This is a genomic window from Corynebacterium parakroppenstedtii, from assembly GCF_019754935.1.
In the GTDB taxonomy this organism is placed as follows: Bacteria; Actinomycetota; Actinomycetes; order Mycobacteriales; family Mycobacteriaceae; genus Corynebacterium; species Corynebacterium parakroppenstedtii.
In genome coordinates this window covers 288,358-346,028 of the sequence record NZ_JAGSOA010000002.1, presented here as the reverse complement: position 1 = coordinate 346,028, position 57,671 = coordinate 288,358, and the positions used below count along the sequence as shown (strand labels likewise).

Genomic DNA, 57,671 nt, shown 5'->3' with positions numbered 1-57,671 from the left:
GCGCCGCTACCCAGTGATGTCTTTGTCGAGCGCCTATTTCCTTGTTGACACTTGACACACTACGAAGGGGTGCGGACATAAGAGTCGAACAAAACTAGAAAATTCGAACGTATATTCGAAATTTGCGGTAGGTAATTCCCAGCTTCTCCCGGTTAACTCCCCCGCCCCGGTTCGCGCGTGGTTTCATTAAAGAATGCCCATCACTTTCACGACGTTGACCGCAGCGCAATTTCGTCGACGAGTCCCCGAAATGGTCTCTATTTATATCCGTGCGATGGGCTACAGCTCCACTATCTCGGGCGCGCGGCAGTCGGCTTGGAACACGCACTCGCGATATCTTGGCTTCCACTCCGTAGCTGCAATCGAGCATCCTGCAGGGGAAGAAACAAACCCTAAAGATCCCACCCAGCCCATCCGTGGCTTTATCTACGGCTATCGAGGAGGCAACGGACAATGGTGGAATACGCAGGTCAAGGCAGCTCTCATGGTTGCCGGGGTCCCGCCGTCGCTACGTATCCAGCTTCTGGACAACTACACGGAGCTCACCGAAATTCACGTGGACCCGTCGTGGCAAGGTAACAATATTGGCCGACGATTGTTGACTATCTTTGCGGACAACCTCACGAGCCAGCGGTTGCTTCTTTCCACACCCGAAGTCACCAGTGAAAACAACCGCGCATTCCACCTCTACCGACGACTAGGATTCACCGACGTCGTTCGGAATATGCACTTCCCCGGTGACCCGCGTCCGTTCGCAATCCTGGGCAGCCGGTTGCCCCTCGGGGACAGCTCGTCACTGATTTAATGACGCACTGTAGAGGTCATCGAACCGCATCATGACCGTGATCAGTCCCCCACGCCGGAGCCATCCCTAAATTGTGCAGCACTTCCTGCGTCGCACGCGCAAAGTTCAACGTCATAAAGTGCAGGTCAGGCGCACCTTCACTGATCAGACGCTCCGCCATGGCCGTCGTATGAGCAATCCCGATCTTCCGAATTTCCTGACGGACACGCGGATCAGAGGGATCACCAGTAGCAGTAGCTTTTTCCAGACGTTCCTCGAGATCTGCCGGAACACGGCACCCTGCCAATTCACGCTGCCTGCGAAGAGACTTCAGCGAGGTAATGGGCATGAGGCCAGGAATCACGGGTTTGGCTCCATGGACCGGATCTGCCGCCGCTAGTCGATCACGAAGACGCAGGTAATACTCAACATCAAAGAACATTTGAGTAATGGAATAGCTCGCGCCTGCCCGAAGTTTCGCAATCGTATAGGCGGTATCCGAATCTAGATCAGTGGCACGATAGTGCTTATCAGGAAATGACGCGATACCAATCTCAAACTGTCGTTGTGTATCACACTCTTGGATGAGCTTGATCAGGTCGATGGCATGTTCCAAACCGCCCGGAGTGGAAACCCATTCGCCCGCGGGATCTCCTGGTGGATCGCCGCGCAGCGCCAAAATATTCGTTAGCCCACATTCCTGGTAGCTTGCGATAATTTCCTTCAGCTCATCCACCGTGTGCTGCACCAACGTCAAATGAACGAGCGTCGTCAAGGGAGTATGTGCCAGCTCCTGGCCGATACGAATAGTACGGCTACGGCTCGAACCGCCTGCACCATAGGTCACCGACACAAAACTCGCACCAAGATCGTGGAATGTCGCCGCAGCATCACTGAGACGACGTTCCGCAGCGTCATCACGCGGGGGCATAAATTCCACGGAAAACGGCACAGGACCCGGCGTTGGCAAGGAAATAGCCTGGGAAACCGGGACTTGTTGATAAATAGGCCGAGGTGGACGATTCGTGGGCGTATGCGCCGAGTTGGGCGAGGACATAAATAGGTATCTTAGAAAAAGAAAGGTGCGACAACCAGTAAAACTGTCAGCTAATGGCGCGATAAATACATCTGTGGTGAATCCACGGTGTTGGTCATGGTGATCAACCGGGTTAGCTCGGCGCGTCCATAGTGTTGTGTAGTTTTACCTTTATGCTCCTCAACCGCCCATACCCCATACGTGAATCGTGAGTGAGTTCGCTATCGTGACTGATCAAATAGGTGCTACACCATCTATGCCGCGTTCTGTTGACGACGTACCCCGCTGCGTTGTCGCGCACCTCAATGAGTTCTTCATGGAGCGTCAGTCAGCCATGAAAGCCATTTCCCCCGTGGCAGATGAAGCAATGACAGCCCTCACCGTTTTCACGATCAACGGTGGCAAACGGATCCGACCAACATTTGCATGGTTGGGGTGGATGGGGTCCTTGCAGTTAACGTTCTCGGACGCAGCAGAGCATCCGGATGCCGACGCCGTCATGCATGCGGCGTCCTCGTTGGAGCTCTTGCAGTCCTGCGCTCTGATTCATGACGACATTATTGATTCCTCGGCAACCCGACGCGGAATGCCCACCGTTCATGAGCACTTCAAGCAGTCTCATTCATCCCAAGCATGGCATGGCCGAGGAGAAAACTACGGGAATGCGGTCGCGATCCTCATCGGCGATCTCGCCTTGAGCTGGGCAGATGACATGTTCATGGAGGCTGCATTACCTCCCGCCCAGCGCGATCGTGCATGGCAGCCCTGGCAAGACATGCGCACAGAGGTGGTCTGCGGCCAAATCATGGATGTCACTGCTGAGGCTCAGGGGGACGGTTCGTTGCGCACAGCAGAGCGGGTCAACCGATATAAGACGGCGGCGTACACCGTGGAGCGCCCGCTCCATATTGGGGCCGCTCTGGCAGGAGCACCACAGGATACGGTGACAGCGCTGCGCACTTTTGGACGCGACATCGGCGTGGCGTTCCAGTTACGCGATGACCAGCTAGGTGTTTTCGGCGACCCTGAGGTCACCGGGAAGCCATCAGGGGATGACCTGCGCGAAGGAAAGCGCACCACCTTACTGGCTCTCACGCTGGACAATGTCTCGGAGTCGGATCGCGAGACGGTGGAATCTAGTTTGGGCCAGCCCCTGAGTGAGCAGGATGTTGATCATCTACGCGCGATTATCAAAAAAACCGGCGCCTATGACCGCGTTGAAAAACAGATCGATAGCTTAGTGACGTCCGCGGTCCACGCGCTCGCCGACGCGCGCTTATCTGACGACGCACACCGCGCATTGAGGTCGATGGCTATTTCCTCGACGGAGCGCCGTCGATGAGCACATCTTTTCTTTCTCATTACTTGTCGACGCCCCGGCGCGCGGTATCAGGCCGAACAGACCACGTAGTTGTGGTGGGGGCGGGCTTGTCTGGCCTGGCTGCGGCGGTATTGCTGGCTGGCTCCGGGCGTTCAGTAACGGTGGTCGAGAAGGCGGACCACGTGGGCGGACGCGCCGCAACCGAGACGATCTCTAGTCCCCTGGGAGATGTCCGCATCGACACGGGCGCGACGGTGGTGACGATGCCGTGGCTCGTCGATGAGATTCTGGCACCGGTGGGGCTCTCGACGAGTGACCTCGCGCCTGACTTTTCATATCAGCGTTTGACCCCGGCGTATCATGCATTGTTTTCGTCGGGCCGGCATCTGGACGTATTCGCTGAAGGAGCTGCTGAGGGGGACGCTCAGGAGGAAGCTGCCGGGAGCGATAGTCGGCTGGACCAGGAGATCCGTCGGTTCGCCCGGGACAAGTTTGACGACACACCCCATCGCAGCAACAACCTGAACCGTGATGAGTTCGCCGAATCCCGTGTGAAGGGTGTGCGGGGTTATCGCCTGTGGGCGCAGTCAATGTTCGACGCGTGCTTTTCGAACCTGATGAACGCCGATTTCGATTCTGTGTGGGACCTTGTTCGCACCCGTGAATCGGCGCTGAGCTTGGCGCGGGTGGCACGTCGTGGTGGCTTCGGCTCCTTGGGCCGGGCAGCAGAGCGCTACATCTCTGATGATGAGCTTCGAAAGGTGTTTTCGTTCCAGGCTCTGTACGCGGGGGTTCCGCCCAAGAAAGCCCGCGCTGTGTACGCAACGATTTCGCACATGGATACCGGGATGGGGGTCTTCTACCCCACTCGTGGGCCACACGGTTCCGGTGTCGGCGCACTGTGCGACATTCTCGCAGCAGCACTCAAGCAGTCCGGCGGTCAGCTCATGCTCAACACTCGGGTCAACTCATTGAACCGCGCCTCACACGGAGCCGGATCCGACGGAACCAATTCCGACAGAATCCATGCGGTCGAGACAACCCAAGGAACGTTGCCTGCCGACGTCGTTATTACGACATGTGACATCCCTGAACTCGACGCCATCTCGGACCGACAGGGCCGTCGGACTATGAGGTGGTCTCCCTCCGCATTCGTGATGCACGGCGCCATCCCTCGTGAGGTCGCACGCCACTGGCCTGGTGGGCATCACACCATCTCTTTCGGGAAAGAGTGGGATCGTACATTTTCGGAGATCACTGCTCCCCACGGTCGTGGCCGCCTCATGTCCGATCCGTCGCTTTTGGTTACTCGTCCTGCCTGTTCAGCGCCGGATTTAGTATCGACGTCGACGACGTCGCCTCATGTTTCTATTGAACCGGTCAGTGTTTTGGCACCGTGCCCCAACACTGAATCAGCCCACATCGACTGGACGTCATTGGCTGCTTCCTATCAAGAGGATCTCCTATCTGTCCTGGAAGATCGCGGTTTCGTCGGCATCCGTGAGTCATTCGCCGTCGGGAAAGTAGATACACCCGACACATGGTCTGCACTCGGGTTGGGCGCAGGAACTCCTTTTGCCCCCGCCCATCTTTTCCGGCAGACGGGGCCGTTTCGGTTCCGCAATTTCCCCGTGCGTTCGTTCTCTAACCTGATTCACGCTGGTTCAAGTACGACACCTGGCGTTGGGGTGCCCACTGTTATCCTTTCAGGAGCGCTTGCAGCTGCTCGGATAACGCGAGGTGATCATCCATGAGCACCCCTTCACGCACGAACCCACTGCGTCGACCACTGTGGTTGGGGACGGTCGCGTCGATACTTCTCATGGTGTCGTCATGGAGTTCCGGAGCTCAGCGCACCCGCGGAGGAATTGTCCGGATGCTCAATCTGGACTGGATCATGTATGGCCATGTCAAGAACATTGGCTTCATCTTGTCCTGGGTCGCGCTGGGACTGCTTCTGCACTGCTGGTGCCTGTGGGGTCGGATTGTCTATCACGAAGAGACCGCCATCCGTGAATCGGTAAAGACGCTGGTGGGGTGGATAGTTCCGCTCCTTTTCGCGTCCCCGATGTACTCGCGCGATGTCTATTCCTACCTGGTCCAAGGGGCAATGGTCCGCGATGGCTTTGATCCCTACAAAGATGGAGCCGCCGTCAATCCCGGCCCGATGCTGCTGGAAGTCAGCCCGGACTGGAGAAACACCACCACACCATACGGGCCACTTCATTTATGGATCGGCGACGGAATAACAACCCTGGTCGGATCGAATATCACCATCGGCGTTTTTCTCTACAAATTCATCTCCGTCGCTGGATATGCCGCTATTGCATGGGCGGTGATATCAATTGCTCGGCATATCGGTGGGAATCCCGCGGTGGCCCTCTGGCTCGGTGTTGCCAACCCCGTTGTCTTCCTCCATCTCGTGGGGGGCATGCACAATGAATCGGTCATGGTTGCCTTTTCCTGCCTTGGGCTGGTTCTGGCTTTACGACGCCACCCACTGTGGGGTGCGCTGTTCATCGGCATCGGTTTTTCCCTGAAGGCGACGGCCCTCGTGACCCTCCCCTTCCTCATCTGGATCGCAATGCGGCAACGAGGAATTGCCCCCTCCACATGGTCACTCCACGACCCCCGGCGGACGTTGGCGTCGCTGAAAAAAGCAATCCCCGCATTCGTGTTCTACGGAATCACCACTGTGCTGATCGTCTGCACGGTATTGACCGCCATTACGTATGCCTCGGGAAGCTCGTGGGGCTGGGTTTCCCAGCTCAGCGGGAATACGAAGGTCATCAACCTCTTAGTGCTCCCCAGCTTCCTGGCCCAGTTCACGGCCGCTTTCGCAGCCTCATTCTTCCCCGGCGCGACATTCAACTCGGTGCTGTCGATCTACCGGAGTATCTCGATGATCATCATGGTTGTACTCCTGATCGTGGTCTGGTGGCGATTCCGACAGACTCCGCGCCGAGCCATTGAGGGCGCAGCATGGGCGTACTTAATAACGTGCATCTTTAATGCCGTTACGCTGCCCTGGTATTACGCTGCTGGCGTTGTTCTTGTCGGTACTTTCCGGCCATCACCACGGGTTACGCACTTCACTGTTATTGCGTCGCTGATTGTGGCGGGATCCTTCACCGGTTCTGGCAACAATTGGTTGTACCGATGGTCGTGGATGTGGATCGTGATAACGGTCGCCTTCGTTCTTTATTTCGCCGTGTTCCGAGGGGACGAATCAAAATCCCATCGCCTGGGCACGGCGCATGACCTCGCGGGCTAGGTGACCATGAAGTGCGTCGATAGGGCGTCCGGGCAGGGTGTCGTCGTCGGTAAACAGGTAGTTCAGTATCTCGTCATTGGAGTATCCGCCGTCGGACATGAGGGCGATGATACCGGGGACGTGCTTATTGATGGTTACGCGCTCACCGGGCTCGGGGTGGCCCTCGTCGTTAAGCCCGTTGAAGAAGCGTGCTGGGATTTGCCGCTGGTGATCGCGGTCAATCGCGATAAGCTGGCCTTTATTAATAAGATCCCGAACCCGGCTGACGGGCTGGTGGAGATAGTCCGCAACCTCTGCGATCGGGAGGACGATTTCGCTGGCGGATAGGACATCGGGAGTTCTTGAGTTACTCTTCACGGTTTATACCGTAGCTGACAATCCCTAGTAATTTGGTGAGTTGAAAGCATCGGGCCGATACAACGGGCTAAGAGAGGACAACGACCACGTGCCTACATTGAGCCATGGAGATCTGGTTGACCGCCGTTATCGCGTGCAATCACTTATCGCTCGTGGCGGGATGGCCGCGATTTATCGAGGCATTGACGAACGTCTCGATCGACCAGTAGCGCTCAAAATTCTTGATGATCGTTTTGCTCACAATGATCAGTTCCGTACCCGGTTCGAGCGGGAAGCGCGAGCTGCGGCACGGTTGTCCCATCCATCGCTCGTTAATGTGTTTGACCAGGGTGATGATGGTACGAGTGTGTTCCTTGCCATGGAGTTGGTCGACGGTGGGACATTGCGTGAACTCTTGCGTGAGCGTGGCCCGATGCCCCCTCATGCGGCGACTGCCGTCATGGAACCGGTCTTGACTGCCCTCGGGTTAGCGCATTCTGCTGGGCTAATTCACCGGGATGTGAAGCCCGAAAATATCTTGATTAGCGACGATCACCAGGTGAAACTGGCTGATTTTGGTCTGGTTCGGGCGACGGCTGAATCCTCCTTGACGACGACGTCGGTGATGATGGGGACCGTGGCCTATTTGTCCCCGGAACAAGTGCGGGGCGGAAGTGTCGATGGCCGAAGCGATGTCTATTCGGCGGGTATTGTCCTCTACGAACTTCTGACGGGGACGACACCTTTCCATGGTGATACGTCGCTGGCCACGGCTTATATGCGGCTTGATCACCCTGTGCCTCCTGCCTCTGAGGCCATTGATGGCGTTCCGGCGGAGTTTGACCAGCTGATATCCCGGGCAACTGCTCTAGACCCTGATGATCGTTTTGCTGATGGATCGGAGTTTCGCACAGCGGTCATGCAGGTTGCTGACGAACTCCGGCTCCCTTTGTCCTCGTTCCGTGTTCCGGTTCCGATTGATTCGGCGTCGCATCGATCTCGGGATGCGGCCCGGGAGTCTGAATCAGCGCAAACACCCGATGGTGGGGATATTGGTGCGCGGCAGGATATTGCTCAGGGCACGCCTGACGACGAGGGGGAAACGGCCGTCGTCGGAAATGTAGGAAATGCCGCGCCGCCGAAAAATACGGTTGACCACGATGGTTATGCGGGCACCGATGGCTCGACGGCGGTGTTGTTCCCCGATTACAACCCCAACCGGTCAACCGGTGATATGACCTCCACGCGGATTGATTTCCCGGATCGTCAGCCGTCAGAACCGGCGCCTGCGCATGTGGCATCATCGTCGGGAGGAACCGCAACGGCTCCAGGGTCAACTGCTAGTCGCCGCACGTCCGTAGCGAATGACAAACCCCAGGTGGGAAATCACTCACGCCTTGGCTGCGCGCTATGGACCATTGTCGCGCTCATCCTCGTCGGCGCGGTCAGTCTCGGAGCATGGTGGCTGGGTTCCGGCCGGTACGGGGAGATTCCGTCGGTGACCGGGTCTGACGTTTCAACCGCCCATCACGACATCACTGAGGCAGGTTTTGAGGTCACTGAAAAGACGGAATATTCCAATACTGTTCCCTCGAAGACGGTTGCGGCGTCGTCGCCTCATGCCGGCAAGCGAGTGGCAAAGGGAACGACCGTGACATTGACCGTCTCTGCGGGTCGTCCGACGGTTCCGGAAATTCCGGCAGACCGGTCAGTGGAGGCCTACACGCGAACCCTCTCTGAGCGGACGTTGTCCACAAAGACAACGAAGTCCGACTACTCTTCCGACGTCCCGGAGGGGCAACTTCTTTCCGTCTCCCCCGCTCCGGGGAGCACGGTCGGTGTGCGTTCCTCAGTCACTCTCACAGTCAGTAAAGGCCCTAAGCCTGTTTCCATCCCCGATGTCTCAGGAAAATCCGAAGATGATGCACGGCATGAACTAGAGAAGGCCGGCCTTCATGGCGGGGGCGTGTCGACGGACGACTCGGCAACCGACCTCCGCCAGCGGGGCAAGGTGACGCGGACAGATCCTGGTGAAGGAACGGAAGTCAATGAGGGCTCGACGGTCAACCTCTTTGTCGCCCCGGATGTTGCGGTTCCACAATTGATCGGTTCTACGGTCAAGGAAGCTCGTGCGAAGGCAGAGAAAGCTGGGTTGAAGATCGACGCTGGCGATGCGAAGAGCAATGACCGTGTTCTGGTCCAAAATCCCCTGCCCGGTTTTTCTGCCGAACGTGACTCGGTGATCACTATCAAAACTGTGAAGACTCTCTAGTCAGATGAGCTCGAGCTTGTCCCTGTTCTCGAGTACTATATCCACGTCTTTGTGATCATTTTCAGCGCAGCACAACGCGTGCCTGCGCGTTATAGCTTCTTGTCATGAAAAGGGCTTTCGTGTGTCCCACCATTTAGACTCCGCTTCGACGTCGGCTCGTTCTGGGTTTTCCGGGTCTTCCGAAGAAGACCACCCATCACAGTCGACGCAGACAGACCCTGCTGCGGGTGCCGCGCCGACTTCGGCGTTGAGTGACGTAGATACTGACGACGGTGCTTCCTCGGACACCGTCTCGGAGACAGTGGCAGCCAACGGCAGTACGAGAGTTACAGCAGCAACGGAGTCTGGCGAGAGCTCACATCGTAAGTGGGACCGGAAAGCTCTCGTCATCGCCGGAGTCCTAACTGCTGCATTTGTGATAACTCGGGCCGTGATGTGGTGGCTCGACCACCACATCGGTGACTACTGGATGATCGACACACCGGTGGATTATTACTTCAAAGGCCTCGACGACCCAGGTTCCGGGGCCATGCAGGAGTACCCCGTACCGGTCATGTGGATGGTCGCCGTCTTGAAGTGGCTGACCGTGATCTTCTCCTCCGCCGACAAGATCACCGTGTCCATCTGGATGTTATTAGTCGTTGACGCCGGGTTCTTTGCATGGCTTACTGCCCGTCAGCGCTGGTGGGGCGCAGGATTCTGGGTTCTCTTCGGGTTGTTCTTCGGGCCCCTACTGTGGACTCGCTGGGATATCGTCCCCGCTGTGCTCGTAGCCGCCACACTGGTCACACTTGTTCGGCACCCGAAGGTCTCAGGCATCCTCTTGGGGTGCGCGACCATGATCAAACTGTGGCCGGCAATCATCGGCACGGCACTCGTCGGCTGGTGGAAGAGCCGGCAGACATGGCAACGGATCGCATCATTCGGAGCAACGTGCGTCGTCATTGCAGCATTGTCCGTGTGGGGGCATGGTTTCCACCGCATCACGTCGGTGTTCAATTACCAGGGCGATCGCGGTCTCCAAATTGAATCCATCCCCGCAACTGGCGTGATGTGGGCTGCCCACCACGGCGAAGACGCGCTGAGCATTTCATACGCGGCATCGCAGTCGTTTGAAGTGTTCGGTCCTTCGGTGTCTCGATGGGAGGCATTCTCGACGATCCTGACCGTCATTATGGTCCTCGTTTGTGTCTACCTGTGCGTCTCCGCGTTAATCGGAGCGAATGGTTTCCGACGCATGTTCCCGCGCGCCGCGGACGGCGCATTGACACCGCCCCAACAACGCATGCTTGTCATCGAGAAAACGACGGACAATGGCTGGTCGGCGCGTCGCTCAGCATGGTTGGCGCTGATCATCATCGGAGCCGTGCTGATCTCAAATAAGGTGATGTCCACGCAATACGTTGTGTGGTGGGCTGCTCCCCTCGCCGTGTGCCTTGATTCAGTTCATGGCAGTCCGGCGTCGGCAAGCAAACAATCAGCATGGAGTCTGCGGATAGCTGGGGGCCTCATGCTGGTCATCGGCGGTTTGTCGCAGTGGATTTATCCCGTCGCCTATAACTCAATAATCAGCAATGACGATAACCCTTCGGTCATGATTCTGGTTGTCCGTAATCTGCTGATCATCGCGGTTTTCCTCATGCTCATAGTCGGTTTCGCTAAAGAGCCTTCGGTCCGTCTTGTGCGTCTCCGCGATATCTCGGACATGATTCACCGACGGTACGCGCGCGGACAGTGGCGGAACATCACCATCGAACGCACGCCTATGTCCAGGCGCTATCACGGAAAACATCGACTGCGTCGGCTGGTTATCACTTCCCGCAAACCCAACCAGGTTGAATCGGACGACGACGAGACAGCACTCGTTAAGTCCGACGACTCGGCACAAAGTGCTCATGACAATGTGAGCGCAGATACGTCGACGGCTGAAGCTACCGATCCCGATATAAGTGCAGATACCGCTGCCGCTACAGATACGACGCAGCACGTCGACGAAGCAGAACCTGATACGTCGACGGTCGGCGATGGAGCCCCTGCCGACGAAGAGGCCACGGACGAAGACGAGGGGGAATCGCAGGAGTCATCGCGACCGCGTGCGTGGCAGGGCGTTGGCCAGCGTATTCTCAATTCCGAGCTCACAGGTGTGTGCCTGATCGCGGTGGGGGTCTATGCGTTAGTGCAGACCATCGTGGGTATTGCATTGGCCTACAACGCAAAGCTCTTTAATTCGTTTTTCTCGGACCAGATTCAGTCATGGGACGCCCAATGGTTCACGAGAATTGCTGAATTCGGCTACCGCGGTGGCGAGGCGATTGACGGGAATCCACCCGAATTCCGCACAGTTGCTTTTCTCCCCGGAACACCGTGGTTACTACGAGCCACCCATACCATAACCGGATTGGATTGGGCCGCGGCTGGCTTGCTGATGAACGCCATCATCGGCGCCATTGCCACATGTCTACTCGCCGCTATCATCCGCAAATTCACCAGCTCACTACTTGCGGTCGTGCTCGCTGTGGCGGTGTTCGCTGGGTTCCCGATGTCAGTGACGTACATGATGGCGTACTCGGAGGCGCTCTTCGCGCTCTGCACGTTCCTGTTCATCCTTGGCTACTTGAACAAGGACTTCCCTCTCGCTGCGATAGGTGTGTTCATGGCGTGCCTTGTCAGAATGACCGGGTATGACCTTGCCATTGCATTCGCAATCGGGGTTTTGCTGCATCATCGCGGCGATGTGCGCGCATGGATTTGTGTTGCCGTCGCTCCCCTCGGCGGAGCCATTTACATGCTGTGGGCAGACCATCTTGCGCGGGACGCCGGCGGCTACTTTGCCGTTCAAAAAGACGGCTGGGGAACACAATTCGATTTCGGGAAGACCACACTTCACGATCTGCCGAGGCAGATTTTCGCCCTGGAGGGTGTTGTCCCACTGTGGGGTTCGCTAGCCATCCTAGGGACACTCACCCTTATCATTGTGGGGATTGTCAGGCGTTTCCCCTTCATGGTGTGGCTCTGCGGCACAGGGGTGGGCCTCAACGTGATTCTGTCGTCGGGGTACTTCCACTCGCGACCCCGCCTACTGCTCATGGCGGGCGTGCTACTGACTATTTGTATGATCGTGACGACGGTTCGACGATGGCCAATCCTGACCACGGCCTACACCATCGTCATCGTCTGGATCGGAGTGTGGCTGTCCGAATACATGCTGACGCAGTGGGCCTACGCCATTTAGTGGTAGGTGCGTAGACCAAAACGGTGGGGCGGTCGTATGCACCACCCCACCGAACGAGCCTTAATTACGCAGCATCTCTGCAACCAGGAACGCTAGCTCCAACGATTGCTGCGTGTTCAACCGTGGATCACATGCCGAAGCATAGCGGCCAGGCAAGTCCACATCAGTGAGATCTTGCGCGCCACCCACACACTCGGTGACATCCTCACCAGTCAACTCAATGTGGATACCGCCGGGATGCGAACCGATTGCCCGGTGGACCTCGAAGAACCCTTGAACTTCGTCGATAACACGGTCGAAATCGCGCGTCTTGTACCCATTGGAGCTCGTAAATGTATTGCCGTGCATCGGGTCACACTGCCAAATCACCTTATGGCCAGTGGCCTCCACGGCCTCGACGATCGGCGGCAGCACCGTCCGGATCTGGTCATATCCCATCCGAGACACCAAGGTAAGACGCCCTGGACGTCCCTTGTATCCCTTCACGTGGCCCGGCGCGTCGTCCGCCACATCAGGGTCGAGCTTCTCTACGTAAGCGACCGCTTCCTCAGGCGTCGTCGAGGGCCCGAGCTTGAGTCCCACTGGGTTGGAGATCAAGGCAGCAAGGTTGACGTGAAAATCGTCGATACCCCGGGTTCGTTCACCAATCCATACTTCATGTGCTGAGAGGTCATAAAGGGCTGTTTCTCCAGCTGGATCCTGGCCCAGGCGCAACATGGCACGCTCGTAATCGACGACGAGGGCTTCGTGGGAACAGTAGATATCGGCCGTGTGCAAGTTCGAGTCCGAGACCTTACATGCCTCCATGAAGCGCAGACCGTGATCAATTTCTGATGCCAGCGCTTCATAGCGCGCACCCGCGGGGGAGGTTTGCACGAATTCGCGGTTCCATTCGTGGAGTTTGTGCAAATCTGCCGTCCCGGATGCCGTCAAGGACCGAACGAGGTTCATTGCGGCGGCGGCGTTCGCGTATGCGCGAACCATCCGAGCGGGATCGTGACGACGCGCCTCTTCGGTGGCTTCGACGCCGTTGACTAAGTCGCCTCGGTAATTCAGCAGACCCTGGCTGTCGTAATCAGAGCTGCGAGGTTTGGCGTATTGCCCCGCGATCCTCGCCATTTTGACGACTGGCATTGACGCACCGTAGGTCAACACAACAGCCATCTGCAGCAGGGTTTTTATATTGGCGCGAATGTGCGGTTCGGTGTTGGATTCGAATGTCTCCGCACAGTCCCCGCCTTGTAATAAGAAGGCTTCGCCGAGCGCAACATGTTGCATCTGCTCTTGCAGTTTGCGGATTTCCGCAACGACGACAATCGGGGGTACGGACTCCAGGATCTTCCGCACGTTGGAGGCGTCCCGCTCATTCCAGGTGGGTTGTTGGAAGGCGGGGCGGGAGATCACATCTTGGAATTGTTCTTCTAAACCACCAGGTAGAGGCGGTAAATCAGGGAGGTCATTAACCGGTAAATCTATTGTCCAGCTCACACGGGCAAAGTCTAGCGTAGCTTTGCGTTATGTACTGAAAAGCCAGTGAGTTACCCCAGAATGGTGATGGCTGGTCCTAGATATCTGGTCCCTCTGGTGCCTACCCCCTACTTCAATTCCATTCCCGTTTTTTCTTTAAACACTCGCGCACACACTTTGAACTTGGCGACGTTGTGCCGCGCATCAGCTAAGGCATCATGTGCATTTTCCGGCACCGGAGGCAGAGCCGGCCGGCCGACGAAGACCCACGCGTGCTTCATCTCTCGCGTAAACCTGGGGATATTCCTCGGCAGATCCTGCATGATGCCCCACAGCTGAACCAAACAGATGTGGTCATACGCCCCCACCCATGCCCACAAGCGAACGTGGTCGTCGTCGCCAAAGAACTCTTCTAAATCGTGCCGTATCGTCGATCTGTTTTTCCATAGTGGCGACGACGGGTTCGGGAGATGAGGTAACACGTGTTTTTTCACCCACGGGTTGGCGCGAGAGAGATCGGCGTCGGTAGATACTGCGTAATATTCACGGCCGTCGCTGGCAACAATGCCAATAGAGACGAGATCTATGGTCTGACCATCTTCAATAAATTCGGTGTCATAAAAATAATCCATATGACAAGGTTAGTACGTCGTGGATAACGTGTTCAGGTTGTTCTGTGTCTGAACGACGGTGGCGATCGTCGGCAAGGACCATCAACAATGAAGGAGACCGACCGGGGGTGCCGATCAGTAAGGTTCCGCGACGATAGGGATGCCAGGTAGACTGTGAGGCCATGCGTGTCCGCAGTAGTTCTGAACGAATCGTACATTTTTTATCTGAGACATGGGTGGGCCGGCTCGTGGTCACCGCCGTTCTCGGCGTCGTTCTGTACTACCACCTCTTCGACATGTTTGATACCGGGGAGTTCCGCTATCACATCGACCTCGATGTCTATCGATCAGGCGGCCAGGCTTTTGTCCGCGGTTTCGGGCTGTATGACCGCGATTACCCTGTACAAGGCATCAATCTACCGTTCACCTACCCTCCGCTAGCGGCCATTCTCTTCAGCACGCTGACATGGTTTTCGCTCACAACCGACACCCTGTTAATGGTTTTCGCCACGGCAGCGATGACCTGGTGGTGTGGCGCGGTTCTGATTAACCACTTTACGGACCCTATGCGCACATCTGGTGCCGACGGTAAATCAGCTCTACCAGCCACGACCAGCTCTTTTAGCCGGGCGGGGTGGCTCTCCTACATGATCCTTCCGCTGGTTCTCCTGGCCGAACCATTCACCCACACATTAAGTTTCGGGCAAATCAACGTTTTCCTTATGGCCCTAGTGCTGCTGGATACCACAGTGAAACGCACTCGCTGGCCCCGAGGCATATTCATCGGATTGGCAGCCGCCATCAAATTAACGCCCGCCGTTTTCGGCCTCTTCTTCCTCGTTAAAAGGGATTGGAAATCGGCCATCACCTGCGCAGTCTCTGGTGTGGCATGGACCGCGATAGGCTGGGCCGTTCTCCCCCACGATTCAAAAGATTATTGGACCGTCGAAATACACAATCCTGATCGGATCGGGGGGTTGGCTTATGCCGGCAACCAGTCTCTACGAGGAATGATCGCCCGCTTTACTAATGACGACACTCTCCAATCCCGATGGTGGGTTGTCCTCAGTGTGCTGACATTTGGGCTTATCCTCACTGCCATGTTGCGGCTGATACGCACCGCATCGAACCTTCAATCCGATCCCGGCGCGGATAGTCGGGTTTCCGCCACCGGGCCACGCTATGAGGGTCAGAGCTTCACCATCGCGTTAGTGGCTGCTACCAGCCTTGTTGCGCTCCTGCTCTCTCCTGTCTCATGGTCCCACCACTGGGTCTGGTTCTTGCCATTCGTCATTGTGACCATGAATGCGGCCTGGAATTCTCGGCACCTTATTCCTCGATGGCAGAACAATGTGCTGTGGGCAATTGCGGTAGTGGGCTTGATGATCTCCACTGTCACGCCATTCCATTGGTTCTTCCCCAATGCGGATAACCAGGAGCTTCAGTGGTCTTTGATCCAAAAGATTGTGGGAAGCGACTATGTTCTGTGGGGTTTCCTCTTCCTAATTGTGATGGCATTATTCCCCCGGGCTTTTACCACTGAGAAAAGCTAGCAGCCTGTGGCTTTCTCATTCACAGGATTCCGACGTCCACCACACCCGGCCGGGAAAACCGAGCTCCGAGGAGAAAACTCCGGACATATAGATGGCCGACGAGTGACGCAGGGTTCGGGTAAAAAGCCTGGCTCAACTGTTTGGGGTTGGGTTCTCGTCGGCGGATTGTCATGTGTATCGCTGTTCTCCACATTGTGGGCGCTCCATTTCACACGTGATCCTGATAGCTCCGCCTATTCCGATGGTGGCGGATACCGTCTCCATCTGGGCGACTCTTCAAGGATTGTGTTGACCCGGCGAAACCTCGTTGACCTCGAGGTTTACCGAGCGGGTGCCCGTGCGATTGTTCATCATCACGCATTATATGACGGTACTTTCTCAACTAGCGAGCGTTCTCTCCCCTTCACCTATCCCCCTTTTGCCGCATGCGTGATGGTGGGGCTCCTCGTTCTACCCACCGTCGTCGGGATGGTGTTTCATTCTGTGCTCTCCCTTGGCGCACTTCTTCTCACCACCTCAATTCTCACCCGAGGCTGGCGAATCCAGTGGCGGTATTTCGCGGCCGCCGCGGTCGTCGTATCGGAACCAGCCCGTGCAACGCTGTCTTTCGGGCAGATCAATTCAGTGCTGTTGCTCATGGTCGTGGTTGATTGGTGGATTCTTTCCGAATCACCACCAGGGTCCCGACGTCGCGCAATGGCAGGTGTGCTGACAGGTTGCGCTGCTGCCATCAAGCTAACTCCTGCCGTTTTCATTCTGGTTCCGCTTCTTCGCCGGGATGCCTGGTCAACAGCACGGTGTGCAGTCTCTGCGATGGTGGCAACCGGTATAGGTGCGTTGGTCGTCCCGCATGACACCTGGGTTTACTTCCGTCATGTGTTGTGGGCGACAGATCGGATCGGCGACCCGACGATCATTTCCAACCAATCGGTTAAAGGGACCTTGGGGCGACTCGCCACGTCAGCGGCTGACTCCCATGCGGCTGCTGGTGCGTCGCGGCCGACCGCCATCGTGTGGGCGCTAATTGTGCTCGCTCTAGCCGCACTCCTCATCACGAGGAACCGTCGTCGCCACAATGACGTCCAAAGCTCAGGCCAGATCAAAACTGGTCGAGCTATTCTGCCCTCGGCGGTGGAGCTTTTCGGACTCCTCGCCTCACCAGTCAGTTGGACGCATCACTGGGTGTGGGCATTACCAGCCATAGTCACCCTGTTCACTATCGCCGTTAGCGGTAATCGTTCCCTCGAAACGCGTTCTGACGCGGTGGACTCTCCTCACAGCAGTCAGCGTTCCAGCTCTCGTCGAGCCAAATGGTATGCAATACTAGCCGGGACCGGTTCAGGAATTTTCCTGATGGGAACTGTATGGTGGGCGCCTCTGGTGTCACGATGGGTCAACACCCCCAGACCAGAGGTTTTCGCACAGACGCTCTCCCATGGTGGGTTCGTCGATAACGTCATGGGCACGTTCTTTTCGGTGTTCATCGGGTGTCTGGAAAATAGCTATGTGGTGTGGGCTGGATTCGCATTTGTCACCTTGGCTTCTGTAGCCTGGTCACCGGCCCAACGACGGAGGAGAAACACACGTACATGTCAGCTTCATCGGTGACACGTCTGTCTCATTCGCGTCGCAGCACACCCGCTACCCGTGGTGCGGCTAGCAACACGGCAGACTCAACGTCAGCACCTCACGACGGTACAGAATCTTCCTCTGCTGGTGCGTCGTCACGACCCCAGTCCGAGGTTGCACCACAAAGTTCGGATAGCGCAGTGACCGCGTCGAGAACTGACACGACAGAAACACCCGCACCGCGCAAGAAACAGAGGCTCCTCTGGCCGGACATCGGCAAAGGCATCTCGATCCTGGGTGTGTGTTTCCTCCATGCCACGATTTACACTCCCGACGGCGTGTACACCGCTGCTAACGCGGTCAATGACTGGTTGGGCCCGGTACGCCTGCCTATGTTCTTCATGGTGTCCGGTCTGTTTTCGTATAAGGTCCGACGCCAGACGCTCGGTGAACTCTGGCACTCGCGCCTCCGGTTTTTGCTGATCCCTTACCTCGTGTGGGCGCCGCTGGAGCTCTGGTCCAAAATGTGGGCCAACAATTTTGAGATAGATACTCACGAAATTGTCACGTCAGTTATCCACGGTGAATGTGGACTCTGGTTTCTCCACTGCTTGGTTCTTTTCACTTTGGCTGTCTGGGTGACGAAGTGGTTGCCCGATCATTGGGCGCTGGCGGTCAGTGTTCTTCCCTGGTTGTGGCAGATGTATAACCCTGTCACGCCGACACAGTCGCACATTTTCAATTACATGCCGGTCTATTTCGTCGGCGTCTTTATGCGGCCGGCATTGCTAGCGCTCGCGCGGAAATGGCGGTCACCCTGGTGGTGGGCAGGAAGCTTCGCTCTATTCTGGTGCACGAAAGTGGCTTATTCGCATTTCGGTGAAAGCTACGATCACCTCGTCGAGATGGGAATCGCTCATAACGACGCTGGCCAGCTCGATGTTCTGTTTTCGTCCATCCGAGCACTGGGGGCACTTCCGTTATCGATCTTGGTCTGTGCGCTTGTAGCGCAGATCCCCCTTTTGGCACGCCCCTTGCAATATATCGGACAGCGGACTTTGGTTATCTATCTCTTCCACATGACCGCGATGAACCTGACGTGGGATCGCGCCCTCTATGTCTATGGCATCCGCGAGGACATGACCAACGCCAGTGACAACGTCCGAATGGCGTGCATCATCGGACTGTTCATCCTCTGCCTGGCGTCGGGGTGGGTCGTCGAGCAATGTAAGCGCTTGCCCGTCGTCGGCTGGACGATTCGCCCGTCAATCCCCTTTTTCCAATTCCCCCTCAGGGAACGCAAGGCAGCATCGGCATCATAATACGCCACCTTCGACCATCGACGTTGACGTGATGGTTAAGGGCTCCGGAAGGAGCTGCCGTCGATGCGGCCCAATATTGGCGTGGCCCGGTTTGGACAAGGCCAGCAGGCAACAACCGCATCGCGGCACAGTCAACGTCGTCAAACTGGTTAACCCGCGAGCATGGGGGTCTTACTTGGGCTCGCTCCCCCGCAAGTAGCCTTTCCCCTCATTCAAGGCAGCTTTCACATCCGCTGCATAAAAGTCATGGACATACTCCTGGCCACCGAGTTGATGGAGGGATTCCATAATGTCGTCGGTAAATGTCCTGAGGCGCTCGTATTCGTCCTCAATATGCATGTAGTCCAACGGATCAAGCGGCTCCCCCACAGAAACTCCGACGCGAACTGGGCGCGGGAATAGAGAGCCAATCGGGTTAGCTTTCCGCGTGTTGATCATTGCCACGGGATAAACCTTCTGGCCCGACTCGAACGCCAACCGCGCGATCCCTGTCTTTCCGCGGTATAGCCGACCATCAGGCGACCGGGTTCCCTCTGGGTACATACCCATCAGGTCGCCACGGCCAACCACCTTCAGCCCCGCGTTCAACGCGTCCTGAGCCGCCTGACCGGAAGAGCGGTCGATCGGGTACTGCCCCACCGACGAGAAAAACCAGGCCTGGATCCGGCCGACGAACCCCGGCGTCGTGAAATACTCGCTCTTAGCAAGAAACGTGATCTGGCGCGGGCATAGCAGCGGAAGATAAAACGAATCCATCACCGAGAGGTGATTGCTAGCCAAGATCGCTGGACCCTCCGAAGGGATCCGGTCGATGTTCTTCGTAAACGGCCTGTTCCATACCCGAAGAAAAGGACCGAAGAGAATGTATTTAAATGTCCAATACCAGCGATTATGCATGACTTTCCTTGAAGCTATCTCGCGCCAAATCAGCGACCCCAATCATACCGGCTTCCGCCCCTAATGTTGCCGTTTTGATCTCCGCGAGCGGCCGATGCCCTGCCCCCACCACGTTATCGGCATAAGCCCTAAGAGCACGGGGCATAAAAAGATCAGAGTCGGTGGAAACGCCACCCCCGATGACGATCAAGGACGGGTCGAAAAAGTCCTGGACCATAGCCAGACCTCGGCCCAACCACAGACCAAAGTCATCGACCACGAGCTTCGCTAGAGGATCCCCTTCCCGGGCGGCAAGAGAGACATGCCGGCCGGTGATTTCGTCCGGACGTGTCCGGTAGTCGCGAAGTAAGTCAGAATCCAAGTCAGTATGAGAACCGATCATTTCGCGAGCGGTCGTCGCCATTGCTGTCCCGGAACAGTAACGTTCCAGGCAACCCCGCTTACCGCATGAGCATTGACGCCCATCAGGCACTACGCAGATATGACCAAACTCGGGCGCGGTGCCGTACGCTCCCCGGTAGATTTCGCCATTGACCATCAACGTGCCGCCAATACCGGTTCCGATGGCAAAGAGCACCCAATTGTTCTCGTCATAGGCGCTGCCGTAGCGATATTCTCCCCACGTGGCAGAATTAGCGTCGTGCTCCAAGCGGACGGGAAGACGAAGCCGCTCCTCCAGACGGTCGACCACCTTCGCATCGCGCCACGGAAGGTGGGGGGCGTACCGGACTGTTCGACAGTCCGGCGTCAAGAACCCGGCTACTGCCATCCCTACCGCAGCGATGTGGTGCCGGCGCTGTAAGTGTCGGACAATCTGCACGACACCGTCTTCCAGCGCATGTGAAGAAGCCGGGGTCGGGATTTGCTCCGAATCGATGATTGTCCCCTCGTCGGTAACAACCGCACCACGCAGGTTCGTACCACCAATATCAAAGCCGACAGTAAGCGGCCGGACAGAAGCGTGATCGGACATCAATACCTTTCGTTGAGGACCGCCGAAGAAAGAATCGTCTCAGCCAGTGGATAATGGCCTACTTCCGACGACGTAACTGGCGAATGGCTAACTTATTCAATCTAGCCCGTCGAATAAAACCTGGGCCAATTGCGGCCCCCTCACGGACCACGACCACTCCTTTTGGATGTATTCGCGGCCCTTCTGCCCCATCGCTGTAGCGCGCTTGGGTTCCGCAAGCAGCCCTGCGACGGCATCCACAATCTCATCGACACGTCGACCATTGACGACGATCCCTGTTTCCGAGGGACGAACGGTCTCTGGTGCTCCACCACCGTCTCCCGCGACCACAGGCACGCCGCATGCTTGGGCTTCAAGGAAGACGATACCCAATCCTTCAACGTCCAGGCCTCCACCTAGGGTGCGGACCGGCATCGCGAAGACATCAGCGCACCGATAAAAATCCGGTAAGACATCGAAGGGAACAGGCCCCGTCGTGATGAGAGAATCACTGACCCCTAAGGCCGATGCACGATCTATGAGCGACTTTCTCCCTTGACCAGGGCCAACAATGAGAAGTTTCGCTGTCGGGATACGCTTCTGGATGCCGGGGAGAGCTTCCACAAGCATGTCTTGCCCTTTTCGAGGCACAATCCGCGAAATACATACGACGAGGAGGCCGTCACCCAATCTGTATTGCCGACGAACACGGTCACTCGCCTCCTTATTCGGCGAGAAACGGGTGATATCCACCCCGGGTTGGAGCGATGACCACGCTGGGTGGGGACCGAAGGCGCGACGTGTCCGCATCTGGGCATATCTGGACACGTATGTCAGCATGTCGACACGTCCGCCGATCAGGCGAAGGACTTGCCGTGCCCCTGGGATCATCGACCAACCAATCTCATGGCCATGCGTCGACGCCACGATCCGTCGGGCACCCGCTTGACGAGCAGCTGAGGCCATGAGTGCGAGTGGGGTACTCGCGCCGAACCACACAGTGTCAATTGACCATGCGCGAATGATCTCTTGCATCCGTCGGGCTGTCATCGGGGTGGGTAGCATAACCCGACGCGGCCAACGAATGATGGCGAACGGAGCGTCGCGGTCGAACACCTGGGTTGCGCTCTCATCCTGGGTGGAGGCGAAAACGATCAATTGGTCGGGGTCGAGAGTCTGAACAAACTCGTGAAGGTACGTCTGAATCCCACCCACTGTCGGTGGGAAATCATTGGTGACGAGCAAGACCCGACGAGAGTGACCCATGGGCTCACATTCTACGAACCATCGCCGCCCTAGTAGCGACGAGCCCCGTACACAGGCATCGAGTTCACTCCGACAACCTGCACGGGGATCCCGTAATCGGCAGCATGGACGACCTTGCCATTGCCGATGTAGAGACCGACGTGGGTGGCCCCTGGGTAGTATCCGATGACGTCACCGGGTTGAAGATCGTTCATGGATACGGGCGTTCCACCAGCCATCTGAGCGCCGGAGGTGCGAGGAATGGTTTTCCCCATTTGGCTGTATGACCAGTACACCAGTCCTGAACAATCGAACTCATTCGGCCCGGCCGCACCCCATGAGTACGGAGCACCGAGTTTCGACAGGGCCGCATTGACAGCAGCGTTAGCCGATTGCTGGGCGGCCTTGATTTGGTCCTTACCCATGCGAATCGGGTTGTTCTTATCTTCCCACCGCCGACGCTCTTCAGCGGAGAGATTATCGATCGCAGCCTTAATCCGAGCAGTCTGAGCTTTGAGCTCGTCCTGCTTGGCGAGCAACTCTTTTTCCTGCTTATTCAACTCATCGGAAGTGTTCTGAGCAACGTCTTTGGCTTTTGCGGCGACATCTCGTTCTTTGTTCGCCGCGCTTGACTCACGTCGGTACTGATCGAGCGTATTTTGCCGTCCGGTGGCGAGAGCACTGATGTAGGATGCCCTGTCGATAGCATCCTGCGGGTTCGCCGCACCAATATAGGCAGTGGTGGGGTCAATGCTGACTTGCCGGTAGCGAGACAACGCGATCTGATCCACTTTGGAGCGGATAGCGTTAGCCTTATCCGACGCCGTCCGAGCTGCGTCCGACTTGCTATCGACGTCGTGCTGAGCTTCTTTCAGGGTTTGATCAGCGCCTTTAATCTTTTCTTCAAGCTCTTTGATTTTTTCCGACGTCTGCTCGGCTTCACGCGAAACCTCAGACATCTGCGCGAAAAGATCGTCTTTATTCGCCGGTGTCGCTGCCGAGGGGGCAGGGTCGGCATGAGCAGGAGTCTGGCCGACAACCGGAATAGCAAGAAAGGCTGGGAGGGAGGCCGCAGCTACCACCATTCGAGTACACCGCGACGGCAAAACCATAGTGAGACGCACGGTGATACTTTTACCAGTTCCGCGTCAAAAAATCACCTTGACCAGTGAAAATGTTAATAAAGTTAACCGTGTGACCGATGCGGTTAGGATACAGCGAGGTTAGCCGCCCCTATCAACGTCGGCCCATACCGCGAGAAGCAGCACCAAGCCCGGCCGATGTCGTCGGTTCTTTACATAACAAGAAGCGCCCAGATCACCTGGGCGCTCAAATCCTCAGCTGTACTTAAGCAGCTGGAAGGCGTTTAGCCGCTACAACCGGGCGTGCTCAACAATGCCACACTAGGCATAACGAGCAGCCGAGTAAGCCTGCATGGAGCTCAGCGGAACTACAGACACGGTCTGTCCCTCCTGCGGAGCGTGAACAACGTTGCCGCCACCGACGTAGACGCCGACATGGTTTCCGCCATAGAAGCCGACGATGTCACCGGGCTGCAGCGCGTTGAGCGCAACAGGGGCGCCGCCCGCCAGCTGAGAGTTCGAGGTCCGAGGGATGGCGATGCCAACTTGCTCGTAGGCCCACTTCACGAGACCCGAGCAGTCGAACGCGGCCGGACCGGTCCCACCCCAAGCGTACGGGGATCCCTGCTTCGATTGAGCGGCGTCGGCAATCTTCTGACCAACGCTGCGCAAGGTCTCGATCGGATCGATGGCCGGAGCTTCAGCCGGCGCGCCCCCAATGTTTGCGGCGGTAGCGTCGGCGTTCGGAATGTTAGCCTGCGACATGTAGTCGTGGATCTGCTTATTCAGCGCGTCCTGGGCCTGCTGAATCTGGTCCGGAACAGTGACCGTGTACTGAGTGTTAGGAATCTGAACCTCAGCAGCAGATGCGTTGGCAGCGCCTGCGATTGCGGTAGTCGCGCTCAAACCCACAGCAGAAACTGCAGCAATTTTGCGGCCGGTGGAAGCGCTCAAGCGGCTACGGTTAGCCATTCGTGTTTCTCCGATGCGTGTCGACGGTCAGATCTCAGGCGGCACCCGCCGCTCTGTAATGTCTCGAAAAGGTTACGAAATGGATACGGTCTATGTCCAACTCGAAACTCGGGCAGGGGGTTTATTCGCCCCAAACCCCATTCTGTAACCGAAAAGTTATTTTCGAGTCGCCTTCTACACCGCCATGATCGCCTTAACCCACAAGACCCTCTTGTGCTGGGAAAACGCCGCAACATGAGAGCAATTAATCGCTCTAAGGCGCCCCGGAATCTCACCGCCAATAACCCGGAACGTGATATCTATCACAGTTTTGTCATGAAACCTCATCTCTCCCACAGAACTCACGCGTTTCAGCCGTCGATCGGCTGGATCGCACCTACATTTCATCGCTACCCGAACTATGGTCCTCCCCGTCTTTGTCACATTCCTCTGTGTCCCATGAGCGTTGTACCCTCTCACTGTGAACCGCGCCCGCACATCACTCGTCCCACAACCTGGTGACTCCGTGACTTCAGCACACCCGTCATCTGACGCGCAGGCGCATCTCCCCGTTTCTCCGACATTCAACCAGGACATTGCTGACTCCCTGATCGTCAACACAACCTTCGTCGTCGTGGACCTCGAAACCACGGGTTTATCCGCGCACGAGGACCGCATCATCGAAATCGGAGCTGTGAAAATTCATGGCGGCGAGGAAATCTCCCGCTTTTCTACCTTCGTCGATCCGGGTCGGCTCATCCCCCCGGTCATCACGAATATCACCGGAATCAGTGACGATGATGTTGATGGAGCACCAGAAGAAGCCCAGGCAGTCAAGGATTTCCTCGAGTTTGCACGCGGATCGGTTCTCGTCGCCCATAACGCCCGCTTCGATATTGGTTTCCTCCAAGCTGCATCGATGCGCGCACACATCACGTGGCCACAGCCAACTCACCTGTGCACATTGGTCCTCGCCCGAACGATGCTGGACCGCTCTGCCGTCGGGTCTTTTAAGCTTTCGTCTCTCGCGCGACATTTTCACGCCACGACGACCCCCACGCACCGCGCGCTCGATGACGCACTCGCCACAGTGACCGTGTTCCACGGCCTTCTTGAGGAGCTCGGGTCCCACGACATCATTCATGTCGGGGATATTCCCACGCGGCCAGTTCGAGAGGCCGCTAATGCATCAGTCTCCCAAACATCGACCCCCGACGCCACGTCGATTTCGCCGTCTCCCAACCGCTACCGCCACCTCATTGAGAACGTCCCCTCCAGCCCAGGCGTCTATATTTTCCGTTCACACTCGGGTGAACCGTTATATATAGGTACGGCAGTGAACCTCCGCCGTCGGCTCAGACAATATATAAATGGCAATGACAAACGACGCCTGATTCCGCACCTTCTCCCCCAAACTCGGAATATCGACACGATCGAATGTGCGCACGGATTTGAGGCTGAGGTTCGAGAAGCAACGCTGATCGCTAAGTTCCGCCCTCCGTTTAACCGACGCTCTAAGGAACCGCGGCAGTATTGGTGGATTTCCGGGGCGCGCCCGCGCGCACACGATGTTTCCCGTGCCACTATCTCGCGCGATCCCCGCTCTTCTAACGCCCTCGGCCCCTTTCGGACGCGCCAAAAAGCGACGACTGCGGCACGGTTGCTGGGCATTGGAGCTCCGACAGCATCCGGACTCCCCGTCGACCAGGCGATCCAATGGCCACCGGCGTTATCGACTGCAGAGGAACGTATTGCTGCCTTTTTAAACCCTGATGGAGCCTTAAACACCAACTTAGATCCCGAGACAGGTAGCACTTCCGGCCCAGCTGACCTATCCGATGACTTCCCAACCGGCGGCCATTCATACCCTGTTCAGCCCCTCGAAGAAAGCAGCCGGAGTCAAAGGGATAGACCTGACTACTACCAGCAATTGATCAATGTGGTCACCGACTTGGCGTCGGACGGTCGTTTTCAACGCGCAGCTCTCACGCGGGATGCCGTTGCAGCCTTATTATCGACAACGGCCACCGCGCAGGCTTACCGAGCCCTTGCCGCGACGCCCGAGATGAGGTTGACAGCGCCTGATGGCGAAGGCGGGTGGAACCTCGCGGTCGTACGTTACGGGCGGCTGGCGAGCGCGGGGCATGTTGCCAGAGGAGGCGCTCATGGGAACGCGGTGGATTTGCTCCTCGCCCATGCCACGCATGTTGAGCCAGATTCTTCCCCGCTCGGAGGCGCGAGCATTGAGCAATTACGCGTCATACGGCGATGGATGGAAAAGCCCGGAGTGCGGCCAGGTCCTGGTTGTGAGGGATGGTCCATGCCTGTCCAGGGCGCTGGTCGATTTGCCGCCTGGATACATAAAGCTCAGAAGGCCACCGAGAGCTAATGAAATAGGCGTACCAGAAAGGTGTGCCCCACAGCGTGACCGCAAGCAGCGCGGGTTTAAAAGGCGTGTGTGGGAAACACCCCAAAGCCTAAGCCTTCCGGAGACACGTCACTAGCCCCGCTTCCCTGTTAAGGGAAGCGGGGCTAGTGACGTGCGCGTGAAATCACCTTTGCATACCACGGCGCGGGGCCGAGACTCCCTGCTCGGCGTACCCACTCCGTGGAATGTCCAGGTTGTTACTTATCGTCGTCTTTATACTGCTCGCGGTTACGCGCCTGCAGCTCCTCGAGCATCTCTCTCTGCTCGCGCTCATTCTCATGCTCGATCTCATCCGCACGATCGGCAATATCCTGCGAATCCGGCGAGAAGAACGTACCGCGGCCCGGGTGGCCCGAGTAACCAAGCTGGTTCATCTGCTTCGGAACCGGAGCACCTTCGTATTCGAGCGGTACAGCATGACCGTGCTCATCAACCGGGCCTAGCGGCTGGTGAACTTCAATGAACCCACCTGAAGGCAGAACTTCGATCGTTCCTGTTGCGACACCGTGCTCCAGAACCTCACGGTCAGAGCGCTGCAAGCCGAGGCAAATTCGGTACGTACAGTAGTACACGATGGGCGGCACTATGACGAGACCGATACGTCCAACCCACGTCATGGCGTTTAGTGAGATTTGGAAGTGGTAAGCGATCAGGTCGTTCATACCAGAGATGGTCAGCAGGAAGTAGAAGCTGATGGCCATCATGCCGAGCGACGTGCGAACCGGAACGTCGCGGGGCCGCTGCAACAAGTTATGGTGTAGGTCGTCGCCAGTCAGCTTTTGCTCAATGAACGGGTAAGTAATCAGTAGCACAACCAGAACGAGGAGCATGATCGCTACCCAGAAGATAGCTGGGATAGTGTATCGACCGATGTACAACTCCCACGCAGGCATAACACGTGCAGCACCATCTGTCCACAACATGTAAATATCTGGCTGAGAGCCTGCTGACACCTGTGCCGGATTATATGGACCCAAGTTCCAGATCGCGTTGATTTGGAAAATGCCACCGAGCAAGGCCAGAACACCGAAGGTGATAAGGCCGAAGCCGATACTCTTAACGGCGAAAACGGGGAGAATTCGCACGCCCACGACGTTATTTTCGGTCCGTCCAGGCCCAGGGAATTGCGTGTGCTTTTGATACCAGACCAAAGCGAGGTGCGCAGCAATCAATGCCAGCAAAATGCCCGGGATGATGAGCACGTGGGCAATGTACAGACGGTCAATGATGATGTCGCCCGGGTAGTCGCCGTTGAACATCATCCAATGCAGCCAGGTACCGATGATCGGCAAACCAAGAATGATGGCCGACATAATGCGGAGGCCAACACCTGATAGCAGGTCATCCGGCAGCGAGTAGCCCATGAAGCCCTCAGCCACGGACAGGAGCAGAAGCACACAACCAATAACCCAGTTGGCTTCGCGTGGCTTACGGAATGCTCCGGTGAAGAAGATACGGAACATGTGCACCGTAATAGACACGGCGAACATCAAGGCTGCCCAGTGGTGGATCTGTCGAATGAACAGACCACCGCGGACCTCGAAGGAGAGGTTAAGGGCTGTCTCGTAGGCACGGGACATTTCCACGCCGTTGAGCGGTGCGTAGGCACCGTCATAGATGACCTTGCTCATCGACGGGTCGAAGAACAGGGTCAGGTAGGTTCCGGAAAGGAGGAGGATGACGAAAGAGTACAGAGCAATTTCGCCAAGCATAAACGACCAGTGGGTCGGAAATACTTTGTTGATCTGGCGCCGAACCCCGGAGGACATGGTGTAGCGGTCATCCATGTTCCGCGCGGCTTGCGCCATGTGCGATGGATAAGTCTTAGTGGTCATGAACGACGCTCCCAGAAGGCCGGGCCGACGGATTCAACGAAGTTACCCTTTGCGTAAAGGAATCCCTCGTCATCCACAGCAATGGGCAGTTGCGGAAGAGGACGTGCAGCTGGGCCGAATACTGGTTTGCCGTAATGCAACGCGTCAAACTGTGACTGGTGGCACGGGCAAAGAATTCGGTTGGTTTGCTGCTCGTACAACGATGTCGGGCAGCCAATGTGCGTGCAGATCTTCGAGTAGGCGTAGTAGTCGCCGAAGTGGAAATCTTCCTGACCTTTACGCTGAATGGCGCGCTTAGCGTCACTGTGGCGGAGGCGGATCAGCATAACCGAGTTACGCGATCCATGGATGGACTCCATGTGCGCCTCATACACATCGGCGTCCTTATCGTATTTGTCGTGATCGTTGACGACATCCTCAAGGAGGGGGAAGACCGTTTCCATGGCCCCAGCGTTCAGATCCTCAGGGCGAAGCCGCACCAAACGGGTAACTCCGCGAGTCTCGTACGTCTCGCCAGAAGCCTCGTAACCGCCTTCATGCTTTTCAGCTGTGACGCCGGTGTCGCGGCCTAGGTAAACTTTCTTACCCTTCTCCGTCAGGGTCCATCCCGTCGTCCACAGGGTTCCATCTCCCTGGATATCCATGCCTTTAGCCTTGGGCTTCCAGGGGTTTTTAATCATTCCCCCGATGGGGAAGATTAAAGCGAGTCCTGCGGCAACGGCGCCGGTTCCCATGATGCCTTTAAGTACCTTGCGGCGGCCAAGGGTGGACGTTTCCCAGGAATCGTTGAGCAGAGCCACGAGGGTCTTCTGATCAACTTCATCCGATGGGCCGTCGTGACGACGCTGAACGGAAATTTCCTCGGGGATAAATCTCTTGGTGAACTTGACCGCTCCGATGCCGAGGCAGAGGATCGCCAAGCCCATGCACGCTCCGAACAGCGGAGTGTAGAGGGAGTAGAGCCAGAGGCCATCCTCCCCTAGCCCCTTGTACTTCCAGGGCCAGAACAGGTAAACAGCGATAAAAGCAATGGCGAAGATTGCGCCTAGGACGAACCACAAGCCGACGCTGCGCGCGGCGCGTTTCTCCTCAGGGTCGTTGTCCATCGGGAAACGCTGTTTACGGTAAGCAACGGTAACGTCGTCAAGCTCGGTGCCGAGGCGAGCAAGCTCGTCATTGCTCATGGCGGCAAGCTCTTCGGACGTATTTTTCTTCGTTATCTTGTCACTCATGACCGCGTTCCAATCCATAGTGCCGCGCAGACCATAACGGTGACGCCGCCGATCCACATCAACAAACCTTCAGTGACTGGACCAATACCGCCCAGACCGTATCCGCCCTGCGTCGGGGTGTCCTGCTGAGACTTAATGAAGGCAATGATGTCCTTCTTCTGGTCTGAGGTCAGTTGGCGATCGGAGAACTTCGGCATGTTCTGAGGGCCGGTCAACATCGCCTGGTAGATCTCTTGTTCGTTGGCAGGATCAAGATCAGGTGCGTATTTACCACCGGAGAGCGCGCCGCCCTTACCGGTGAAGTTGTGGCACGATGCACAGTTCAAACGGAACAAATCAGAACCGCGAGCGACGTCCTCAGCTTTGATGTTTCCGTCGTAGTGTTCGCCACGGAGAGATTCCATAGCGATGTTCCCGTCCTGGTCGTGGACAATGTCTGGTCCACCACCGCGGGACTGCACGTAAGCTGCCAAAGCCAGCGTCTCTTCTTCTGAGTAACGGGCTTTCTTACGCTCAACCTGGGCTTCGTTGCGGGTCATCGGCATGCGGCCGGAGTGCACCTGGAAGTACACAGCGCCTGCACCAACACCGGTGAGTGCTGGGCCACGGTCTTTGACGCCCTGGAGATTGGCGCCGTGGCAGGTGATACATGCAACGTCGTAAATATCTTTACCCTGCGAGACGAGGGCTGCCTGGTCTTTATCAGCGTTGGCAGTCTGAGCGTCAGGGGTTAGGGCATCAGCGAGAAAACCTGCGCCAGTAAGGCCGAGGGCTAAAGCTGCCGTACTAGCAAAAGTACGACGTAACTTTCGGCGGCCACGGACCTTCTTGGCGTGGCGCACGGTGTCGGTTCCGGTCTCCACCGCGGAGCCCGACAACGTGCCGGAATTGTTGGAGTTAACCATCATTTTCCCTTTATGTCGTCATGGAAAGTGAGGGCGGTGTGGTGGCCAATAAGGCCAGGCCCGGCCTACTGAATGAAGTAGATAGTGATGAACAGCCCAATCCACACAACGTCAACGAAGTGCCAGTAGTAAGACACCACGATGGACGCTGTCGCCTGGGCGGGAGTGAACTTGGCTTTGTAGGTACGCAAGAGCACGATCCCGAAGGCCAGGATCCCGGCGAAAACGTGGACAGCGTGGAAGCCGGTCGTGATGTAGAAACACGAACCGTACACACTGTGTTGGATCGTTGTTCCGTCAAGGACGAGGTGCGTGTATTCGTTGACCTGACCAGCCAAGAACACGAGTCCCATAACGGCAGAAAGGGCGTACCAGCGGCGAAGGGCGAAAACATCACCTCGCTCTGCCGCGAACACGCCCCACTGCGCCGTAAACGACGACGCAACCAGGATGATCGTAAAGAACAAAGCCAGGGGCACGTTCAATTCGACATCCGCCGGGGGCCAATCTCCGCCGGAATTTGCGCGCGACACAAAGTACATCGCGAACAGACCAGCGAAGAACATCAATTCCTGAGACAGGAACACAACAGTTCCGACACTGACCATGTTGGGTCGGTTCAGTGTCGCAACACGCTGTGGTGCTGCCATACCTGAGTTTCCTACTGCGCTCGTCACGCATGTAATTATGACTGACAGCCCCCTCCAAGGTCACTTTTATACTTCGGCAAGTATCGGGAACTCTTAAAATCCCAGTTCAGAACCATGATGAAATTAGGGGGGAACCCTTATTGGGGGTAACGGGAACTTTAACCCGCTTATTACCGACGGCCCCTTTTGCGGACACCTGTCTCATGATGCAGTTCAACCAAAACCGACGGAGACAACCGTCGGAGATAACCCCTTTGGAGACGACGCCCTCGGAGAAACAGCGCTCCGGTATCGTCATAGAAAACGTATTAAACATATCAGTACACGAGCATGGAGCACACATGACGACGAATTGGGTTGACCTTCTCAACCACATAGCCGACGGGCGCGATCTGCCTCCCGATGAAGTCTCAGCCGCGATGCACTCCATCATGAGCGGTGAAGCATCGCCCGCGAAGATCGATAGCTTTATCTACGGAATCCGGGTGAAGGGAATCACCCCGACAGAGCTCGAGGCGGCCGCGTCGACAATGCTGGACTTTGCCCAGCCGGTTAAATTACCGCCCTCCCCCAATGATGATCGTGGGCCTGCTGTCGACATTGTCGGTACCGGCGGGGATGGAGCCCACACGGTCAACGTTTCGACGATGGCGTCGCTTCTGATTGCCTCGATGGGTATCGACGTAATCAAGCACGGAAATCGCGCGGCGTCGTCGCGGTCTGGCGGAGCAGACATGTTGGAAGCTCTCGGCCTCCCGATTGACCTCTCCCCCAACGACGTGACACACATGCTGAGCCACCACCACTTTGCCTTCATTTTTGCGCGCACCTACCACCCAGCAATGAAGTATGCGGCACCGGTGCGCTCGGATATCAAGGTGCCTACGCTGTTTAACCTTCTCGGCCCCATGACGAACCCAGCCCGGCCGACCGCGGGCCTAATCGGGTGTGCGTTCCCGGAGATGACCTCCGTCATGGCAGATGCGTTCGCGCGGCGCGGTGACACGGTGCTCGTCGTTCACGGGCAAGACGGATTAGATGAGTTTTCCGTCTCCGGACCCACCGATGTGTACGTCACACACGACGGTGGCGCAGAACGCTACGAGTTTGATCCTCGCGATTATGGATTCTCCTACTACCCGGTGAGCGCAATCCGGGGTGGCGACGCGGACACCAACGCTCGTGTAGCTCGTCAATTGTTCTCACTTGACCCCGTTGCCGATACGCCGACAACCCCGCTCCCTTGCGATATGAGCGCTGTAGAAAACGCCGTGCTTTTCAGCGCTGCTGGGGCACTAGTTTCCGCACAAGGGGGCGACAAGGAATCATTCCGCGATGCCATGGGTCATGCACTCGACCGTGCCAAGGCGGCATTACATGATGAGGGAACTAAGGATCGTATCCAGCACCTCGTTTCAGAGAAACGCCCTTAGCAGAGCACTCCACACGCAACGACGGCTAGCTCGGGGCTAGCCGCACCGTCTGAAACAGCAAAAAGCACCCGTGCCAGGAAGGACGCACGGGTGCTTTTTGTGGATGGAAATTAGCTGCGGGGCGCTAACCCCACTGAGTACGGACTAGTGCTTTTCCACTGGTGTTCCGTACTGCAGGTTCAGTTTGACTGTTGCCCAGACGGTGATCACGGCGCCGATGCCGATCATCCAGTAGGCCAGGAAGACCACGCCATAGCCGAGCACTGCGATGCCGCAGGTCATGGCGAAGGGCCAGATGGAGTTCGGGCTGAAGAAACCGAATTCTCCGGAGCCATCAACCTGCTCTGCTTCCTCCCAGTCCATCGGCAGAACATCCGAGTGGCGTTCTGTGATGTGCAGGTACACGCCGAGCATCAGCGTCATCAAGGCACCGAGCAATAGTCCGGCCGATCCTGCCCATTCGATACCGCTGATGTAGCCGTTATCATTGATGAACTTAGTGGCCAAGACGTAGATCACAGTCATGATCACAAGAAAGACTGTGATCGCGTAAAACAGTCGCGATGAGGATTTCATAACGGTGTACTCCTAGTTCTATGACTGCTCGGCTTGGTTGTTGTCGACGTAGTTGTCGTTCGCTTCGCGCGTATCCTCACGCCCGGGCAGGAACGGGTGGGTTGAGGTTGCGTACGGTTGCTCGCCGATCGCCTTCAATGCGTCTGCATTCGACGCGCTCGGGTTGTCTTTACGGAAGTTCATGTAGTCACGGAACTTATCCGGGCTGACAACGCGGATCTCGAAGTTCATCATGGCGTGGTACGTACCGCACATCTCGGCACAACGTCCGACAAACGCACCTTCCTTGTCGATCTTCTCGATTTGGAACTTGCGGTTGGACTTGTTCGCTTCGGGGTGCGGGAAAGCGTCACGCTTGAACAAGAACTCGGGAACCCAGAAAGAGTGAATTACGTCAGCTGACGCAAGGTCGAACTGAATGGCTGTCTGAGATGGCAAGACCAAGACAGGAACCTCGTCAGTAGTTCCCACGGTCTCGATCTTGTCAAAGTTCAGGTAGGACAGATCGCTCTTTGAATTGCCATGAATCGGGTTCGATGCGCCCTCCTCACCACGGCTGCTGCTTTCGATCTTCTTCGTGCCATCAGCAGCGGCCTGAGCGGAATCGTCTCTACCCTCGTAGGTGTTTCCACCCATCAAGGAGCCATCGACCTCGTTATAACCAAATTTCCAGTTCCACTGGAACGCGGTGACATCGACCTTAACCTTCGGGTCTTTATCCATCGCTGTGACCTTATCTTCGGTCTGCACAGTGAAGAAGAAGATGACCATCACGATGATGATCGGGACTGTGGTCAAAACAAGTTCAAGCGGGATGTTGTACTGCGTCTGCCGCGGGAACTCTTTTTCGCCCTTTTTCTCTTTCCGCTTCGCACGGAATGCGAAGGACGAGTAGAACATCAAGCCCCACATGATGATGCCCACGATCCAAGCTGCTACCCAGATCCACACCCAGAAGTTCCCAATTTCCTTGGCTTCAGGGGTGATGCCGTCGGGTACGCCGAATCGCAGGAGCTTAAAGAAGCCGTTATCGGGCGGCGCTACGCTACATCCGGACAGCAAGTAGCCACCGGCTGCCAAAACGCCGGCTAGTCCTAGCTTGCGCGACCAATTGCGCATTTTTCGCTGTTCCACGTGTGTTTGCCTTCCTGATCCACACCAGGTTGAAAAAACGCTGGGATTCATTCCTCTTTTAGCTAGGGTAATCCATAAAGAGGAATAAACCATCATGGATGGGCGTCAAGAGTTCCCACCAGACTGGAAAAAGCTGCCGGTTTTACCCCCGGGACTGGCCGACGTCGGCAAGCATTGAATCGTAGCTTTGTTCCCTACCGATCGTCGTTAACGATTTACGCTGGTATTTTCCTGTCAGAATTGTCAGCATCCTCACAGCTTTTCTGTCGCGTGCGTTACATCGTTAGGAAAATGTTATTCGCATCACAATTCCCCTACATTGGGTAAGCCCTCTGTCCACTGGATGAACAAATACAGGGCCGTCGCCGAAGCAGCTCGCACTTTCCCGCTCCACACGACTAGAGTCGAGGAGAATTCCGTCGCTAACACTGTCTGCCCAGAAGAAGTCACATAACGGGCTGTTCGGATCGGGCTGCTCAGCGTTGTGCGGATATATAAAAGGTATAGAACAGAAAGGCCTTATTGAATGTGCGGTTTGCTCGGACTCATCGCCGCTAGCGGAAATGCGGAGGATTTTGTTCAAGCCACTGGTTCATCACTGACCTGTATGCGTCACCGTGGCCCGGATGAGGATGGCACCTGGAATGACGCCAACGTGGTCTACGGATTCAATCGGTTGTCCATCATTGACCTCGCACATTCCCATCAGCCTTTACAGTGGGGTCCGGAAGACCAGCCCAACCGGTACGCGCTGACCTTCAACGGCGAAATCTACAACTACAAAGAGCTGCGCTCTGAACTGAAGGACAAGGGATATACCTTTGCTACTGACGGGGACAGCGAAACAATCGTTGTCGGCTATCACCACTGGGGACGGGACGTGGTTCACCATCTTCGTGGAATGTTTGCCTTCGCCGTGTGGGATTCGGTCGACAAGACGATGTACCTGGCTCGGGACCAGTTCGGCATTAAACCCCTCTACTGGGCAACTACCGACAGAGGCACACTCTTTGCCTCTGAGAAGAAATGCCTGCTCTCCATGGCAGACAAAGCCGACATCGATCTGTCGGTGGATAAGCGGGCGATCGAGCATTACATGGACTTGCAGTATGTGCCCGAGCCTGAGTCCCTGCACACCGGGATTCGCAGGCTGGAGTCCGGTTGCTGTGCGACAGTGAAGCCCGGTGAAAAGCCCGAGGTACATCGCTGGTTTACTCCTCGCTTCCCCGAAACATCGGTGAACAAGGAAAATATCGATTCCGAGATTTCAAAGATCGAGCATGCCCTCGAGGATTCCGTTGCTAAGCACATGCGTGCCGACGTCACCGTCGGATCCTTCCTGTCTGGCGGAATCGACTCGACGGCCATTGCGGCACTCGCGAAACGCCACAACCCGAACTTGCTGACCTTCACCACCGGTTTCGAACGCGAGGGGTATTCGGAAGTCGACGTTGCCACGGAATCCGCGGAAGCGATCGGCGTCGAGCACATCGTGAAGGTGGTCTCCCCCGAGGAATTCGCCGAAGCAGTCCCCCGCATCATCTGGTATTTGGACGATCCGGTAGCAGACCCTGCCCTCGTCCCCCTGTATTTCGTCGCAGCGGAAGCCAGGAAGCACGTCAAAGTTGTCCTCTCCGGCGAGGGCGCCGACGAGCTCTTCGGTGGATACAACATCTACCATGAGCCACTTTCTCTTGCCCCGTTCGAGAAGATCCCGTCATTCGCCAAGAAGGGTCTGCGAACCCTCGCGCAACGCCTACCCGACGGGGTGCGAGGCAAGTCATTGTTAGAGCGAGGTACCACTCCTCTTGAAGAGCGGTACTACGGTAACGCCCGGTCTTTCTCCTTCGACCAGCTCCGGCGCGTCATTCCGTGGGCCAAGAAAGAGTGGAACCATACGGATGTCACGACTCCGATTTACGAAAAGTCGCAGGGTTGGGATCCGGTAGCCAGGATGCAGCACCTTGACCTGTTCACCTGGTTGCGTGGCGACATCCTGGTCAAGGCTGACAAGATGACCATGGCGAATTCCCTCGAGCTCCGTGTGCCGTTCCTCGACAAAGAGGTCTTCAATGTCGCGCAATCATTGCCGACGAGCATGAAGCTGACTCATGGCACATCGAAGTGGGCATTGCGCCAGGCGATGGAACGCATCGTTCCCCCGCACGTTCTTAACCGGCGGAAGCTTGGATTCCCTGTCCCGATCCGGCACTGGTTGGCTGGCGACGAGCTTTACGGCTGGGCAGAGGACATCATCACCTCATCGCAGGCCGGGGAGATTGTCGACCTCGGAGCCACCCGCTCCATGCTCGAAGAACACCGTTCTTCTATGACCAGCGGATCTGGCCCTGACCATTCCCGACGCCTGTGGACTGTGTTGGCATTCTTAATCTGGTACGGAATTTTCGTGGATAAGTCGATTACCCCGGATATCCCAGAGCCGACGTATCCGGTCGAGATGTAAAGCGGCGCCCGTTTACATATGCGAAAACGCCGGCCACAACTCATTGTGTGGTCGGCGTTAAGCATTAACTACGAGCAGACTGTTCAGCCTCGTATCAGTTGAACGAGTCTCCGCACGCACAGGACCCCTTAGCATTGGGGTTATCAATGGTGAAGCCCTGCTGTTCAATGGTGTCTGCGAAGTCGATCGTCGCGCCGGTCAAATATGGTGCACTCATGCGGTCAACAACCAGGTTCACGCCGTCATAGTCATCGACGAGATCACCATCTAAGGTCCGATCGTCGAAGAAGAGCTGGTAGCGCAGGCCAGCACAACCACCTGGCTGCACTGCGATGCGCAGGACTAACTCGTCGTTTTGTTCTTGGCTCAGCAGAGACTTTGCCTTAGCTGCAGCGGCATCAGTCAAAATAACGCCAGTTGTCTTCTCCGGTGCAGTCATGCACTTCTCCTAACACGAAACAGGATGCTCTCTGAAGCTACCTCAAATGATTAGTGGACACTACCGTACTCCACATCACAGCAGAACGCACTGTACAGCTAAATTATTTCACAAGGCATAAGAACCCCCGTAGTCGCGCACATCTGACACCTTGGGCACACCTACCCTCGCCTTATTCACAGGCTCGAACCCCTTTTCTTATATCCTTGATCGCGTGAAGATGCCATGGACAACGTCGAAAGAAAACCAGTCGAACGATGGCTCTGCGTCAGAATCATCGACGACGAAGTCATCGCGGTGGAACCGTAAGCGTAAAGGGTCAGTCAGCGTCACTGCCGGTGGTAGCAAGCCCGCCTCAACCAGCAGCAGTGCAGCAGACGGGAAGTCCTCCGATGGCGATAGCAGCGGTAGCCAGTCGCAGGATCGCTCCACCCCCAAGGGATATACGCCACCGAAAGGCCACGCGACACCTAAGCGCAATGACGTCGAACGCCAAAAGGGTGTGCGCAAAACGGCCTATAAGGCGCCTGAGACCCCTGCGGAAGCGCGTAAACAGCGCAAAGAGTTGAAGAACTCAATGAGCAAGGAAGAGTACAAGGCACTCAAGCGCAAGCAACGCGACGAACGCGCACGGGAACGCGAGCGGAACCGTGAACGCATGATGAGTGGCGATGAACGCTACCTCATGGACAGAGACCGCGGCCCCGAACGACGGTTGATCCGTGACTGGGTCGATTCCCGCCGTCTCTTTGCCAACACGTTCATGCCCATCGTGGTCGTGCTGCTTATTCTGATGTTTGTCACGACCGCGACCCGCAGTTATCTGCTCAATAATCTGCTCTCCATGGTGGGGATGATTCTGCTCATCCTGATCGTCCTCGACGGTGTTTTGTCGGGTCGTCGAGTGTCTCGTTTCGTCCGTGAACGTCACCCGGATACTGCTCTATCGACCTGGTCAATGGGCTTCTATGCCTTCTCCCGCGCGTCGATGATCCGACGGTTCCGTACCCCGCGCCCGCAGGTCAACATCGGCGATAGCATTTAACGCCAATTAAAAACGCACGCACTGCATAGAATCGTAAGCACTGCCCAAGATGAAAACTTTGGTTCTTGGTGGAGCCCGGTCAGGTAAATCTGAGTGGGCGGAGCACCTGGTGACACCCCCAGACTCCGCGGCGTCTCCCGACGATGTCCATGTCACTTACGTCGCGACTGCACGGCCTTGGGGTTCCACCTTCGACGCCGACTTCGCTCGCCGGATCGAGCGCCATCGTGCACGCCGTCCATCTTGGTGGCACACCGAGGATTCACGCGATCTCGTCGACGTCCTCACTGAATCATCGGACCAGGAAGCCGCCCGTCAGACTACGATCCTTGTCGACGATCTTGGCACGTGGTTGACCCACGAACTTGCTGAGGTAGGCATGTGGGATGCGGAGTTCGGGTCGGACGACTGGAACAAAGGATTACACGCCATCGGCGCCCGGCGCGACCGACTGATCACCGCTTTGCGCCACGTTCCGGCACATGGCCCTAATCTTGTTGTTGTTAGCCCCGAGGTTGGAATGGGCATTGTCCCCAGTTATCCATCTGGCGGTGTCTTCCGGGACGAGCTCGGACGGCTCAATGCCGATGTTGCATCGGTATGCGATCGAGTTGTTCTAGTGGTCGCTGGGTGTGCTCTCGACCTCCGGCCCTGAACAGTCCAATGGCAATGCTTAACACCGACAATAAGTAGAGAGAAGCAACAGTGAGCGATTCCTCTTTTCCCCTCATCTCTCCTCCCGACGAACACGTGTATGTACGGGCTCGCCAGCGGCAGGCAGAACTGACCAAACCGGCAGGCTCGCTGGGGCGATTAGAAGACTTGAGCTGCTGGATTGCCGCTTGCCAGGGGCAGTGTCCACCCACACCGCTTAACGACGTCACCACAGTGGTTTTCGCCGGCGATCACGGAATAGCCACCCACGAAGTCAGCGCTTATCCCACTGATGTGAGTGTGCAGATGGCGTCGAATATTGAGTCCGGGGGTGCAGCGGTGTCCGTTCTCGCGAAGCGGGCGGGCGCCTCGGTCCGCGTGATTGACGTCAGTCTGAATAGCGGTTCTGAAGCCGACACCCATATCCGTGACGGCAGTGGGTCGATTGACCGGGAAGACGCTATGACCCGCGATGAGTATCGACGCGCACTTCAGGTTGGGATCGATGCTGCCGATCGCGAGATTGACTCCGGGGTTGATCTGCTTATTGCCGGCGATTTAGGCATCGGAAATACGACGCCCGCCGCAGCGTTGATTGGCGCCCTAACCAACACCGAGCCCGTCGTCGTCGTTGGGCGTGGCACCGGAATTGATGACAACGGCTGGAAACGGAAAACTGCAGCGATTCGGGATGCGATGTATCGCGTCCACAATATTCACGACGAACCAGCCAGCGTTCTCCAATTCATTAGCTCGCCCGACATAACAGCGATGGTTGGCTTCCTTGCGCAGGCAGCTGTTCGCCGCACACCGGTCATTCTCGACGGGATCGTCGTGTGTGCAGCGGCCCTTTTCGCCGAAAAACTTGCGCCGGGCGCGAAGCAATGGTGGGTCGCCGGCCACCGGAGTGTTGAGCCCGCCCAGGAGATTGCGCTGCGCGAGCTGGAATTAACCCCGGTCGTTGATTTGGGGATGCGGCTCGGCGAGGGTTCGGGGGCAGTCGTTACGCTCATGATCGTCAACGCAGCCGTGGACATCATCCGCAACATGGCGACGTTCGACGAAGCCGGTGTGTCGACGGCCTCAGACGCTGAAACATCCCGCACTGGAGACTCCGGCGCTGAAGCCTCCCATTCCGAAGACCCCGGCACCGAAGAATAATGTCTGGTAAAGCAGGGTTTTCGAGTGAGCAGCCCGACAACCCCACCCACGGCCACGCTATCCCCGAAGGAATATCGACAGCATTTAGTTGGCTAACGGTGCTGCCTTTCCGTGGTTCCCGCGTATTCGACCGCACGACGGGCCGTCGGGCAATGCTGGCGATGCCGCTGGTAGGACTGTTCCACGGACTAGTCGCGTGGTGCGTGTTCACACTGACCTGGCTGCTCCAAGTGAACTTCGGGCACACCCTGGACCTCTGGGTCGTCGCATTCGGAATCGTCTCCTTGTGGGAATTCAGCACCCGGCTCATGCATATCGACGGTTTGAGCGACGTTGCCGACGCGCTCGGCAGCTACGCCCCACCGCCGAAAGCTCGGGGCATCCTTGCCGACACGAACGCGGGCCCGATGGGCGTTGCCGCGATCGTGTTTTCCGTGGCAGCCCAGATCATCGGTGTTCACGCCATCATGCAGGGGGCGGGATCAACGACTCTCAGCGACGTCGGCCACTTCCCCGCTTCTGACTTCCCTGTTTCCACCGTCATCGGACTTATTCTCGTGCCGACGGTCGCCCGGATCAGCGCTTTGATCCTCTGCACAGAGGGATACCGTCCAGCAAATCCCACGGGTTTCGGCGCGCTCGTCATCGGAACCGTACCGAAGCTCGGTACAGCCGCATGGGTTACCACAGCAGCCATCGCCGCATTCGTCGGCGGAGGAATCCTCTGGACGCTGATGACACTGGCAGTCATCGCATTGACGATACCGTGGGCACTTCATTGCCGCCGGCGGTTCGACGGCCTGGCCGGAGATTGCCTCGGGGCGACGATCGAAATCGCGACCGCAGCAACCGTCGTTCTCTTCAGCCTGACTGCCTAATCGGCCTGACCGTTTGATCAACCGTCTGACCAATATGCAAAAAGCCCCGCTCACTCACACGTGGGCGGGGCTAGCGCTATAAACGCAAATCGGTTTTACTTCACCCGGTTTTTACTTCACCAGGGTGTAGCGCCAACCGTGAGAATCGTCGACGGAGCCGTGCTGGATCCCCGTCAAGGTTTCGCGCAGCTCCATCGAGATCGGACCTGCTTGTCCACCGTTGATCGTGAATTCCCCTTCGTTGGACTTCACGGTTCCGACTGGGGTGATAACAGCGGCGGTACCGCAGGCGAACGCCTCGCTCATCTCTCCGGACTTCGCGGCTTCGCGCCACTCTGCCGTCGAGATCTTCCGCTCTTCCACGGCCATTCCGCGATCTTCGGCCAGCTTCAGCAATGAGTCGCGGGTCACACCGGGCAGCAAGGAACCGGACAGTGCGGGAGTGACCAGCTTCGCGTCGTTTCCAGTGCCGTAGATAAAGGCAAGGTTCATTCCGCCCATTTCTTCGACATAGTTGCGCTCGATGGCGTCCAACCAGACAACTTGGTCGCAGCCCTTTTCCTCTGCTTGCGACTGAGCAGCCAAGGAGGCCGCGTAGTTACCCGCAAACTTTGCAGCTCCTGTACCGCCGGGGCAGGCGCGGACGTAGTCCTCACACAGCCAAACTGTCACCGGTTTGATGCCGCCACTGAAGTATGACCCAGCCGGCGATGCGATCAAGTAAAAACGGTACGTCGACGACGGGTGAACGCCCAGCCCCTTCTCGGTCGCGATCATAAACGGGCGCAGGTACAGCGCTGCTTCGCTTCCCGCTTCAGGAACCCAGTCTGCGTCGATCTCCACCAACTGATGGAGCGATTCCATAAATAATTCTTCCGGCAGTCCGGGCATTGCCAGCCGCTTGGCCGAATTCTGCATCCGTCGGCAATTCTGGTCTGGACGGAATGTGGCTATAGAACCATCTGGCTGGCGGTATGCTTTGAGTCCCTCGAAGATCTCCTGACCGTAGTGGAACAGCGTTGTTGCTGGATCCAGGGTGATCGGGCCGTAGGGGACGACGCGAGGATCATGCCATCCTTGCTCCCCGTCCCAGTCGATAATCACCATGTGGTCGGTAAAGTTCGCTCCGAAGCCTGGGTTCGCGAGCACCTTGGCGATGGCCTCGGGGGATGTCGGGTGTGGATTTTTTTCTACAGTGAAAGTCTTATCAGCCATGGTTCCTACTGTAGACCCTCCCCCATATCCAGGTAACTTTAGCCAGATTTTGACGGCCAAGGCGCGTCTGAGGAGAAGCCACGGTATTGTGGGAGCACGTAAAGTCATGCCGTAATCAGATCCTCATGACACGTTTCAACGATCAGCGTCACAGATCTGCGTTGACTTCTTAACTATCGCTTATTTTAGAGGAGACTTCCACCATGGCGTTCTCTGTTGAGATGCCCGAACTCGGCGAATCCGTCACCGAAGGCACGGTCACCACGTGGCTCAAACAAGTAGGTGACACCGTCGCTGTCGACGAACCACTTCTGGAGGTTTCGACCGACAAGGTCGACACCGAGATTCCTTCACCCGTTGCTGGTGTGTTGACAAAAATTATTGCCGACGAAGACGACACGGTCGAGGTCGGCGAGGTCATCGCAGAGATCGGTGAAGAGGGCGACGACACCAGCAGCGACGACAGTGGTGCGTCGGAGTCGTCCGATTCTGGCTCTGGTGATTCCGGCGCTGAGGAGAAGAGCTCTTCGGAGGGCGAGCAGTCGCAGAAGTCCTCTAGCTCCGGTTCGAGCGGTTCCGGTTCGGGCGAGGCCACCGACGTTGAAATGCCCGAGCTCGGCGAGTCCGTCACCGAAGGAACCATTACCCAGTGGCTCAAGAGCGTCGGCGACGAAGTTGAAGTCGACGAACCGCTGTTGGAGGTCTCCACCGACAAAGTCGACACCGAAATCCCCTCCCCTGTGGCCGGTACCCTCGTCGAAGTCCTTGCCGAGGAAGACGACACCGTCGACGTCGGATCGGTCATCGCCCGCATCGGCGACGCCAACGCCGCTTCCAGCAGCTCTGACGACAAGGCTGACAAGAAGTCTGAGGAAACCAAGCCTGAGGACAAGTCCGAGCCTGAGCCCTCTAAGAGCGAGAAGACTGATGAGGCCAAGGACACCTCGGACTCCGCCACCAGCTCCGAAACGGCATCGCCTAAGGCATCGTCCGCCAGCGCGCCCGATCGGGAGGAGCCCGCTACTCGCCCGTCGACCAAGGTCAACACGGGTGGCAAGCTCCCGTACGTGACCCCGCTGGTACGAAAGCTGGCGGAGAAGCACGGCGTTGATCTCACCACAGTTGAAGGCTCCGGAGTCGGTGGACGGATCCGCAAGCAGGACGTTCTTGCCGCCGCCGAGAAGGCGAAGGCCGCACCGGACACGTCGTCGACAAGCGGAAATGCAGACGAGAAGCCGGCGCAGGACGGTCCGCGTGCAGCATGGTCCACCAAGCGCGTCGATCCGAAGAAGGCAGAGTTGATCGGCACGACCCAAAAGGTCAACCGTATTCGCTCGCTGACCGCATCGAAGACGCTGGAATCCCTCCACTCGTCCGCGCAGTTAACGCAGGTCCACGAGGTCGATATGACCGACGTCGCTGCACTACGCAAGGCGTCGAAGCCAGCGTTCAAGGAGAAGTACGGCGTCAACCTCACTTACCTCCCCTTCTTCGCGAAGGCCGTTGTCGAAGCGCTCATTTCCCACCCGAATGTCAATGCATCCTACAACGCTGAGACCAAGGAAATGACCTATCACGACAAGGTCAACCTAGGAATCGCCGTCGATACGGAAGCTGGCCTGCTCTCACCGGTCATTCACAACGCTCAGGACATGACGTTGCCAGAACTGGCTGCAGCAATCGCCGACATCGCCGACCGGGCACGGACTAACAAGCTGAAGCCAAACGATCTCACCGGCGGCACCTTCACCATCACCAACATTGGTTCAGAAGGCGCACTGACAGACACCCCGATCCTGGTACCGCCACAGGCAGCCATGATGGGGACCGGCGCGATCGTGAAGCGGCCGTCCGTCGTCCCGACATCCGACGGTTCTGAAGCGATTGCCATCCGTCAGATGGTGCTGCTGCCTCTGACCTACGATCACCAGATCGTCGACGGTGCAGACGCAGGGCGGTTCATAACCACTGTTCGCGATCGCCTCGAGACAGCTAATTTCGAGGGTGATCTTGACCTCTAAATCCCGAATGCTGCGACACGCGGGTCCGCTCTAAATCTGCGCGACACCGTGTGACCAGCACGTCAGCGTCAACGTGTGGCCGGCCTCATTTGGGGGCCGGCCACACGCGTACGATGAACCACATGGGTTATCAGCAAGGATCCATTCGAGCTGTTGACACCGACTACGACGTCGAATGGCTCGGACAAGTTGACTATATGGAGATGTGGCATCGGCAAGCCGAATACGCTCAACAACGGGCTGATGCGGCTGGCGCCACACGTGACGAACCCGACCGTGGCATCGACAAGTTGTTGTTCCTCGAACACCCCGCGACGTACACAGCGGGGAAACGGACACAACCGGAAGATCTCCCTGACAATGACGACACGCCGCTCATCCGTATTGACCGAGGTGGGCGCATCACGTGGCACGGACCGGGACAGCTGGTGGGATACCCAATCATTCGGTTAGCCCAACCCCTCGATGTCGTCGATTATGTACGGCGCCTGGAAGAAGCCCTCATCACCACGTGCCACACCCTGGGTGTGACCAGCGCTGGGCGCGTTGAAGGGCGGTCAGGGGTGTGGCTGCCCACCGACGTCGTCCGCGGAGAACTGCGTCCGGAGCGGAAAATAGCGGCCATAGGGTTACGAGTGACGCGCGGAGTTACCATGCACGGTTTCGCTCTCAATTGCGATAACTCGCTAGACCCCTTTAACCACATCGTCCCGTGTGGCATCAGTGACGCCGGGGTAACAACCCTGACAGAAGAACTCGGACGCGATATCCGCCCCCGTGACATCGTCGGTCTCGTACGGGACTCTCTTATCGCGGCGCTGGACGGAACACAACCGCTCACTACCAGCACAATTCCTGACGATGGACATAAGCGCATCAAAGTTCAGTAGGATGTGTACGACGACACACTCAAAAATAAGGTAGAAGACATGGCAGTTGCACCGAACGGACGACGACTTCTCCGCATCGAAGCACGGAACGCCCAAACCCCCATTGAAGCGAAACCGCGGTGGATCCGGACTACCGCAACCATGGGCCCCGAATTCCGCGACATGAAGAAACGCGTCAAAGGCGCTGGCCTTCACACCGTCTGCCAGGAAGCAGGATGCCCCAACATCCACGAGTGCTGGGAAGACCGTGAGGCCACCTTCCTCATTGGTGGCGATACCTGTTCCCGCCGTTGCGACTTCTGCGACATTAAATCTGGCCGTCCCGAGCCACTCGATGAGGACGAACCTCGTCGCGTCGCAGAAAATGTCCGTGAGATTGGGTTGCGCTACTCCACCATCACCGGGGTTACGCGTGATGATCTGCCCGACGAGGGTGCGTGGTTATACGCCGAGGTTGTCCGGCAAATCCACAAACTCAACCCCAACACCGGCATCGAGAACCTCACCCCCGATTTTTCGGGTAAGCCCGATCTTCTTCAGACCGTGTTTGAGGCTCGGCCGGAAGTGTTTGCCCACAACTTGGAGACTGTGCCCCGCATTTTTAAGCGCATCCGCCCTGCGTTCCGTTATGAACGAAGCCTGGATGTCATCCGCCAGGCGCGTGATTTCGGCTTGGTCACCAAATCAAACCTGATCCTTGGGATGGGTGAAACGGTTGACGAGGTGAAATCCGCCATGCGCGACCTCCGCGATGCCGGATGCGACATCCTGACGGTGACGCAGTACCTCCGCCCGTCTAACCTGCATCACCCCATCGAGAGGTGGGTGAAACCCGAAGAGTTCGTTATGTACCGCGATTATGGGCATGACCTTGGGTTTGCTGGTGTGATGGCTGGGCCGTTGGTGCGGTCCTCCTACCGTGCGGGCCGGCTGTATGCGCAGGCGATCAAGGCACGCGGCGAAGAGCTCTCCGCTAATCTACGGCACCTGGGCGAGGGCATCGACGATACTGCTTCTCAGGAAGCCTCCACCCTGCTGTCCAAGTACGGAGCCAGCCGCGAGACACCAGTTGGCGCTCGTTAACGCTCACTGATTCCACCGACCGGACATCCATCGCCTATCCTGAACGTATGGCGAAGAACGACCGCGCAAAGGAAGAAAAGAAGGCCCAGCGCTCCGCTAAACGGGCACAGCGTAAACAAACACGCAGCCAGATGTGGCAGGCTTTCAACATCCAGCGCAAGCAGGACAATAAGCTCATCCCCTACATGCTGCTGGCTCTCCTGCTGCCTGCTGTCCTACTTTTCCTGCTCGGTTTCGTGTGGGGCAACAAGTGGCTGTGGTTAATCATCGGCCTTATTCTCGGCGCCACTCTTGCGATGCTTGTTTTCAGCCGGCGATTGCAACGGTCGGTTTACGATCGCGCATCTGGACAAGCCGGTGCTGCCGGATGGGCGCTGGACAACATGCGTGACGGCGTCGGCATGAAATGGGTCACCAAACAGGGTGTCCAAGTCAACAACCACATGGATCTTGTTCACCGTGTTGTCGGCACACCCGGTGTTGTCCTCGTTGGTGAAGGAGAAAAACAGCGGATCAAGCCCATGATGGATAAGGAGCGCCGTCGCCTTGCCCGCATCGTCGGCGATACCCCCATCTACGAGGTGGTGTCAGGCGAGGGTGAGGACGAAGTCCCCATCAAGAAGCTGCAGCGCCACTTGATGAGGCTGCCTCGCAACATTAAGAAGCAAGAAGTGGACTCATTGGCCAGCCGAATCGAGTCCCTGGACAATGTCCGCGGCAACATGGGAATGCCGAAGGGCCCCATCCCGAACCAAGCCAAGGTGCAAAAGGGAATGAACCGCCGGGCACGTCGGGCTGCACAGCGAAACAAGCACTAAGTGCTACGCCCTAATCACCACAGTCCCGGTTGCACGGTCATGCATGCCCCGCAGGTCTGAGTCGCAGATCGCTGCCGGGAGAATAAAGATCGTCAAGAGGGTGCGGACAACTGCGCGCCACAAGCCGACCCGGGCATCACGCTGATCTACTCGCGCAACCCCCATCCCGAGCATCAGCTGGCCCGGGGTGCGCGCGAAAAGCCATACAGAGATGATCCCGACAACGACGTAAACGATGATGTTCGTCGTGGCGGCAAAATTGCCCCACACCAGTTCGGTTTGTTTTCCGTCGCTCGGCCTGGGCCCCACGATGTAAAACAGGATTCCTGTGATGGCCATGGACACGAGCCAATCCAGGACCACTCCCCCGCACCGTCGCATAATCGACGCTTGCGACCCCGAGCCTGACTTTGTCAGCCCCAGTTTTTCACCGGGCCATCGAGACTGAACAAGCCCATCGTTTTCGCCGGGAATTTGTGGCCCTTCAAGCCAACTCGTGCGCTCTGATCGCTGATTGTTCTTCCGCTCGCGTGCCCGATCCTTTGCCATAGGACGCACTTTACCTGTCGCACATTCTCCACGGCACCTGGCTTGTCGTAAGTTCGCCGTTACCGGCACCCTCACTATCGCCCCCACCGTGCCAGCACCCCCACTTTTGTGGAGGAGAACACGTCTGTCCAGGACGTAACATTAACGAAACATATCTTTATCCCCAGAGCAACACCTTTACTTTAAAGTGGAAAGTAATGCTCGGTCACTTACAGATATTCCCGACCGACCGAGAGAAATCTGCGAGGAGTCACAGTGGCTTTCACTAATGCTGAAGATGTCACCACATACATCAAAGATAACGACGTCGAGTTCGTCGACATTCGCTTCACGGATGTCCCCGGCGTCGAGCAGCACTTCACCATTCCAGCCGATGCTTTCGATGAAGACGTCATCAACGAAGGACTCGCTTTCGATGGTTCATCCGTCCGAGGATTCACCACTATCGACGAATCCGACATGGCCCTCATGCCAGACCTGGCAACGGCCCAGCTAGATCCGTTCCGCAAAGCGAAGACGCTGAACATGAAGTTCTTCGTCCACGATCCGCTGACTGGCGAAGCCTTCTCCCGTGACCCACGTAACGTTGCCCGCAAGGCAGAAGAGTACCTCGCCTCCACCGGCATCGCTGACACCTGCTTCTTCGGCGCTGAAGCTGAATTCTATATCTTCGATTCCGTCCGGTACAGCACCGACATCAACAACGCTTTCTACGAAGTTGATTCCGTCGAGGGCTGGTGGAACCGAGGCGCGGAAGAAGAGCGTGACGGGTCCGAGAACCTCGGCTACAAGACCCGCATCAAGGGTGGCTACTTCCCCGTCGCTCCGTACGATCACTTCCAGGATCTCCGCGACGACATGTCCCGCAACCTGATCAACGCTGGTTTTGAGCTTGAGCGCGCTCACCACGAGGTCGGTACCGGTGGACAGCAGGAAATCAACTACAAGTTCAACACCCTGCTCCACGCTGCCGATGACCTGCAGACATTCAAGTACATCATCAAGAACACCGCATGGCAGGAAGGCAAGTCCGCCACCTTCATGGCGAAGCCCCTCGCCGGTGACAACGGTTCGGGCATGCACGCTCACCAGTCACTCTGGAAGGACGGCTCGCCGCTGTTCTACGACGAGGCTGGCTACGGCGGACTGTCCGACACCGCCCGCTACTACATCGGCGGCATCCTGAAGCACGCTGGTTCAGTGTTGGCATTCACCAACCCCACGCTGAACTCCTACCACCGCCTGGTTCCTGGCTTCGAGGCCCCCATCAACTTAGTGTACTCGCAGCGTAACCGCTCGGCAGCGATCCGTATTCCGATCTCCGGATCCAACCCGAAGGCAAAGCGCGTCGAATTCCGTGCACCGGACCCGACGGGTAACCCCTACTTCGGTTTCGCCGCGATGATGATGGCCGGCTTGGACGGCATCAAGAACCGCATCGAGCCGCACGCTCCGGTTGACAAAGACCTCTACGAGCTTCCGCCCGAGGAGGCCGCTGACATTCCTCAGGCTCCGACCAGCCTCGAGGCAGCTCTGGCTTCCCTGGAGAAGGACCACGACTTCCTCACCGAGGGCGACGTCTTCACCGAAGACCTGCTGGATACGTACCTCAAGTACAAGTTCGATAACGAGATCTCGCCGGTACGCTTGCGTCCGACCCCGCAAGAGTTCGAAATGTACTACGACTGCTAAACGGCCAGGGCACAGCCAGCTAGCAGCAGCTAGCACGCGAAAAACCCGTTGTCCTCGCATATCAACGAGGGCAACGGGTTTTCTATGTCTTCCAGGGGATCATCTAATCCCCAGCCGTGAGGCTAATTCGTCACATCAGACTTGGCTATGGACTCGCGAATGAAGCCCTTCACCGCGTTAGCGTCATTCGGCAGATCAGCCACATGCCGGCCACCCTGCATGATGTCAGCAAAGCGCTCTGGCGTTTCCGGCTCCTCGCCTAAAGCCTCCCGCATCGTGTCAGCAAACTTCACCGGTAACGCTGTCTCCAGGCAGACAATCGGCGTGTGGACCGCCTCTCTCTGCTGCCACGCCACGGTCACGCCATCAGCGGTGTGCGGGTCAATATCGACGCCATACTCATCATGCACGCGTTTGATCGTCGCTAAGCGGTCAGCATGGGTCGACTTCCCGGAGCGGAAACCAAATTTATCCGCCACCGATGGGAAAGCCGAGTCATCTGAGAGATCAAAACCGCCCTCACGAACTCTCTTGCCGAACAGGTCCGCGGTGCGGGCAACGTCGCGCCCCAGAACGTCGAAAATAAATCGCTCGAAGTTGGACGCCCGAGAAATATCCATCGAGGGGCTCGACGTCGCTAAAGTCTCACGCGCTGACCGCACCCGGTAGCTACCCGTGCGGAAGAATTCATCTAAGACATCGTTCTCATTTGTCGCGACAATGAGTTGGTCGATGGGCAGACCCATGCTCCGCGCGATATGGCCGGCGCAAATGTCCCCGAAATTGCCCGTGGGCACGCAGAAGCTGACTTTGCTCTCATTCGACTCGGTGGCGCGAATCCAACACGCCACATAGTAGACAACCTGCGCCATGAGCCTGGCCCAGTTGATCGAATTGACGGCTCCGATATGGAATTCGGCCTTGAAATCAGCATCTGATGAAATTTCTTTCACCACATCCTGACAATCATCGAATACACCATCTAAAGCAATATTAAAGATGTTGGGATCATCCAAGCTAAACATTTGCGCTTGCTGGAATGGTGTCATCCGCCCGCGCGGAGTCAACATAAACACGCGAATTCCACGGCGGCCGCGCATCGCATGTTCCGCCGACGAACCTGTATCCCCCGAGGTCGCGCCCACAATATTCAAAGTGCTGGAGCGTCGCGATAATTCATATTCAAACAGTTCACCCAGCAACTGCATGGCCATATCTTTAAACGCGGCAGTTGGGCCTTCAGACAAATGGCCGATGAACAGGCCATCCTCCAGCTTACTGACCGGCACAATATTCGGGTTCGCAAACCGAGGAACACGATAAGCCCGTTGAGTCATCTGCTCGATATCATCGCGCGGAATATCGTCGACAAAATAGGAAATGATTTCCGCAGCTAAGGATGGATATCCTTGGTCATGAAGAAGGGACCGGAATCGGGATAAATCGGATGAATTCCACTGCGGGTAGGACTCGGGGACATAAAGGCCCCCATCGGGTGCAAGACCGCGGAGCAGAATATCGGAAAACGCCACAGGCGACTGGTGTGGATCACGGGTGGAGATGTATTTCACCCGATCCAGCCTAGCCGACTGTGGCGTTAAACCATGCCCCGATGCAGATTCATCGGGAAATTAAACGAAATGTAGGCAATTTCGTGACTAGCCAATTCCCTTAAATCCGGACGGACGAGGAATATTACGCAGGTTGGAGTTCGCGATGTTAATCATCTTGCCGACGCCACCGTCGAGCACAGTGCGAACAGCAGCCTTGGTGAAGCCGCTGACCTGCTCCAGGGAGATGTCCGGCGGGATCGACAGCGCGTTCGGATCGGTCTGGACATCAATCAACACTGGGCCTGGGTGAGCCAGCGCCTCTTGGAGTGTCGAGCGGACGTCCTTCGGGTCCTCCACACGGTAGGACTTGATTCCCACCGCGCGAGCAATGTCAGCGTAATTGAACTTCGCGTGGTCGGTTCCGAAATCGGGGATACCCTGGACCATCATCTCGAGCTTGACCATGCCCAGCGTGGAGTTGTTGAAGACCACCATCTTGATGGGCAGCTGGTGGAGCTTCACCGTCAGCAGCTCACCCATCAGCATGGAGAGCCCACCATCACCGGACATCGAAATGACCTGGCGCTTACGATCCGCAGCCTGTGCGCCGATCGCCTGTGGCAAGGCGTTCGCCATCGTTCCGTGGCGGTACGACGCCAGCAGCCGACGGTTCGGGCCGGCCATGATGTAGCGTGCGTGCCACACGTTGCACATACCGGTGTCGGCAGTGAAGATGGCGTCGTCGTCGGCCAAGTCGTCCAGGTTGTACGCCAGGAATTCGGGGTGAATCGGCGTGTGCTTGGACACGTTCTTGGTGTACGCAGAAATGACGTGCTTCAGGTTCCGCTGCTGCTTCTTCAGCATGGAATCGAGGAAGCTGCGGTCGGTCTTTTCCTTCAACAGCGGGAGCAGCTCCGCCATGGTGGACTTCACGTCGCCGACAACCGGGTACTCGACATGGGTGCGTCGACCAATGTGAGCACCGTTAATGTCAATCTGCGCGGTGGGCGTCGTCGGCAAGAAGTCGGTGTAGGGGAAGTCGGTACCGACCAAGATCAGAAGGTCAGCATTGTCGAATGCTGCAGTACATGCACCGTAACCAAGGAGGCCGGACATGCCGACGTCATACGGGTTGTCGTAGTGCAGAACTTCCTTGCCGGCATACGAGTGCCCGACAGGCGACTTAATCTTCTCCGCGACGGCGAACAGCTCATCGCGAGCACCGGCACAACCGATACCGCCGAACATCGTCACCTTGTCAGCCTTGTTAATGGCATCGGCAAGGTCGCGGAGCTGCTTCCGGCTGGGGTGCACTTCCCCGTTCTGAACCGAGAAATTACCTTCCAGCGACGGGGTCTCCACAGCCTCCTGCATGGAGATGTCACCGGGGAAGGACACCACGGACACACCGTGGCCAGCCAACGTCGACTGGATAGCAGCGTGAATACAGCGCCCCGCCTGAGCAGCTGAGTTCACCAATTCGCAGTACCCAGAGCATTCTTCGAAAAGCTTCTCAGGGTGCGTCTCCTGGAAGAAACCGGAACCGATTTCCTTCGACGGGATCTGGCTAGCAAGGGCCAGGACCTTCCCACCGTTGCGGTGAGCGTCGTACAGCCCCTGAATCATATGTGTGTTACCCGGACCACACGATCCAGCACACACGGAGAGCTCACCGGTAACAACAGAGTGAGCACCGGCCGCGAAAGCAGCAGACTCCTCGTTATAGCAGTGAACCCACTCAATTGAACTTTGCCGGATAGCGTCAACAATCGGGTTAAGACTGTCGCCCACCAAGCCGAACACTCTGCTAACGCCCTGCTTTTCTAGGGCATCTACTAGCTGTTCTGCGACATTACGTGCCATTAATTACCTTCCTAAGGTTCTTAACACTTTCTGAGGTACCACAAGTTTGAGGTCTCCAAGGATCTCCACAGGTCTCCATGGAGGATGCATCAAAAGATCAGCCCGGGTAAACCGTTCGCGATACTGTGTCTACTCCCCTTGCCACATAGAGAGCAACGCGCTTCACCGCGCGCACACACCGCTATTTATGATACATCAACTAACAAAGGTGCATTTTACCTATCTACCTGCGCGAATAACATTCAATTGAGACCTACCTAACATGGCTATATTCAATGTGACTTTCACCGAGAGGCATCGCGCGGACCCTAGCCCAGACTTACACAGCGAACGCCACCTACTACACCGTATGATGACAACATGTCCGATTCTTCCGCGATCTGGCTGAGCCCGCAGCAACAACACGTCTGGCGATCGTTCTTACGATTTCATGATGAACTCAACACGGTGATCGCCCGACAACTCCATAACGAGGGCGATCTGTCCCTCGCAGATTTTGAGGTCCTCGTCAATTTAAGCGAAGCCCCCGACGGGGAACTCCGCGTCACACTTCTGGCCGACCGTATGCTGTGGGAGCGCAGCCGACTGTCACATCAGGTCAGCAGGATGCAGAAACGTGGTCTCGTTATTCGTAACGACGATCCCCACGACGGTCGCGCTTCTGTCGTCTCTGTCACCGATAAGGGCCGAAAAGCTATTGAACACGTCGCTCCCGGTCACGTCGACACGGTGCGCAGGAACCTTTTCGCGCAATTAGAGGATGGCGACGTCGACTATCTCTCGGGTGTTTTCGATCGGCTCCTGAACGCTATCCACACCAACAATCCCGAGATACCCACGTGTGCATGCCCGCCAGCGGAGACTACGCGGACTTAGCCTTTGCGGGATAGCTCCCGGTCACGGAGTTGTTTTTCGGTCAACAATTCATACTTGTCGGGCACGCGGGAGACGCGGACAGCTTTGAATGTCCACAGTTTGTTGACCACAAAGTTCACGGGCATGGCCACAAAAATACCGATCAGGTTGGCCCAATACAGTTGGTTTCGGAGCCCGGTGGAGCTGTCGAAAATTCGGGGAGAAAGTTCCAGCGGGGACGTCGGGTTCATCAGTAGGGTCATCACGATTTGCGAGACCACCCAGCTCAGCAGGCCGACAGCGAAGAAGGCCAGGAATTCACGGAGCCAGCGGCCGTGGCCATGAGACTTGAACGTCCACCAGCGGTTGATTTGGAAGTTCCAGGTGTTTGCCACGACGAACGCGATGGTTGCGAAAATGTGGTACCAGCGCAGGTGGAAGCGGGTTCCTAGAAGGTTGAGCACGGTGTCATGTGGTGTGACATCAAACCCCCAGCCGAAGAGCTTGTTCGCGATCACCAAAGCCACCATGTTCACGATGACTCCCGAGCCGCCGACCAGCCCAAACTTGATGAACTGGATAAGTGTGTTCCCGTACCGGGAAATCACGATCGATGATCGCTCGCCCACATTAACTCCGTACTATTTTGTCACTCATGTCCTGCATGCACCGGCCAGGCCCGGCCAGACATGGATACTCTAACGAATCCGCGACACCTGTCGACAACTCCACGCCGTGACATTTATCGCTCTTACGATTCCTCTGACGGGGACTCAGCGATGCATAAACTCATCCTCCCCCCAGAAGACCCGATCGATTACTTTCCTCGCTTGGCGGGTAACTTTCAAGTAGTTGTCCAAAAACTCCTGGTAGTGCTCGGGTTCCCACCCTGCAGCACCCGCTGTGTGCGCCAGCGCAGCACCCGGCTCGGGTAGCTGATCGGTCCGCTTTCCGCGCACCAAGACAAGGGCGTTGCGCGCTTTCGTCGCTGTTTGCCATGCGGTCCGCAGAGTTTCACAGTCCTCAGGCTCGAGGAGCCCGACGTTTTCGATAGCTCGGAGGGTCGCCATCGTGGACGTGTTGTGCAGCTCCGGGTACTCGTGCGCGTGTTGGAGGGTCAGCAACTGCACTGTCCATTCAATGTCGGTCAATGCACCGCGGCCCAGTTTCGTGTGGGTGTTGCGGTTGGCCCCACGGGGAAGGCGCTCTTCATCGACGCGGGCTTTCATGCGGCGGACTTCCCTTACCGTCGCATCGCTCACACCGCCCTCCGGATAGCGGAACTTGTCGATCATATGGAGGAAACGACGACCTAAGTCTTCATCGCCGGCGATCCACGTCGCACGCAGCAGCGCCTGCACTTCCCAGGTTTCGCCCCACCGTTCGTAGTACGCGCGGTACGAGTTCAGGGTCCGCACGGTCGGGCCGTTACGTCCCTCGGGGCGAAGGTCAAGATCAACATCCAACCTCGGATCCTGCGAGGGCTTCGCTAGCCGACGTCGCACAGCGTCGCCGATGCCGATGGCCCATTTCACGGCGTCTGCCTCGCTCACGTCATCGTGGGCGGGTTCGCAGACAAATAGCACGTCGGCATCGGATCCGTAGCCCAACTCGCCCCCACCGAGGCGCCCCATGCCTATCACGGTCATGGTCGCCGGGATTGGTTCGTCGGGGTGTGTGGCCGTCCACCCGTGGATCTCCGCGTAGAGGGCCGCTTCCAGCACCGCGTCCCACACGAGGGACAAGCTGTGGCACACATCGGCCAGGGACATCATTCCTAACAGATCGGCACACGCGATGCGGGCTAGTTCTTTTCGACGTAGCGACCGGGCGGCGGCAATCGCCTTGTCGGGGTCTTTGTGCCTGCTCGCAGTGGTGACGAGGGATCGCGTCACCGTGGACGCGCTGACCTCCGTGAGCTTCGGACCGTTGGCGCCGTCGCCAAGAAGTTTGACGACGTTCGGCGCGGCCAGAATTAGGTCCGTGGCGTATGGGGACGTCCCCAAGATGTGCATGAGGCGACGGCCGACGATCCCCTCGTCCCGGAGCATCCTGAGGAACCACGGGTCGTGGTACAGCACGTCGGAGAGTTTGCGATACGCCAAGAGCCCCGCATCGGGGTCGGAGGTGTCGCCCAACCACTCCATGAGGGTGGGAAGCAGCATCGCTTGGATGCGATCCTTCCGGGTTGTCCCCGACGCGAGCGCTTTGAGGTGCTCATACGCGCGGTCCGGGAACTGGTACCCCAGCACCGCCAGCTGGCGACGGGCGGCGTCGGGAGACAGTCGCGCGGTTTCGTCGTCGATAAGAGCGACGGCATTGAGCAGTGGCCGGAAGAAGAGTTTGTTGTGCAGACTGTGAATTTGGCGCGATGCTCGCCAAATGAGCTTCTTGAGCGATTCGCTGCTCGTCATGGAGGAGGTCGAGCCGATGCCGCACGACCGCGCGAGCCACCGGAGCGCGTCCTCGTCATCGGGCTCGGGCAGCATGTGTGTGCGTTTGATCCGCTGCAGCTGAAGCCGGTGCTCCAGTAAACGCACGAACTCATAGCAGGCGATGAGCTGCGAACCATCTTCCCGTCCGACGTACCCTCCGCGGATGAGGGCCTGAAGAGCGCTGATTGTCGATCGGACGCGTAGATCGGGGTCGATCCGGCCGTGAACCATCTGCAGCATTTGAACTGCGAATTCAACATCCCTCAGACCGCCGACGCCGAGTTTGAGTTCCCGCTCTTGTTGTTCCTTGGGGATATTGTCGATGACTCGGCGCCGCATATGTTGAGTGTCGTCAACAAATGAGTCGCGTTGGGAGGCTTGCCACACGTGCGGCTGAATTGCTTGGACATAGGCTTTGCCGAAATCCATGACGCCAGTCATGGGGCGGGCCTTGAGTTGCGCCTGAAATTCCCAGGTATCGGCCCATCGTTCGTAATAACTCAGGTGGCTATCGAGCGTGCGGACGAGTGCTCCGCTTTTCCCTTCGGGACGAAGGGCTGCATCCACTTCGAAGAAACATCGGGAGCCGACTTTGATGAATTCGCTGGCTACGCGGGTTGTTTTCGCATCGGCGGTTTCGCCTACGAAGATGACGTCGACGTCGGAGATGTAGTTGAGTTCGCGCGCACCACACTTCCCCATCGCGATGACCGCTAGCCGGGCATCCACGGGGTTGTTGTCCGGGTACACCGTGGCGACGGCTACCGCGAGTGCCGCTGTGAGTGCTGCGTCGGCGAGATCGGATAACGCGGCTGAGACCTCGACGAATCCCATGGGGTGAGCCATGGCGCGCTTTTCGTTGGGCGACGCCGAGGCTGTGCCTTCGTTGCCGTCCTCTCCCCCGTGTGCCGCTGAACTGCCGCCTCGCGCTGAGCCACGTCGGTCATCATCGTCTGACTGGGAATGGTGGAAAACCCCGGACGGGATGGTGCTTGCCAAATCGGAGGCGGCGATGCGCATCAACAGCGTCCGGTACGTCATCTTGAGCTGGGTATATGCCGCGGTACCGGTTATTCTTGCGCGGTACATCCCGGCCTGGGAAATCCGTGGATCGACTGATCCTTCTCGGGCAGAACCTTCACTTTGCTGCGACGATGTCGTGGACGATGGCGTGCTGGTTGAGGCCCCCGCTTCGTTCTTCCCTTCGTCACTGCCTTCAGCCAAATCCGACGTCTCGGACGCCTCCGACTCCTCGGCTCCTGGTGTCGCAATCGGTTCCGCCTCGACCGACGACAGCATCGCTGCCATCATTTCTTCCCTGTGCGGGATGGGGTCAGCGAATGATGTCCACAGGTGGGGGTTCGCAACCAGGTGATCCCCGAGCGCAGTAGAGCCCCCGACCAGCGCCAGCACACGCGACCGCACAACCTCGTTGTTCCGCATCGCGTCAAGAAACGCACTGGCCTCGTCGGAACTCGGCTTGAGATTTTCGTTCAGCCGGTAAAGGGTGTTGAGAGCCAATTCCGGGTCGCCGACATTGGCCAGGAGGTACAGGAGGCCAAGCGACTCCTGGTTATCCCACCCCAGTTTTTCCAGGTCGGACGCTGCGTGAGGGCTGGTCAAACCCAAGGTGGACGGTGATGGCACGGCAGATCGTGTTCCGCGTGCCGTCCGGAGTCGTGGTTCGGGGGGCCGGTGGGGAGCAGGGAAGAAAGTCATGGGATCACGTGCTTTCGTGTCTGATCAGACCTGGCTTTAGTAGTCCAGCGTGGTGTCCAACTCCCATGGCGTGACCTGGCTTTGGTAATCATGCCATTCCTGCCATTTGTTGCGGAGGAAGTACTCGAAAACGTGCTCACCGAGGGTGTCCGCAACAAGTTCTGAGCGCTCCATTTCACGGAGTGCTTCGTCTAACGACGTCGGAAGGTCGCGGTAGCCGAGCGCGCGACGTTCCCTGCG

General features: G+C 57.3%; 45 protein-coding genes (1 of these 45 running past the window's edge). 22 read left to right on the top strand and 23 right to left on the bottom strand.

Features of this window, described 5'->3' with window-relative positions; all coding sequences use genetic code 11:
- The first annotated feature begins 193 nt into the window (after nt 1-193).
- Complete coding sequence (locus KCQ76_RS08030; protein ID WP_046203005.1) at nt 194-805, top strand: GNAT family N-acetyltransferase; 612 nt, start codon at nt 194-196, stop codon at nt 803-805.
- A gap of 16 nt (nt 806-821) precedes the next feature.
- Here the strand turns inward: KCQ76_RS08030 and KCQ76_RS08025 are convergent, their stop codons facing one another.
- Nucleotides 822-1,841 (bottom strand): methylenetetrahydrofolate reductase, encoded by a 1,020-nt coding sequence (locus tag KCQ76_RS08025; protein WP_082089885.1) that lies wholly within the window; start codon nt 1,839-1,841, stop codon nt 822-824.
- Nucleotides 1,842-2,076: 235 nt separating this feature from the next.
- On the opposite strand from KCQ76_RS08025, the gene KCQ76_RS08020 reads away from it, so the two are divergent.
- The 3 genes from KCQ76_RS08020 to KCQ76_RS08010 are packed head-to-tail and all read left to right on the top strand — an operon-like array spanning nt 2,077 to nt 6,415.
- Nucleotides 2,077-3,162, top strand: a complete 1,086-nt coding sequence (locus tag KCQ76_RS08020) for a polyprenyl synthetase family protein (protein WP_046203006.1) — start codon at nt 2,077-2,079, stop codon at nt 3,160-3,162.
- Nucleotides 3,159-4,895, top strand: a complete 1,737-nt coding sequence (gene crtI / locus KCQ76_RS08015; RefSeq protein ID WP_046203007.1) for a phytoene desaturase family protein — start codon at nt 3,159-3,161, stop codon at nt 4,893-4,895. Before KCQ76_RS08020 ends, crtI begins: the two co-directional genes overlap by 4 nt.
- Nucleotides 4,892-6,415, top strand: a complete 1,524-nt coding sequence (locus tag KCQ76_RS08010) for an alpha-(1->6)-mannopyranosyltransferase A (RefSeq protein WP_046203008.1) — start codon at nt 4,892-4,894, stop codon at nt 6,413-6,415. The genes crtI and KCQ76_RS08010 overlap by 4 nt, the downstream gene beginning before the upstream one ends.
- Here KCQ76_RS08010 and KCQ76_RS08005 read toward each other — a convergent pair.
- Nucleotides 6,371-6,772 carry an Rv2175c family DNA-binding protein gene (locus tag KCQ76_RS08005; RefSeq protein ID WP_082089886.1) on the bottom strand — a complete coding sequence of 134 codons (402 nt, stop codon included), beginning with the start codon at nt 6,770-6,772 and terminating at the stop codon, nt 6,371-6,373. The genes KCQ76_RS08010 and KCQ76_RS08005 overlap by 45 nt on opposite strands.
- An 88-nt stretch (nt 6,773-6,860) precedes the next feature.
- On the opposite strand from KCQ76_RS08005, the gene KCQ76_RS08000 reads away from it, so the two are divergent.
- Both KCQ76_RS08000 and KCQ76_RS07995 read left to right on the top strand, forming a co-directional pair.
- Nucleotides 6,861-9,023, top strand: a complete 2,163-nt coding sequence (locus KCQ76_RS08000) for a Stk1 family PASTA domain-containing Ser/Thr kinase (RefSeq protein WP_046203010.1) — start codon at nt 6,861-6,863, stop codon at nt 9,021-9,023.
- 121 nt (nt 9,024-9,144) lie between these two features.
- The gene (locus tag KCQ76_RS07995) at nt 9,145-12,255 is read left to right on the top strand and encodes a glycosyltransferase family 87 protein (protein WP_221914837.1); all 3,111 of its coding nucleotides are present in this window, start codon (nt 9,145-9,147) and stop codon (nt 12,253-12,255) included.
- A 60-nt stretch (nt 12,256-12,315) separates the two neighbouring features.
- On the opposite strand, the gene KCQ76_RS07990 is transcribed toward KCQ76_RS07995, so the two are convergent.
- Nucleotides 12,316-13,743, bottom strand: a complete 1,428-nt coding sequence (locus KCQ76_RS07990; protein WP_046203012.1) for a class II 3-deoxy-7-phosphoheptulonate synthase — start codon at nt 13,741-13,743, stop codon at nt 12,316-12,318.
- A 107-nt stretch (nt 13,744-13,850) separates the two neighbouring features.
- Nucleotides 13,851-14,354: a polyadenylate-specific 3'-exoribonuclease AS gene (locus KCQ76_RS07985; RefSeq protein ID WP_046203013.1), complete on the bottom strand. Its 504-nt coding sequence runs from the start codon at nt 14,352-14,354 to the stop codon at nt 13,851-13,853.
- Nucleotides 14,355-14,515: 161 nt separating this feature from the next.
- On the opposite strand from KCQ76_RS07985, the gene KCQ76_RS07980 reads away from it, so the two are divergent.
- From KCQ76_RS07980 to KCQ76_RS07970, 3 genes are read left to right on the top strand one after another with little or no spacing between them, the layout of a single operon-like run.
- Nucleotides 14,516-15,886, top strand: a complete 1,371-nt coding sequence (locus KCQ76_RS07980) for a glycosyltransferase 87 family protein (protein ID WP_082089887.1) — start codon at nt 14,516-14,518, stop codon at nt 15,884-15,886.
- Nucleotides 15,887-15,892: 6 nt separating this feature from the next.
- Nucleotides 15,893-17,494 carry a glycosyltransferase 87 family protein gene (locus KCQ76_RS07975; RefSeq protein ID WP_146003172.1) on the top strand — a complete coding sequence of 534 codons (1,602 nt, stop codon included), beginning with the start codon at nt 15,893-15,895 and terminating at the stop codon, nt 17,492-17,494.
- Nucleotides 17,476-18,777 (top strand): acyltransferase family protein, encoded by a 1,302-nt coding sequence (locus KCQ76_RS07970; protein WP_046203015.1) that lies wholly within the window; start codon nt 17,476-17,478, stop codon nt 18,775-18,777. Before KCQ76_RS07975 ends, KCQ76_RS07970 begins: the two co-directional genes overlap by 19 nt.
- 171 nt (nt 18,778-18,948) lie before the next feature.
- On the opposite strand, the gene KCQ76_RS07965 is transcribed toward KCQ76_RS07970, so the two are convergent.
- From KCQ76_RS07965 to KCQ76_RS07945, 5 genes are all read right to left on the bottom strand, one after another.
- On the bottom strand, nt 18,949-19,674 hold the full coding sequence (locus KCQ76_RS07965) for a lysophospholipid acyltransferase family protein (protein WP_046203016.1): 726 nt from the start codon (nt 19,672-19,674) through the stop codon (nt 18,949-18,951).
- Nucleotides 19,667-20,647 (bottom strand): ROK family protein, encoded by a 981-nt coding sequence (locus KCQ76_RS07960; protein ID WP_060941946.1) that lies wholly within the window; start codon nt 20,645-20,647, stop codon nt 19,667-19,669. Before KCQ76_RS07960 ends, KCQ76_RS07965 begins: the two co-directional genes overlap by 8 nt.
- Nucleotides 20,648-20,743: 96 nt before the next feature.
- On the bottom strand, nt 20,744-21,892 hold the full coding sequence (locus KCQ76_RS07955; RefSeq protein WP_046205231.1) for a glycosyltransferase family 4 protein: 1,149 nt from the start codon (nt 21,890-21,892) through the stop codon (nt 20,744-20,746).
- 29 nt (nt 21,893-21,921) lie between these two features.
- Complete coding sequence (locus KCQ76_RS07950) at nt 21,922-22,956, bottom strand: NlpC/P60 family protein (RefSeq protein WP_052722325.1); 1,035 nt, start codon at nt 22,954-22,956, stop codon at nt 21,922-21,924.
- 318 nt (nt 22,957-23,274) lie between these two features.
- Nucleotides 23,275-23,925, bottom strand: a complete 651-nt coding sequence (locus tag KCQ76_RS07945; RefSeq protein WP_046203018.1) for a C40 family peptidase — start codon at nt 23,923-23,925, stop codon at nt 23,275-23,277.
- Between the two features lie 505 nt (nt 23,926-24,430).
- On the opposite strand from KCQ76_RS07945, the gene KCQ76_RS07940 reads away from it, so the two are divergent.
- A complete protein-coding gene (locus tag KCQ76_RS07940; RefSeq protein ID WP_160296126.1) occupies nt 24,431-26,293 on the top strand; it encodes a DEDD exonuclease domain-containing protein in 1,863 nt (620 codons plus the stop codon).
- Between the two features lie 236 nt (nt 26,294-26,529).
- Here KCQ76_RS07940 and qcrB read toward each other — a convergent pair whose 3' ends face one another.
- The 4 genes from qcrB to ctaE form a co-directional block, all read right to left on the bottom strand.
- Nucleotides 26,530-28,167, bottom strand: a complete 1,638-nt coding sequence (gene qcrB / locus KCQ76_RS07935; RefSeq protein WP_046203020.1) for a cytochrome bc1 complex cytochrome b subunit — start codon at nt 28,165-28,167, stop codon at nt 26,530-26,532.
- On the bottom strand, nt 28,164-29,399 hold the full coding sequence (gene qcrA, locus KCQ76_RS07930) for a cytochrome bc1 complex Rieske iron-sulfur subunit (protein WP_046203021.1): 1,236 nt from the start codon (nt 29,397-29,399) through the stop codon (nt 28,164-28,166). The genes qcrB and qcrA overlap by 4 nt, the downstream gene beginning before the upstream one ends.
- A complete protein-coding gene (gene qcrC / locus KCQ76_RS07925) occupies nt 29,396-30,307 on the bottom strand; it encodes a cytochrome bc1 complex diheme cytochrome c subunit (RefSeq protein ID WP_082089890.1) in 912 nt (303 codons plus the stop codon). Before qcrC ends, qcrA begins: the two co-directional genes overlap by 4 nt.
- A gap of 62 nt (nt 30,308-30,369) precedes the next feature.
- A complete protein-coding gene (gene ctaE / locus KCQ76_RS07920) occupies nt 30,370-30,981 on the bottom strand; it encodes an aa3-type cytochrome oxidase subunit III (protein ID WP_041628783.1) in 612 nt (203 codons plus the stop codon).
- Between the two features lie 314 nt (nt 30,982-31,295).
- Between ctaE and trpD the strand changes: the two genes are divergently transcribed.
- Nucleotides 31,296-32,387: an anthranilate phosphoribosyltransferase gene (trpD, locus tag KCQ76_RS07915; RefSeq protein ID WP_052722327.1), complete on the top strand. Its 1,092-nt coding sequence runs from the start codon at nt 31,296-31,298 to the stop codon at nt 32,385-32,387.
- 144 nt (nt 32,388-32,531) lie between these two features.
- Here trpD and ctaF read toward each other — a convergent pair whose 3' ends face one another.
- Complete coding sequence (gene ctaF / locus KCQ76_RS07910) at nt 32,532-32,963, bottom strand: aa3-type cytochrome oxidase subunit IV (RefSeq protein ID WP_012731357.1); 432 nt, start codon at nt 32,961-32,963, stop codon at nt 32,532-32,534.
- Between the two features lie 18 nt (nt 32,964-32,981).
- Complete coding sequence (gene ctaC, locus KCQ76_RS07905) at nt 32,982-34,097, bottom strand: aa3-type cytochrome oxidase subunit II (RefSeq protein WP_012731356.1); 1,116 nt, start codon at nt 34,095-34,097, stop codon at nt 32,982-32,984.
- 526 nt (nt 34,098-34,623) lie between these two features.
- Between ctaC and asnB the strand changes: the two genes are divergently transcribed.
- A complete protein-coding gene (gene asnB, locus KCQ76_RS07900; protein WP_046203023.1) occupies nt 34,624-36,561 on the top strand; it encodes an asparagine synthase (glutamine-hydrolyzing) in 1,938 nt (645 codons plus the stop codon).
- A gap of 94 nt (nt 36,562-36,655) precedes the next feature.
- Here asnB and erpA read toward each other — a convergent pair whose 3' ends face one another.
- A complete protein-coding gene (erpA, locus tag KCQ76_RS07895) occupies nt 36,656-37,000 on the bottom strand; it encodes an iron-sulfur cluster insertion protein ErpA (RefSeq protein WP_221914836.1) in 345 nt (114 codons plus the stop codon).
- Between the two features lie 220 nt (nt 37,001-37,220).
- Between erpA and KCQ76_RS07890 the strand changes: the two genes are divergently transcribed.
- From KCQ76_RS07890 to KCQ76_RS07875, 4 genes are read left to right on the top strand one after another with little or no spacing between them, the layout of a single operon-like run.
- The gene (locus tag KCQ76_RS07890; protein ID WP_046203024.1) at nt 37,221-38,045 is read left to right on the top strand and encodes a DUF3043 domain-containing protein; all 825 of its coding nucleotides are present in this window, start codon (nt 37,221-37,223) and stop codon (nt 38,043-38,045) included.
- A gap of 49 nt (nt 38,046-38,094) precedes the next feature.
- Entirely contained in the window at nt 38,095-38,700 is a 606-nt protein-coding gene (locus KCQ76_RS07885; RefSeq protein ID WP_046203025.1) for a bifunctional adenosylcobinamide kinase/adenosylcobinamide-phosphate guanylyltransferase, read from the top strand.
- A 50-nt stretch (nt 38,701-38,750) separates the two neighbouring features.
- Complete coding sequence (cobT, locus tag KCQ76_RS07880; protein ID WP_046203026.1) at nt 38,751-39,860, top strand: nicotinate-nucleotide--dimethylbenzimidazole phosphoribosyltransferase; 1,110 nt, start codon at nt 38,751-38,753, stop codon at nt 39,858-39,860.
- Nucleotides 39,860-40,738 carry an adenosylcobinamide-GDP ribazoletransferase gene (locus KCQ76_RS07875; RefSeq protein ID WP_052722328.1) on the top strand — a complete coding sequence of 293 codons (879 nt, stop codon included), beginning with the start codon at nt 39,860-39,862 and terminating at the stop codon, nt 40,736-40,738. The genes cobT and KCQ76_RS07875 overlap by 1 nt, the downstream gene beginning before the upstream one ends.
- A gap of 111 nt (nt 40,739-40,849) precedes the next feature.
- On the opposite strand, the gene KCQ76_RS07870 is transcribed toward KCQ76_RS07875, so the two are convergent.
- A complete protein-coding gene (locus tag KCQ76_RS07870) occupies nt 40,850-41,953 on the bottom strand; it encodes a branched-chain amino acid aminotransferase (protein WP_046203027.1) in 1,104 nt (367 codons plus the stop codon).
- A gap of 203 nt (nt 41,954-42,156) precedes the next feature.
- On the opposite strand from KCQ76_RS07870, the gene sucB reads away from it, so the two are divergent.
- From sucB to KCQ76_RS07850, 4 genes are all read left to right on the top strand, one after another.
- A complete protein-coding gene (gene sucB, locus KCQ76_RS07865) occupies nt 42,157-43,974 on the top strand; it encodes a 2-oxoglutarate dehydrogenase, E2 component, dihydrolipoamide succinyltransferase (protein ID WP_046203028.1) in 1,818 nt (605 codons plus the stop codon).
- 122 nt (nt 43,975-44,096) lie between these two features.
- Nucleotides 44,097-44,864 carry a lipoyl(octanoyl) transferase LipB gene (lipB, locus tag KCQ76_RS07860; RefSeq protein WP_046203029.1) on the top strand — a complete coding sequence of 256 codons (768 nt, stop codon included), beginning with the start codon at nt 44,097-44,099 and terminating at the stop codon, nt 44,862-44,864.
- A 39-nt stretch (nt 44,865-44,903) separates the two neighbouring features.
- Nucleotides 44,904-45,947: a lipoyl synthase gene (gene lipA, locus KCQ76_RS07855; protein WP_046203030.1), complete on the top strand. Its 1,044-nt coding sequence runs from the start codon at nt 44,904-44,906 to the stop codon at nt 45,945-45,947.
- Between the two features lie 47 nt (nt 45,948-45,994).
- Nucleotides 45,995-46,765 carry a DUF4191 domain-containing protein gene (locus KCQ76_RS07850; RefSeq protein WP_046203031.1) on the top strand — a complete coding sequence of 257 codons (771 nt, stop codon included), beginning with the start codon at nt 45,995-45,997 and terminating at the stop codon, nt 46,763-46,765.
- Nucleotides 46,766-46,768: 3 nt separating this feature from the next.
- On the opposite strand, the gene KCQ76_RS07845 is transcribed toward KCQ76_RS07850, so the two are convergent.
- Nucleotides 46,769-47,314: an RDD family protein gene (locus KCQ76_RS07845; protein WP_046203032.1), complete on the bottom strand. Its 546-nt coding sequence runs from the start codon at nt 47,312-47,314 to the stop codon at nt 46,769-46,771.
- 255 nt (nt 47,315-47,569) lie between these two features.
- Here KCQ76_RS07845 and glnA (KCQ76_RS07840) point away from each other — a divergent pair, with 255 nt between their 5' ends.
- Nucleotides 47,570-49,006: a type I glutamate--ammonia ligase gene (gene glnA / locus KCQ76_RS07840; RefSeq protein WP_046203033.1), complete on the top strand. Its 1,437-nt coding sequence runs from the start codon at nt 47,570-47,572 to the stop codon at nt 49,004-49,006.
- A 122-nt stretch (nt 49,007-49,128) separates the two neighbouring features.
- Here glnA (KCQ76_RS07840) and thrC read toward each other — a convergent pair whose 3' ends face one another.
- Both thrC and KCQ76_RS07830 read right to left on the bottom strand, forming a co-directional pair.
- The gene (thrC, locus tag KCQ76_RS07835; RefSeq protein ID WP_046203034.1) at nt 49,129-50,577 is read right to left on the bottom strand and encodes a threonine synthase; all 1,449 of its coding nucleotides are present in this window, start codon (nt 50,575-50,577) and stop codon (nt 49,129-49,131) included.
- An 87-nt stretch (nt 50,578-50,664) separates the two neighbouring features.
- Complete coding sequence (locus tag KCQ76_RS07830) at nt 50,665-52,422, bottom strand: pyruvate dehydrogenase (RefSeq protein WP_012731341.1); 1,758 nt, start codon at nt 52,420-52,422, stop codon at nt 50,665-50,667.
- Between the two features lie 360 nt (nt 52,423-52,782).
- Here KCQ76_RS07830 and KCQ76_RS07825 point away from each other — a divergent pair, with 360 nt between their 5' ends.
- Entirely contained in the window at nt 52,783-53,298 is a 516-nt protein-coding gene (locus tag KCQ76_RS07825; RefSeq protein ID WP_052722329.1) for a MarR family winged helix-turn-helix transcriptional regulator, read from the top strand.
- On the opposite strand, the gene KCQ76_RS07820 is transcribed toward KCQ76_RS07825, so the two are convergent.
- The 3 genes from KCQ76_RS07820 to glnA (KCQ76_RS07810) all read right to left on the bottom strand — a co-directional run.
- Nucleotides 53,295-53,906 (bottom strand): GtrA family protein, encoded by a 612-nt coding sequence (locus tag KCQ76_RS07820; RefSeq protein WP_046203035.1) that lies wholly within the window; start codon nt 53,904-53,906, stop codon nt 53,295-53,297. The genes KCQ76_RS07825 and KCQ76_RS07820 overlap by 4 nt on opposite strands.
- Before the next feature lie 144 nt (nt 53,907-54,050).
- Nucleotides 54,051-57,431 (bottom strand): bifunctional [glutamine synthetase] adenylyltransferase/[glutamine synthetase]-adenylyl-L-tyrosine phosphorylase, encoded by a 3,381-nt coding sequence (locus KCQ76_RS07815; RefSeq protein ID WP_082716634.1) that lies wholly within the window; start codon nt 57,429-57,431, stop codon nt 54,051-54,053.
- A 36-nt stretch (nt 57,432-57,467) separates the two neighbouring features.
- Nucleotides 57,468-57,671 carry the end of a type I glutamate--ammonia ligase gene (glnA, locus tag KCQ76_RS07810; RefSeq protein WP_046205233.1) on the bottom strand. 1,134 nt of this gene lie beyond the right edge of the window, so only the last 204 of its 1,338 coding nucleotides appear in the window; its start codon lies off the right edge, out of view — the gene reads right to left on this strand; the stop codon is at nt 57,468-57,470.

Excerpts from the sequence above, each read along its gene's own strand:
- KCQ76_RS07825 (WP_052722329.1), top strand. The coding sequence starts at position 52,783 with ATGTCCGATTCTTCCGCGATCTGGCTGAGCCCGCAGCAACAACACGTC.
- KCQ76_RS07985 (WP_046203013.1), bottom strand. The coding sequence starts at position 14,354 with ATGGATTATTTTTATGACACCGAATTTATTGAAGATGGTCAGACCATA.
- KCQ76_RS08020 (WP_046203006.1), top strand. The coding sequence starts at position 2,077 with ATGCCGCGTTCTGTTGACGACGTACCCCGCTGCGTTGTCGCGCACCTC.
- KCQ76_RS07870 (WP_046203027.1), bottom strand. The coding sequence starts at position 41,953 with ATGGCTGATAAGACTTTCACTGTAGAAAAAAATCCACACCCGACATCC.
- KCQ76_RS07845 (WP_046203032.1), bottom strand. The coding sequence starts at position 47,314 with ATGGCAAAGGATCGGGCACGCGAGCGGAAGAACAATCAGCGATCAGAG.
- lipA (WP_046203030.1), top strand. The coding sequence starts at position 44,904 with ATGGCAGTTGCACCGAACGGACGACGACTTCTCCGCATCGAAGCACGG.
- KCQ76_RS08010 (WP_046203008.1), top strand. The coding sequence starts at position 4,892 with ATGAGCACCCCTTCACGCACGAACCCACTGCGTCGACCACTGTGGTTG.
- asnB (WP_046203023.1), top strand. The coding sequence starts at position 34,624 with ATGTGCGGTTTGCTCGGACTCATCGCCGCTAGCGGAAATGCGGAGGAT.
- KCQ76_RS07815 (WP_082716634.1), bottom strand. The coding sequence starts at position 57,431 with ATGACTTTCTTCCCTGCTCCCCACCGGCCCCCCGAACCACGACTCCGG.
- trpD (WP_052722327.1), top strand. The coding sequence starts at position 31,296 with ATGACGACGAATTGGGTTGACCTTCTCAACCACATAGCCGACGGGCGC.
- KCQ76_RS08025 (WP_082089885.1), bottom strand. The coding sequence starts at position 1,841 with ATGTCCTCGCCCAACTCGGCGCATACGCCCACGAATCGTCCACCTCGG.
- lipB (WP_046203029.1), top strand. The coding sequence starts at position 44,097 with ATGGGTTATCAGCAAGGATCCATTCGAGCTGTTGACACCGACTACGAC.
- KCQ76_RS07965 (WP_046203016.1), bottom strand. The coding sequence starts at position 19,674 with ATGCATAATCGCTGGTATTGGACATTTAAATACATTCTCTTCGGTCCT.
- KCQ76_RS07960 (WP_060941946.1), bottom strand. The coding sequence starts at position 20,647 with ATGTCCGATCACGCTTCTGTCCGGCCGCTTACTGTCGGCTTTGATATT.
- KCQ76_RS07875 (WP_052722328.1), top strand. The coding sequence starts at position 39,860 with ATGTCTGGTAAAGCAGGGTTTTCGAGTGAGCAGCCCGACAACCCCACC.
- KCQ76_RS07955 (WP_046205231.1), bottom strand. The coding sequence starts at position 21,892 with ATGGGTCACTCTCGTCGGGTCTTGCTCGTCACCAATGATTTCCCACCG.
- KCQ76_RS07885 (WP_046203025.1), top strand. The coding sequence starts at position 38,095 with ATGAAAACTTTGGTTCTTGGTGGAGCCCGGTCAGGTAAATCTGAGTGG.
- qcrC (WP_082089890.1), bottom strand. The coding sequence starts at position 30,307 with ATGATGGTTAACTCCAACAATTCCGGCACGTTGTCGGGCTCCGCGGTG.
- KCQ76_RS07890 (WP_046203024.1), top strand. The coding sequence starts at position 37,221 with ATGCCATGGACAACGTCGAAAGAAAACCAGTCGAACGATGGCTCTGCG.
- sucB (WP_046203028.1), top strand. The coding sequence starts at position 42,157 with ATGGCGTTCTCTGTTGAGATGCCCGAACTCGGCGAATCCGTCACCGAA.
- KCQ76_RS08030 (WP_046203005.1), top strand. The coding sequence starts at position 194 with ATGCCCATCACTTTCACGACGTTGACCGCAGCGCAATTTCGTCGACGA.
- KCQ76_RS07950 (WP_052722325.1), bottom strand. The coding sequence starts at position 22,956 with ATGGTGGTAGCTGCGGCCTCCCTCCCAGCCTTTCTTGCTATTCCGGTT.
- KCQ76_RS07970 (WP_046203015.1), top strand. The coding sequence starts at position 17,476 with ATGTCAGCTTCATCGGTGACACGTCTGTCTCATTCGCGTCGCAGCACA.
- crtI (WP_046203007.1), top strand. The coding sequence starts at position 3,159 with ATGAGCACATCTTTTCTTTCTCATTACTTGTCGACGCCCCGGCGCGCG.
- KCQ76_RS07945 (WP_046203018.1), bottom strand. The coding sequence starts at position 23,925 with ATGGCTAACCGTAGCCGCTTGAGCGCTTCCACCGGCCGCAAAATTGCT.
- KCQ76_RS07980 (WP_082089887.1), top strand. The coding sequence starts at position 14,516 with ATGCGTGTCCGCAGTAGTTCTGAACGAATCGTACATTTTTTATCTGAG.
- qcrA (WP_046203021.1), bottom strand. The coding sequence starts at position 29,399 with ATGAGTGACAAGATAACGAAGAAAAATACGTCCGAAGAGCTTGCCGCC.
- KCQ76_RS07830 (WP_012731341.1), bottom strand. The coding sequence starts at position 52,422 with ATGGCACGTAATGTCGCAGAACAGCTAGTAGATGCCCTAGAAAAGCAG.
- KCQ76_RS07850 (WP_046203031.1), top strand. The coding sequence starts at position 45,995 with ATGGCGAAGAACGACCGCGCAAAGGAAGAAAAGAAGGCCCAGCGCTCC.
- ctaF (WP_012731357.1), bottom strand. The coding sequence starts at position 32,963 with ATGAAATCCTCATCGCGACTGTTTTACGCGATCACAGTCTTTCTTGTG.
- erpA (WP_221914836.1), bottom strand. The coding sequence starts at position 37,000 with ATGACTGCACCGGAGAAGACAACTGGCGTTATTTTGACTGATGCCGCT.
- qcrB (WP_046203020.1), bottom strand. The coding sequence starts at position 28,167 with ATGACCACTAAGACTTATCCATCGCACATGGCGCAAGCCGCGCGGAAC.